Source organism: Luteibacter sp. P4_D7_3, assembly GCF_056401735.1.
This window is the reverse complement of sequence record NZ_JBFUIT010000008.1, coordinates 1-45324: the sequence shown is the minus strand read 5'-3', so window position 1 is coordinate 45324 and position 45324 is coordinate 1. Positions and strand designations below refer to the sequence as shown.

Sequence of the window (45324 nt, the reverse complement as noted above, 5' to 3'; positions counted from 1 at the left end):
GGCTAGCGGGCTCCGAGGCCGGTCCGGCAGTCGGACGGCGCAAGACTGGCCCCTTCGACTGGCGCCAGGATGACGAATATCGCCGCCTTCTCGAMGCCATGGGTTACGATCCCGCCTCTTTGGACGCCCTGATCGGTACGACGGGCTTCACCGCTGGCGCACTGTCTTCGATGCTTCTGATGCTTGAGCTCGAGGGCGAGGTTGCCTCCCTGCCCGGGAACCGCTATCAGCGTGTGGTCTGATCGCCGACGCTTGACAGCCGTCACGGCGATATGTTTCCAACTAAATATATACATACGCTGGGGTTCACTCGCCCCGACGGACTTCGGAACCGACTAACGCATGGCTAAGAACCTCCTCATCGTCGAATCGCCGGCCAAGGCCAAGACGATCAACAAGTACCTGGGGCCCGACTTCCAGGTGCTGGCGTCGTATGGCCACGTGCGCGACCTGCGACCGAAGGAGGGCGCGGTCGACCCCGACCATGGCTTCGCCATGGCCTACGAGGTCATCGACCGCAACGAGAAACACGTCGACGCCATTGCCAAGGCGGCGAAGGTAGCGACCAGCATCTATCTCGCGACCGACTTGGATCGCGAAGGTGAGGCGATCTCCTGGCACATCAGCGAAATCCTCCGCGAGCGTGGCCTTCTTGAAGGCAAGGACGTCCAGCGCGTCGTCTTCAGCGAGATCACCCCTCGCGCCATCAAGGAAGCCGTCGCCAATCCGCGCAAGCTGTCCCACGACCTCGTCGATGCCCAGCAGGCCCGTCGCGCCCTCGACTACCTGGTCGGCTTCAACCTCTCTCCGGTGCTCTGGCGCAAGGTGCAGCGCGGTCTCTCGGCAGGACGCGTGCAGTCGCCGGCCCTGCGCATGATCGTCGAGCGCGAGCTGGAGATCGAAGCCTTCACGGCCCGCGAGTACTGGACCATCCAGGCCAACATGGCGCATCCGCAGGGTGATTTCGACGCCCGGCTGGTCAAGCTCGACGGCAAGAAGTTCGAACAGTTCGACCTGACCAACGAGGCCGATGCCACGGCCGCCCGCGCGGCGCTGGAGAAGGCGGCCGCCGGCAAGTTCACGGTCGGCGAAGTCACCAGCCGCGAGCGCAAGCGTCGCCCGGCGCCGCCGTTCACCACGTCCACGCTGCAGCAGGAAGCCGCCCGCAAGCTCGGCTTCTCGACCAGCCGCACCATGCGCGTGGCCCAGGGTCTCTACGAGGGCGTGGCGCTCGGCAGCGAAGGCAACGTCGGCCTGATCAGCTACATGCGTACCGATTCGGTGGCCTTGTCCGACGACGCCGTGACCGAGCTGCGCGAACTCATCGCGCGCGAATACGGCAAGGGTGCCTTGCCCGACGCCGTCCAGGTCTACAAGTCCAAGTCCAAGAACGCCCAGGAAGCGCATGAGGCGATTCGACCCACCTCGGCCATGCACATGCCGCGCACCGTGGCGTCGTTCCTCAACGACGACCAGCGCAAGCTCTACGAGCTGATCTGGAAGCGCACCGTCGCCTGCCAGATGGTCCATGCCACGCTCAACACCGTCTCGGTGGAGTTCCCGGTCGGTGAGTCGGCGTTCCGCGCCACCGGTACCACCGTGATCGATCCGGGCTTCCTCGCCGTGTACGAGGAAGGCAAGGACCAGAAAACCGAGGACGACGACGAGCAGCGCCGCCTGCCGCGCCTGGCCCAGGGCGATGTCGTGCCCGTGGCCGCCGTCGTGGCCGACCAGCATTTCACCGAGCCGCCGCCGCGCTTCTCCGAAGCCAGCCTGGTCAAGACGCTCGAGGAATACGGCATCGGTCGCCCTTCCACTTACGCAAGCATCATCCAGGTGCTGCTCAGCCGTGAGTACGTGCTCCTGGAGAGCCGTCGCTTTCGTCCAACGGACGTTGGTCGTGCCGTAAGCCAGTTCCTTTCCGGTCATTTCGCCCAGTACGTGGATTACGACTTCACCGCCCGCCTCGAAGACGAGCTCGACGCGGTGAGCCGCGGCGAAGAAGCCTGGGTGCCGCTGCTCGAACGCTTCTGGCTGCCGTTCAAGACCCTCGTGGACGACAAGACCGAATCGGTCGATCGCAACGAGGCCACCGGAGCGCGCGAACTCGGCGAAGATCCCAAGAGCGGCAAACCGGTCTCGGTGCGTCTGGGCCGCTATGGTGCCTACGCGCAGATCGGCACCAAGGACGACGAGGCCAAGCCGACCTACGCCAGCCTGCGCCCCGGCCAGAGCATGCACACCATCACGCTCGAGGATGCGATGGAGCTGTTCAAGCTGCCGCGCAACCTCGGCCAGTCCGAGGCGGGTGAAGACATCACCGTCGGCGTCGGCCGCTTTGGTCCTTTCGTGAAGCAGGGCAGTACCTATGCCTCGCTCAAGCCCGAGGACGACCCGTACACCATCGAGCTGCCGCGCGCGCTCCAACTGGTGCAGGAAAAGCTCGAGGCCATCGCCAACCGCATCATCACTGACTTCGGTAACGACATTCAGGTGCTCAACGGCCGCTATGGCCCGTATATCACCGACGGCGAAAAGAACGCGCGCATTCCGAAGGACCGCGAGCCGAAGACGCTGACCCTGCCCGAGTGCATCGAGCTCCTTGCGGCCGCGCCGATCAAGAAGCCGCGTGGCGGAAAGGCGGCAAAGAAGACGGCCACCAAGAAAGCCGCGGCCAAGAAGGCGGCGACGAAGAAAGTCGCTGCTCCGAAGGACGCCACGGCCAAGAAGACAGCCGTGAAGAAAACGGCGGTGAAGAAGACCGCCACCAAGAAGGCAGCGACGAAGAAGACGGCGGCCAAGAAAACGGCGGTGAAGAAGGCGGCGGCCAAGAAGGCGCCGGCCAAGACCGCCGCCGCCAAGTCGGTTTCCCCGTCCGTCGACTGACATGCGCCGCTTCACTACGGCCACGGTCGACGCCGCTGCCGCGCTCGTGCGCGGCGGTGGCGTTCTCGGCTACCCCACCGAGGCCGTGTATGGCCTTGGCTGCGATCCGCATGATCGTGATGCCTTCGATCGCCTCTTCGCATTGAAGGGTCGCCCCGCGACGCAGGGCGTGCTGCTCATCGCCGCCGACTTCGAGCAGATCGCGCCCTACATCGACCTGGCTGCTGTGCCGCCGGCCGTGCTCGACGAGGTCCGCGCCTCGTGGCCCGGGCCCCATACCTGGATTTTTCCGCGTAGCGGCCATGTTCCTGACTGGGTGGCTGGCGCGCATGCCGGCATTGCCCTGCGCGTGACAGCGCATGCCCCCGCGGCCGCGCTGTGCCGCGCCTTCGGTGCCCCGCTGGTCTCCACCAGCGCCAACCCCCATGGGGACGCACCGGCGCGAGACGTTGCCACGCTGGAACGTTACTTCGGTGATCGCCTTGACGGTGCGCTCGACGCGGCACTCGGTGACCAGGAGCGGCCCACCACCATCCGTGACGCCCTCAGCGGCGCTATCATCCGCGCCTGAGAGGGGGAGTAAGCCGTTGTCGATCGTCCATTCCGAGATTTCCGGGCGCCCGGGCGCCTCGCCGTTGCCGTTGCTTGTCGGCCCGCCTTCCCGCGTGGTCGCGTGGCGCGACGGGCATGCCGTGACGGCGGCGACCTTCCTCGGCCACGTACACCAGGTGGCGGCGAAGCTTCCCGAAGCCGACAGCGCGGTCAATCTTTGCGAAGACCGCTACGCCTTCCTTGTCGCCTTCGCGGCCCTCGTGGTGCGTGGCCAGACCAACCTGCTGCCACCCTCGCGCGCACCCCACGCCGTCGATGAAGTCATGGCGAATCATCCCGGTGCCTATGCCATCGGTGAGCTCGACCTGTCGCCCGCACCCCCCGGCTACCTCCGCATGCCGGAGCTGGACGACGTGCTGCCGGCCTGTGGCGGCATCCCGTCGGTGCCAGCCGATGCGGTGGTCGCGATCGGCTACACCTCCGGGTCGACCGGCAAGCCCAAGCCCAACGTGAAGACGTGGGGCAGTTTCGTCGCCAGCAACGCGGGCAATGCCGCCATGCTCGGTTTGGCCATTGGCGACGCGTTCCATGTCGTCGCCACGGTGCCACCCCAGCACATGTACGGCATGGAGATGTCCGTGCTGATGCCCCTGCTTTCCGATGTGAGCGTGCATGCGGGACGGCCCTTCTTCCCGGCGGACGTGGCGAGCGCACTGGCTTCCTTGCCCAAACCGCGCGTCCTGGTGACGACGCCGGTGCACCTTCGTGCGCTGATTGAATCCGGTGTCAGCCTGCCGCCGCTGGCGGCCTTTGTTTCGGCAACGGCGCCCATGCCGGTCGAGCTGGCCACGTCGGCTGAACAGCGTTTCGGCGCGCCGTTGCATGAGGTCTTTGGCTCCACCGAAACCTGCGTATTCGCCAGCCGGCGCACGGCCGTCGACGAGGATTGGCAGCTCTACGACGGCGTGGTGCTGCATCCGCAGCCGGACGGCACGCTGGTCGATGCACCGCAACTGGCCGAGCCCATTGCCCTGGCCGATATCGTTTCGCTGCACGACGAAGGGCGTCGTTTCCGTCTTCGCGGGCGCAACACCGATTTGCTCGAGATCGCGGGCAAGCGCGCTTCGCTGGGCGACCTCAACCGTCGTCTGCTCGCCATCGATGGTGTGGACGACGGCGTGCTGTTCCAGCTGGACGACGGCGATGCAGCAGGCATTCGCCGCATTGCCGGCCTCGTCGTCGCACCCACGCTGACCGTTGACGCCGTGCTCAACGCGCTGCGCCATGCGATGGATCCGGTGTTCTTGCCCCGGCCCCTGCGCCTGGTCGACGCGCTGCCGCGCAACGAGACCGGCAAGCTGCCGCGCGTGCAGCTTATCGAACTGCTCGGCATTCGCTGAGCGCGCCCTCCGTGGCGCCGGGTAGAATGCCGGGTTCAAAGCCTGGAGACACCCCATGAAAGTCCTCGTTATCGGCGGCGGCGGTCGCGAACACGCGCTGGCCTGGAAGCTCGCTCAGTCCGCCCGCGTGGACGAGGTGATCGTGGCGCCGGGCAATGCGGGCACCGCGAAGGAACCGGGGCTGCGCAACGCGCCCGTGGCCGTGACCGATATCGAAGGCTTGCTGGCCCTGGCAAAAAATGAGGGCGTCGAGCTCACGGTCGTCGGGCCGGAAGTGCCGCTGGTCGCCGGTGTGGTGGATCGCTTCACCGCCGATGGCCTGCGCTGTTTCGGACCCACCGCCAAGGCGGCCCAGCTAGAAGGCAGCAAGGCCTTCGCGAAGGACTTCCTGGCCCGCCACCGTATTCCGACCGCGCACTACGCCGTATTCACCGAACTGGCGCCGGCGCTTGCTCACGTGCGCCAGATCGGAGCGCCCATCGTCATCAAGGCCGACGGCCTTGCGGCCGGCAAGGGCGTCGTCGTGGCGATGAGCCTGGACGAGGCAGAGGCGGCGCTGGAAGACATGCTCGGCCAGCAGGCCTTCGGCGACGCATCGTCGCGCGTGGTGATTGAGGAATTCCTCGACGGCGAGGAAGCCAGCTTCATCGTCATCGCCGATGGCAAGCACGCGTTGCCGATGGCGACCAGTCAGGACCACAAGCGTCGTGACGATGGCGACCTGGGACCGAATACGGGCGGCATGGGTGCCTACTCGCCCGCGCCCGTCGTGACCGACGCGGTTTCTGCCCGTGTCATGCGCGAGATCATCCAGCCGACGCTCGACGGCATGGCGGCCGACGGCGCCCCCTTCACCGGATTCCTCTATGCGGGCCTGATGATAGACAAGGCCGGCGTGGCCAAGGTGATCGAGTTCAACGTGCGCTTCGGTGACCCCGAGACGCAGCCGATCATGCTTCGCCTCACCTCCGATCTCGTCGACCTCATCGAAGCGGCGCTGGACGGCGATGTCACGGCGGTGCGCGCCGAATGGGATGCGCGCCCTTCGCTCGGCGTCGTGCTCGCCGCGGGCGGGTATCCCGGCAAGGTGCGTGCGGGAGACGCGATTGAAGGCGCGGATACCGATTTTGGTGCGAACGTCAAAGTCTTCCACGCAGGCAGCGCGCTCGCCGCGGATGGGCGGGCGGTCACCGCCGGCGGTCGCGTCCTTACGGTCTGTGCCGTCGGCGACGACCTCGCCGCCGCTCGCGCGGCAGCCTATGCCGCGCTGGCGACCGTGCGCTTCGAGGGCGCGTTCTATCGCCACGACATCGCCCATCGCGCTCTGGCGCGGGGCTGACCGCACCCTGCGGGGGCTCGGGTACACTCACCGCGAATAAACGGTGGGTGGTCACGGAATGTCCCAGTTCAAACTTCTCGGCACGCGCCGCTTTGCGCCCTTCTTCTGGACGCAGGCGCTCGGCGCGTTCAACGACAACGCGTTTCGCAATGCGATGGTCATGCTGGTCGCCTTCCAGATGGCCTTGCCCGACGCACAGGTGTCGCTCTACACGAACCTCGCGCCTGCGCTGTTCATCCTTCCGTATTTCCTTTTCTCCGCGACGGCCGGGCAGATCGCGGAGAAGTTCGAGAAGACGCGACTCATTCGTTACGTGAAGCTATTCGAGATCGCGGCGATGGTCGTGGCCGCGATAGGCTTCTTCACGCACCACATTTCATTGCTGCTCGTGGTGTTGTTCCTGATGGGCATGCACTCGACCATGTTCGGGCCCATCAAGTATTCGATCCTGCCGCAGGCCCTCCAGCGCGATGAACTGGTCGGCGGCAATGCGCTGGTCGAGATGGGCACGCAGCTGGCCATGCTGGTCGGCATGATTGTCGGCAACTCGCTGATGCTGATCGCGGGCTATGGCACGTTGGCGGCGTCGCTGACGACCATCGCGATTGCCGTGACCGGCTACTTCGTAAGCCGCTCCATTCCCGCTGCGCCAGCCACGGCGCCGACATTGAAATTCAACTGGAATCCTCTAAGCGAAACCTGGCGTGTGCTCAAGCTCACCCACGAGGACCGCGCCATCTTCAACGCGGTGCTTGGTATTTCCTGGTTCTGGTTCTTCGGCACCGTGATGATCGCGCAGCTGCCGAATTACACGCGTCACGTGCTCAGCGGCGACGGCTCGGTGAACACGCTGGCGCTCACGCTGTTCTCCATCGGCACCGGTATCGGCTCGCTGCTCTGCGAGCGGCTCTCCGGCAAGCGGGTGGAAATCGGTCTCGTGCCGATCGGTGCCTTCGGCCTGACCGTGTTCGCGGTCGACCTGTTCTTCGCGCATCCGCTCGTACCGGCAGGCACGACCCTCGGCTGGACCGCCTTTCTGGTGGCGCCGGGTGCGTGGCGGGTCGCGCTGGACCTCACCATGATCGGCGCGTTCGCGGGTTTCTACGTGGTGCCGTTGTTCGCCTTCGTGCAGAGCCGCGCCCCACGGGAACGCCTGTCGCGCATCATCGCCGGCAACAACATCGTGAATGCGCTGCTCATCTGCATTGCGTCGGGGTTCGGCATTGGCCTGGCGGCGCTCGGCTTCAGCGTGCCGACGATCTTCCTCGTCACCGGCCTGATCAACATCGCCGTCGCGGTGTATATCTTCACGCTGGTCCCCGAGTTCATGATGCGGTTCATCACCTGGATCCTCGTGCATACGCTTTACCGCGTGCGCGTGGACGGGCTGAAGAACGTGCCGGACGAAGGCGCCGCGCTGGTGGTTTGCAACCACGTGAGCTTCATGGATCCGCTGATCCTCATGGCCAGCGTGCGTCGGCCCATGCGCTTCGTCATGTACTACAAGATCTTCAACATCCCGGTGTTGAACTTTGTCTTCCGGACCGCGAAGGCGATCCCGATTGCCGGACGCAACGAGGACCCCGCACAGCTGGCGCGGGCGTTCGAACTCATCGACGAGGCGCTGGCCGCGGGCGAGGTGGTCTGCATTTTCCCCGAAGGGGGCCTGACCAAGGATGGTGGCATCGCGACGTTCCGTCCGGGCGTCGACCAGATTCTTGCGCGACGGCCGGTGCCCGTCGTGCCACTGGCGCTGCGGGGCATGTGGGGCAGCATCTTCAGCCGGCACGACAGCGCGCTGCGCCGCTCACGTCTGCCGCGGCGCTTCTGGTCGAGGATCGAGCTGGTGGGCGGCTCACCGCTACCGGCGGGCGAGGCGAATGCGATCGTGCTGGAAGCGCGGGTGGGCGAGCTTCGCGGCGACAAGGCCTGAGTCAGGCGACCCAGGCGGCGAGGACGATCACGGCGACGACGGCAAGCCAGACGATGAGTACGCGGCGGATCACCCGTCGCGCATCTTCGAGTTCGGCGACCGGGTCGCTGACGTCCTGGACGTAGCCGTCGCCCGCCTCGACGTCGGCATCGACACCGGCGCGAGCGACCGCACCGAGGAAGTCCGGGTCAAGACGCGAACGCGGGCTTCCCGACGTGTGGTGCCACTGTTTCCACGCACCGATCACGGCGTCGAAATCCGAGACCAGGGCCATGGCGAAGACCATGAGGTGGGCGGGAATCCAGTCCAGCGCATCGCCGACGCGCTGCGCAGCCGTGCGGGTGGCGCTGTCGAGCGCGAGCGAAGCGTCGCGGCTGAGGATCTGCGCCAACCGGTAGCCGAGGCCGCCGGCCGGGCCGAGGAGAAGAAACCAGAGCAGCACACCGAACCGGCGGCGAAGGGCGCCGTAGAACGCTGCCTCGACGAGCGCCGGAGCGAACCAGGTCAATGCTTCCTCGTCGTGACGCAGACCGGCCATCGCTTCGTCGCGGCGCAGCGTGTCGGGCGCGCGCAGGATGGCATCGATGTCGGTTTCGATCTCACGCGGGCCAAGTGCGTAGACCAGCACGGCGATCGAGAAGACCAGCCACGCAAGGTCGAAGAAGGGGAGGGAGGCAAGCAGGCCGGCGAAGATCGCAGCGGCGACGACGGGCACGAGCAGGATGACAGCGACGCGGCCGGGGCCGGAGGTGTCGCCCAGGCGATTTACCCAGCCGCGAAACCAGCGGTCGTCACGCCACCGCGCAAGCTGCGGCACGCTCCAGACAATGACGAGGGCGATGAGAACGGCGAGGAGACGTAGAGCCATGGCGAGCGCGATCCGCTGGTCGATGCCCCGATTGTAGGGGATCAGCCCCGGGGCGGCGCACTCGCGATGAGTTCATCGAGGCTGATGCCGCGCAGGCCAAGCCAGTGCTCGATCAGTCGGTAGGACACGGAAAGCGGCGGCGGTACGCCGAGCGCGCCCGTGGCCATGCCGGTCACGATATCGTCCACGGAGAACCAGCGTGCGTCTTCGAGTTCGTCGTCGCGCAGGTGGATCTCGCGCGTCTTCGCGGTCGCGGTGAAGCCGACCATCAAAGACGCAGGCAGCGGCCAGGGCTGTGATGAGTGGTAGGTCGCATGCAGCACTTCGATGCCGGACTCTTCGCGCACTTCGCGTCGCACGGCGTCTTCCAGCGACTCGCCCGGTTCGATGAAGCCCGCCAGTGTGGAATAGCGTCCGGCGGGCCATCCGCGCTGGCGACCGAGCAGGCAGCGATCACCGTCTTCGACGATCACGATGATCGCGGCGTCGGTACGCGGGAAATGCATGTGAGCGCCATCGGGATTCGTGCATTGCACGCGATGGCCGGCAGCGACCACGAGGGTCGGCGCACCGCACTGGCTGCAGAACCGGGTTTGGCGCTGCCAATGGGTGATGCCCTTGGCGAAGGCGAACAGGCCCGCGTCGAACGCGGAGAACACGAGGCCCGCTTCGCGCAGCGACACGCGGCGCGAGCCGGTCAGCGTCGTGAAGATCTCGGCCTGCGCTTCGTCCACGACGAGCGCGAACCATGCGATGTCCCCGGAAAGTCCGAGAAACGTGGCGGGAATATCGCCGAAACGCTCGCTGCGCACGGCGGGTGCCATCCATCGCGGCGCATCGTCGTCGCGGCACGCGAAGGCCTGGCCATCGCTGTCGAGGACAAGGAAGCGGCTGCTCGCGTTGCGTTCGAGTTCCTCGACCCAGAGTCGATCGTCACGACGCTCGGCCATGCGGTCGATGTCGATGCCCGCGAAGACGTTCTCGCGAGCGCGCACGGCCACGGCCCGGTCACGCTCCTGCTCGATCGTCACGCCGTGCAGCCGCTCATGCGCTGAATGACGAGCCGCAACCGCAGGTCGTCTTCGCATTCGGATTGCGGATGACGAACTGGGAGCCGCTGAAGGACTCCGCGTAATCGATCTCCGCGCCCGTGAGGTACTGCAGCGACAGGGGATCGACGACGAGCGTCACACCTTCGCGCGAGACCGCGAGGTCGTCTTCGGCCTGGTCTTCGTCGAAGGTGAAACCGTATTGGAAGCCCGAGCAACCGCCGCCGCTGATGTACACGCGCAGCTTGAGGCCGGGATTGCCTTCTTCCTCGATCAGCTGGTGCACCTTACGGGCAGCGGCCTCGGTGAAGGTCAGAGGCGCACCAGCGGACCGGTAGTCCGGGGACGGCGCCATGGGGAAGGGGTTGTTCATGCCACCCATAATGGCGCCGTTCGGCGTCAGGTCAAGCCTCGGCGGGCACCGGGGCGGCCTCGATGGCGGCCTGGGCCAGCTGCCGGACCGTGGCCGGGGCGCGATGGATCATTTTGCCGTTGACCTGGGCGCCGGCGATCATTTCCAGCACCTGGTACTGAACGTCGCCATCGATCCGGGCCAGCGGGGCCAGTTCCAGGCGCTCCGACACCTCGATATCGCCCGTCACGCCGCCGTTGATCACGGCGTGCGGTACCTCGATGCGACCGATAACCCGGCCCGTCTCACTGATGGTGAGTACGCCGTCGCCACCAGGATCCGCGTGCACCGACCCTTCCACCACGCCGTCGAGGTGCAGGGTGCCGCTGAATTGCACGTCGCCGCGAATGGTGACGCCACGTGCGATCAGGCTGGTGGCGGGGGCACCGACCGAGGGAGCCTGGTTCTTCCGGTTACTGCTGAACATGGTTGACCTCATCGTTTCGGGTGGCATCTTCCCAGGGAATCGTACTGGTGACCGGCTCCTCGCCTTCGGCGCTGGCGACGATGCGCAGGCGTGTCGGCTTGAACCCGGCCGGCAGGGTGAAGCTCCCCTGGATCTGCTGGAAATACTTGAAGGAGAACGCAAGGCTCTGGGAGGACGTGGCCTGACCTAAGGTCGCGCCTTCGAGCGTCGCGACCTTGTTGCCCTGGATACCTYCCACGGCCAGGGTCAGGCTGCCTTTGAGCACGTCGCCACGCCGCGCGTTCTGGGTCAGGGTGATCACGAGGTTCCAGCCATTGGACGAACCCTTCACCGGCTCGGTCCGGGCCCCCTGGACCTTCAGGCCATCGCGTTGGCCGTTTCCGCCGACAAGGCGCGAGTAAAACGCGAGGTCAGTGCGCAGCCCGCTGATTTCTTCGTCGCGCTCGGCCAGGTTTCGCTTCAGCTCTTTCGCGGCAATGCCGGCGACCTGGCCTGCGCGCTGCAGGTTCGCGACCTGCTGGCGCAGATCCTCGTTCTCGGCGCCCAGGGCGCGGGTACCGATCCGGTTCGCCACCGCAGCGGGGGCGTGGCCACCCAGCATCCAGGCGAGCAACCCGACGACGACCAGGCTGGCCGCCCAGCCGCCAAGCAGCATGACGCGCTTGCGGCCCTCACGAACGGTGTCGGCGAGGGTGCGCACGACGAATCGCGGCGGATGCCTGGGGGCCATGGACGATTCCGTGGAGAAGGCGTGAAGGCCGGATGGTATAGCCCGCCCTTCCCTTCAGGGTCAACCGACCCGCTCACAAAAAAGCCGCCTCACGGCGGCTTTTCTAGGATCGAGCAGGCGGCGCTCAGTCCGACAGCTTCCCGACCTTGCTCAGCATGTAGCGCTCGGGACCGATGTCCGAGATAAGGCTGAACTGCGTCTCGAGCCAGTCGATGTGCTCTTCTTCCTGGCCAAGGATGAACTTGAACAGGTCGCGGCTGACGAAATCGTGGATGCCTTCGCTGTAGGCAATGGCTTCGCGCAGATCCTTGGTCGCGATCATCTCGAGGTCGAGGTCGCCCTGGAGGGCCTCAACCACGTTTTCGCCGATGCGCAGCTTTCCCAGGTGCTGGAGGTTCGGTAGGCCGTCGAGGAAGAGGATCCGCTCGATCAGTTTGTCCGCATGCTTCATCTCCTCGATCGACTCTTCGTACTCGTGCTTGGCGAGTTCGTTGTAGCCCCAGTCCTTGAACATCCTGTAATGCAGGAAGTACTGGTTGATCGCGGCGAGCTCGTTATAGAGCACCTTGTTGAGGAATTCGATGACCTTTGCGTCGCCCTTCATGAGGGGTCTCCCTGAGTATTCAGCCTCGACTATACGGCGCCGCGAAAGGGCGTGACGAAACGAGAATGAAGACGGTTCGCGTCCGCGAATACGCTACGAAAGCGCTCAGGCGGGGGTCGGCAGGAAGGTCAGAACGGACCGCGTCTGTTCGACGGCCTCGCGCAGGCACTGGCGGGCTTCCGGTTCGCAGGCTCCGCAGCAATCCGAGCAGCCGGTGCGGGCCTGAAGCTGGGCGAACGATTCCACGCCCTCGGCCGCGGCGCGGCGGATGGCGTGATCGGTGACGGCGTTGCACATGCAGATGTACATGGGTGCGCATTCGAATACGAATGCGAACGATTGTCAACTACATAGTTGTGAAGACGGGCGGATGTCCGGACGTTATTCGCCGCCACGGGCCAGTCGCAGCGCCTCGGCTTCCTGGGGGCAGGTGCCCACCGTGACCGAGCAGGTGACTTCCACCGTGGGCGCGAACTGACGCAGGGCCCGTTCGTAGACCTGCCGCTTGAAGTTCACGACATGGTTGGCCGGGTACCAGAAATCCACCCATCGCCATAGGTCGAACTCGGGCTTGTCGCAGGCGTCGAGCTTCAGGGCGTCCTCGCTGCCAGTCAGCCGCAGCAGAAACCACACCTGCTTCTGGCCGATGCAGGTCGGCCGCTGGTGATGGCGGACAAAGCGGCTGGGCAGCCGATATTTCAGCCAGCCGCGGGTTTCGGCCAGGACTTCGACATGGTGGGCATGTAGACCGGTTTCTTCTTCCAGCTCGCGGTACATCGCCTCCAACGGCGTTTCGTCGCTGCGCATGCCTCCCTGGGGGAACTGCCAGCCGTCACGATTCACCCGGCGCGCCCAGAACAGGCGGCCGTCCCCGTTGAGGAGAACGATCCCTACATTCGGTCGATAGCCATCAGCGTCGATCATCCGCCCTCCGCGAACGTGCCGCGCCAGCCGGCGGTGGCCGGATTCACGCGATACGGCCGATTCAACCACACCGCGAGAAGCGTGTACAAGGCGCCACTTGAACGGAAGGCCCGTGCCGATTAAACTGCCCGGCCTTCGTGAGCCCGTCTCGCGAACGACCAGGTTTCACGGCTAGGTAGCTCAGCTGGTCAGAGCGCGGCACTCATAATGCTGAGGTCGGCGGTTCGAGCCCGCCTCTAGCCACCAGAAGAAAAAGAAGGCCGCGCCCCCTGGGCGCGGCTTTTTTCTTGCACGCCGTCAGGAGTCAGGCGGCCGGAAGGGTGTGGGCCTCGGTCACGTCCTCGACACGGGGCGGATTATCCAGGACCGCCCGAGCCAGCTCGATCACGTTATGCACCCGCAACTTGGCCATGAGGTTGGCCCGGTGCAGCTCGACGGTCTTCGGACTGATATTGAGCTCGCCGGCAATGACCTTGTTGAGCTTGCCCTGCATGATGCCGTCGAGAACCTGGGACTCGCGGCGGGTGAGTCCGACGTCGGGTCGCAATGAGGCCAGGGAGTTTGACGCCGGCTCGTCAATGGCCGGCTCGTCCTCGGGAAGGGGCATCAGGAATAYGGCCTCGAAGGCGCCGGACTGTGCGTCGATGGCCTGCCGTGTCATGCGGAACCGCCGGGCAGGAGCGTGCCGGTCACGAAAGATCACTTCGCCAGCGTCACCACTCGGTTCCAGGTGGCTGTCGATCCATGCCGGCCCGGCGCGTCCACGGCCGATGCCGAACTCGCTTAAGAAGGCCCCGTTGACCATGACCACGCGCCCGCCGTCGCGCTGCCAGACCGCGCAGGGCCAGGGCAGGGCGGCGAGCACTTCCTCGGCCAGCCCGCAAAGAAGCGTGCTGCCCGGCGAACCACGTCCAAGGCTCATGAAGCCTCCCGGTTGCTGTGGTTGGCGAAGCCCCCCGGCTCCGCGTTCGTCGTTACCTAATCCATGGTTATCCCATGAAAGCGGCAGGATCATGCCCGTCATAAGTAAAACTGCGAACCCGGTCGTGAAGGGCCCATTGACGGAAATCGTTTACGTAACTGTCCGTTACAATAGGCGGTCACTCCTTTGATCCGGCTCCCATGCGCATCTTCAAGACATTCAACATCGAGGCRGCCCATCGTCTGCCGAATGTGCCCGAAGGGCACAAATGCTCGCGACTTCATGGGCATTCGTTCCGCGTAGAGCTGCACGTGGACGGTCCGATCGACCCGGTTTTCGGCTGGGTCATGGATTTCGGCGACCTGAAGGCACACTTCCAGCCGCTTTACGATCGCCTCGACCATCACTACCTCAACGATATCGAAGGCCTCGATAACCCCACCAGTGAGAACCTCGCCCGTTGGATATTCGAGCGCCTTCGCGTCGATGTACCCGGGCTGGCCCGGGTCGTGGTCCATGAAACCTGTACGTCGGGCGCTGAGTTTTCCGCCGACATGGCGTAAACGCGGGAACAGTACGAGAGGCAAAAGCTGCCTACGCAGGAATTCGCGGTTGCCGCGCTGCAGCAGACGGGTCTACACTCCGGCACCTCCCCGTTCCCCAGCGGTCATATCGATGTCTCACGCAAGCGGTTATGCCGATTTCGCCCGTTTCGTCGAACAGGCTACTGCCGCGCAGGCGCTTGCCTGGCGTGGGATGGAGCGGGTCGCCGATCTCCATCTCCAAGCCCTGGAAGGCCACGCTCGCGCAGCTACCGGCCTGATGGCCGACGCGATGTCCGCGACCGATGCGAGCGCGATGCGCGCGTGGATGGCGCGCRGTGGGGATCTGCAGCGTGAAGGTGTACAGCGCGCCGCGTCCGCCGCCGGCGACATATTCGATGTAGCCGTGGAGACGGCTACGTCCCTCGGCGCACTGGCAGGTCAGCCCGCCCGGGCCTGACCTACCGCGGCTCCCTCGCCAACGACGCGACGGATGTCGCGCCGGCGGGTGGTTATGGCCTTTCTTCGCTTGTCCCGCTGTTTACGGCACTGGTATACTTTTCCAGATTAAACCGTGGCCCGTTGAACCATCTGGTGCCGCCTTCGAGCGAAACCACGGGAGCCTCGCGTTGCTCAACAGTCTTGCAGCCGGTCGTCATCTCGCCATGCGCGTCGTTTTCGCGCAGCTGGTGGTGGCCGTCATTGCCGGGCTCGCATTTCTCCTGCAGGGGCGTCCGGCCGGTCTGGCTGCCTTTGCCGGTGCCCTGATCGTCGCTATCGCCACCGCGCTGCTCGCTGCGCGGGCGTTCAGTGCGCTGGGAGGTGCGGGAGCAACGTTCGTTCGCTTTCTCGTGGGCATGATCCTTCGCTGGATCGTCCTCATCGGCGGACTGGCGCTCATTCTGGTTCAGTGGAAGCTGCCACCCTTGCCCGCGATAGCGGGACTGGTAGCGGCCTTCGCGGTCAATGTATTTGCATTCAGATTCAAGGGTTGAGGCATGGCGAGCGAACCGCAAGGCGGTCTGACCGAATACATCCAGCACCACCTGGGCCACATGACGGTGAATTTCAGCACCGACCATGGCGCGTTCTGGAACCTGCGCATCGACTCCCTCGTGGTGTCGTTCGTGCTGGGCGCTATCTTCTGCCTGTGGTTCTGGCTGTACGCCCGCAAGGCGACCTCCGGCGTGCCGTCGAAGGGCCAGGCGCTGGTCGAGCTGGCGATCGAATTCGTCGACACCCAGGTGAAGGACACCTTCCACGGTGACCGTCGCACGGTGACGCCGTTGGCACTGTCCATCTTCATGTGGGTGTTCTTCATGAACGCGATGGACCTGCTCCCGGTGGATCTCGCCGGCTGGCTGGTGCACACGTTCGCCGGTGCGGAAGTCGCGGAGCACACGCATTTCCGTGCCGTGCCTACGGCCGACATCAACACCACCGTGGGCCTGTCGCTCGCCGTGATCCTCATCGTGATCGGCCATGGCATCAAGGCCAAGGGCGGCTTCGGTTACGGCAAGGAAATGCTGACCGCGCCGTTCCATGCCGAAAGCCTGTGGGCCAAGGCCATCCTGCTGATTCCCAACCTGCTTCTCAACGTCGTCGAAACACTGTCGAAACCCGTGTCGCTCGCGATGCGACTGTTCGGCAACATGTACGGTGGCGAATTGGTGTTCATGCTGATCGCCGGCCTGATGGTGAGCTGGATCGGCTTCGTGCCTGGCGTCGTGTTCAACACGGCGTGGGCGATCTTCCACATCCTGATCATCGCCCTCCAGGCGTTCATCTTCATGATGCTGACGATCGTCTACATCGCCACGGCGCGGGAACACCACTAACTCACCGCACCGACGTTAGACGTTCAATCCATTCTGTTTCGTTTCACACCAACCTTTAAAGATCCCAGGAGAACACCATGGAACTCGCCTCGCTCTTCGCCCACGTCCAGGGCATGACCGCTATCGCCATCGGCGTGATCATCGGCCTCGGCGCGCTCGGCGCCTGTCTCGGTATCGCCATCATGGGCTCGAAGTTCCTCGAGTCGGCCGCCCGTCAGCCTGAGCTGGTTCCGCTGCTCCAGGGTCGTATGTTCCTGCTCGCCGGCCTGATCGACGCGGCGTTCATCATCGGCCTGGCCATCGCCCTGCTGCTCGCTTTCTCGAACCCGCTGATCAACGTCCTGCGCACCGCTTCCGGCGGCTAAGCAAGCGTTTGTCTTCGTCGCCGTGGCCGCAATGCCACGGCGACCGTCAGTACCCCAGCGTTCGGAGTCTTTGGAGAGATCATGGAAATTAACATGACCTTCCTGGGCCAGATGATCTCTTTTGCGATCCTGGTCTGGTTCACCACCAAGTTCATCTGGCCCCAGCTCAACGGTGCCATCGAAGAACGCCAGAAGAAGGTGGCCGAAGGGCTCGCCGCGGCCGAGCGTGCTCGTGCCGAGCTGAAGGATGCCGACGCCAAGGTCGCTGTCGAGATCAAGCAGGCTCGCCTCCAGGCGACCGAGATCATCGACAAGGCCCAGCAGCAGGCCAACCAGCTTCTCGAGAAGGCCCGCGCCGAAGCCACCGGTGAGATCAACCGTCTGAAGGCCCAGGCCCAGGACGAGATCGCCTCGATGGCCCAGCGTGCCCGTGAACAGCTTCGCGAACAGGTCGGCGCCCTCGCCGTGCGTGGCGCGGAGAAGATCGTGCAGCGTGAAATCGATCCGGCGGCCCACAGGGCGCTGCTCGACCAACTCGCCGCCGAGATCTGATCATGGCCCAGGCGCTCACCCTCGCTCGTCCCTACGCACGCGCCGCTTTCGAAGTGGCGCATGCGTCGGGTTCGCTCGCCGGCTGGTCCCATGCGCTGAGCTTCGCGGCCATCGTCGCGGAGGACCCGCGCGTTGCCGGCCTGACCAACGACCCGCGCGTGTTGCCGGCGCAACTGGTTGCACTGCACCTTCCGCAGGACATGGCCACCGATACGCCCTTCGCGAACTTTCTCGCCGAGCTGGCGGAAAACGGCCGTCTCGTGCTGTTGCCGGAAATCGCGGCGCTCTACGACGACTACAAGCGAGAGTCGGAGCAGACCCTGAAGGTCAAGGTCACGAGCGCACTGGATCTCGATACGGCGCAGGCGGACCTGCTGCGCGCCTCGCTGAAGCGTCGCTTCAAGCTCGAGATCGAACTGGATACGCACGTCGATCCGGCGCTGCTTGGTGGTGTCGTCATCGACACCGGCGAGCAGGTCATCGACGGTTCCGCGCGCGGCCGCCTGCAGCGGCTGGCCAGCGCGCTGACGCACTGATACGAATTAAGGGAAGGCAACCATGTCCAGCACCACACTGAATCCCTCCGAGATCAGCGAGCTGATCAAGACCCGCATCGAGCAGTTCAAGCTCGGCGCCGAGGCACGCAACGAAGGCACGATCATCAGCGTGTCCGACGGCATCGTGCGCATCCACGGCCTGGCCGACGTGATGCAGGGCGAAATGATCGAACTGCCGAACAACACGTTCGCCCTCGCGCTGAACCTCGAGCGCGACTCGGTCGGCGCCGTGGTGCTCGGTGAGTACCAGCACCTGCGCGAAGGCGATGCCGCCAAGACCACCGGCCGCATCCTCGAAGTGCCGGTCGGCCCGGGTCTGCTCGGCCGCGTTGTCGACGCGCTGGGCAACCCGATCGACGGCAAGGGTCCGATCGACGCCGTGGGCACCAGCCCGGTCGAAAAGGTCGCGCCGGGCGTCATCTGGCGCCAGTCGGTCGACCAGCCCATGCAGACGGGCTACAAGTCCATCGACTCGATGATCCCGATCGGCCGAGGCCAGCGCGAGCTGATCATCGGCGACCGCCAGACGGGCAAGACCGCCGTCGCGATCGACGCGATCATCAACCAGAAGCACTCGGGCATTAAGTGCATCTACGTGGCCATCGGCCAGAAGCGCAGCTCGATCGCCAACGTCGTGCGCAAGCTCGAAGAGAACGGCGCGCTGGCCAACACCATCGTTGTCGTCGCTTCGGCGTCCGAAGCGGCTGCCCTGCAGTACGTCGCGCCGTATTCCGGCTGCGCCATGGGTGAGTACTTCCGTGACATCGGCGAAGATGCGCTGATCGTGTACGACGACCTCTCCAAGCAGGCCGTCGCTTACCGCCAGATCTCGCTGCTGCTCAAGCGTCCGCCGGGTCGCGAAGCCTATCCGGGCGACGTCTTCTATCTCCACTCGCGTCTGCTCGAGCGCGCTTCGCGCGTCAGCGCCGAATACGTCGAGAAGATGACCGACGGCAAAGTGAAGGGCAAGACGGGTTCGCTCACCGCCCTGCCGATCATCGAGACTCAGGCCGGCGACGTTTCCGCGTTCGTTCCGACCAACGTCATCTCGATCACCGACGGCCAGATCTTCCTCGAGACCGATCTGTTCAACGCCGGTATCCGTCCGCCCGTGAACGCCGGTATCTCGGTGTCGCGCGTCGGTGGTGCCGCACAGACCAAGATCATCAAGAAACTCTCCGGTGGCGTGAAGCTCGCCCTCGCGCAGTACCGCGAGCTGGCTGCCTTCGCGCAGTTCGCTTCGGACCTGGATGCCGCCACGCGCGCGCAGCTGGACCGCGGCCAGCGCGTCACGGAACTGATGAAGCAGCCGCAGTACTCGCCGCTGTCGATCGCCGAGCTCGGTGTGTCCGTGTTCGCCGCCGAGAAGGGTTACCTCGACGACCTGCCGATCAACAAGGTGCTGCCGTTCGAGAAGGGCCTGCATGCCTTCTTCCGCCAGAACCACGCCGAGCTGATGACCAAGATCGACGAAACCGGTGACTGGGACAAGGACATCGAGGCGACCTTCAAGTCGGCCACGGACGAGTTCAAGAAGACCGGTAGCTGGTAATAGCGAGACACGCGCGGCGGGCGACATCGCCCGCCGCGTGGAACACCTGGCGTCACCCTTTACAGACGAGTAAGCCATGGCAAGCGGCCGCGAAATCAAAACCAAGATCAAGAGCACGCAGAACATGCGCAAGGTGACGCGTGCGCTCGAAATGGTCTCGGCGTCGAAGATCCGCAAGGCGCAGGACCTGATGAAGGCCTCGCGTCCCTATGCGCGCCTGATGCGCAAGGTGATCGCGCACGTCGCCCAGGCCAGCACGGACTTCGTGCACCCGTTCCTCACCGAGCGCGAGAACGTCGCGCGCGTCGGCTTCATCGTGGTGTCGACGGACCGCGGCCTCGCCGGCGGCCTCAACTCCAACCTGTTCCGTCGCACGCTCACCTCCATTCGTGAGTGGCAGGGCAAGGGCGCCGAGATCGACGTGGTTGCCGTCGGCCAGAAGGCCGTCAGTTTCTTCCGCCGCATCAAGGGCGTGAACCTGATCGGCACGGCGACGCACCTGGGTGAGAAGCCGAAGCTCGAAGACCTCATCGGCGTGATCAAGGTCGTCCTCGACGCGTACTCCGATAACAAGCTCGACCGCGTGTTCCTGGTCTACAACGACTTCGTGAACACCATCGTGCAGAAGCCGACCATCGAGGCGCTGTTGCCGGTGTCGCTGGTCGCGCAGGAACTCGAGAACGCCGAAGGCAAGGCATCCGAAGGCGTGAAGGTCGAACAGACCCACGACTGGGATTACATCTACGAACCCGACGCGCGCACGGTGCTCGAGCACCTGATGACGCGCTACATCGAGTCCGTGGTGTACCAGGCCGCGCTGGAGAACCTCGCCAGCGAGCACGCTGCACGCATGGTCGCCATGAAGGCCGCCTCGGACAACGCCAACAAGGTCATCGGCGAACTGACGCTGGTCTACAACAAGGCACGTCAGGCGGCGATTACCCAGGAAATCTCGGAAATCGTCGGCGGCGCCGCCRCGGTCTGACCGAAACCCCAAAGCGATGGCGACGCAGCATGCGGCGCCGAAACAGAACCTTACGAAGATTCATCCGGAGCATTCCATGAGCCAGGGCAAAGTTGTTCAGATCATCGGCGCGGTCGTCGACGTCGAATTCGCGCGCGACCAGGTGCCGGAGATTTACGACGCACTGAAGGTCGACGGCACCGAGATCACCCTCGAAGTGCAGCAGCAGCTCGGTGACGGTATCGTGCGCACCATCGCGCTCGGTTCCACCGACGGCCTGCGCCGCAACCTGATCGCCCGCAACACCGGCGAAGGCATCAAGGTGCCGGTCGGCAAGGCCACCCTCGGCCGCATCATGGACGTGCTCGGTCGCCCGATCGACGAAGCCGGCCCGATCGGCGAGACCGAACAGTGGGTCATCCACCGCGAGGCCCCGGCTTACGACGAGCAGGCTGCCGGCAACGAACTGCTGGAAACCGGCATCAAGGTCATCGACCTGATGTGCCCGTTCGCCAAGGGCGGCAAGGTCGGCCTGTTCGGCGGCGCCGGCGTCGGCAAGACSGTCAACATGATGGAGCTCATCAACAACATCGCCAAGGCGCACGCGGGTCTGTCCGTGTTTGCCGGCGTGGGTGAGCGCACGCGTGAAGGTAACGACTTCTATCACGAGATGAAGGACTCCAACGTCCTCGATAAAGTCGCGATGGTCTACGGCCAGATGAACGAGCCGCCGGGTAACCGCCTGCGCGTCGCGCTGACCGGCCTGACCATGGCCGAGTACTTCCGCGACGAGAAGGACGAGACCGGCAAGGGCAAGGACGTCCTGCTCTTCGTCGACAACATCTACCGCTACACGCTGGCCGGTACCGAAGTGTCGGCACTGCTCGGCCGTATGCCGTCGGCCGTGGGTTACCAGCCGACGCTGGCCGAGGAAATGGGCGTCCTTCAGGAGCGCATCACCTCGACCAAGACCGGCTCGATCACCTCGATCCAGGCCGTCTACGTGCCCGCGGATGACCTTACCGATCCGTCCCCGGCGACCACGTTCGCGCATCTCGATGCAACGGTCACGCTGAGCCGCGATATCGCCTCGCTGGGTATCTACCCGGCCGTCGATCCGCTGGCATCCAGCAGCCGCCAGCTCGACGCCGCCGTGATCGGCCAGGAGCACTACGACATCGCCCGTCGCGTGCAGGGCACCCTGCAGCGCTACAAGGAACTGAAGGACATCATCGCCATCCTCGGCATGGACGAGCTGTCCCCGGAAGACAAGGCTTCGGTGTCGCGCGCCCGCAAGATCGAGCGCTTCTTCTCGCAGCCGTTCCACGTGGCCGAAGTCTTCACCGGCTCGCCGGGCAAGTACGTCGCCCTGAAGGACACGATCCGCGGCTTCAAGATGATCCTCGACGGCGAGCTCGACTATCTGCCCGAGCAGGCCTTCTACATGGTCGGCGGCATCGACGAAGCCATCAAGAAGGGCGAGGAAATGGGTGCGAAGAAGGCTGCGTAAGCGCCTTCTTTCCCCACTCCTTACCTAGGAAGACAAACCCATGACCCACACCATTCGCGTCGACATTGTCAGCGCCGAAGCCGAGATCTACTCCGGCGAAGCCACGCTCGTGGTCGCCACCGGTGAGCTCGGCGAGCTGGGTATCGCGCCGCGTCACGCGCCGCTGATCACCCGCCTCAAGCCGGGCCACGTGGACGTGGTTGCTGCCGGCGGTGAGCGCCAGCAGTTCTACGTCTCCGGCGGCATCCTCGAGGTGCAGCCGCAGGTCGTGACGATCCTCGCCGTTACGGCCGTTCGCGCGGCCGATCTCGACGAAGCCGCCGCCCTGAAGGCGAAGGGCGAGGCCGAAGCCGCCCTGGCCAACCGTGGCGAGACGCTGGACGTCGCCGAGGCCCAGGCCAAGCTGGCCGAGGCCCTGGCCCAGCTGCAGGCCCTCGAGCGCATGCGCAAGACCCTCAAGCACTAACAGCGAGCCCCCTGCGGGGACAGATCCCCAGTGGGGACAGCCTCCCTGTGGGAGCCGCTTCAGCGGCGATGCTCTTCAAAGGAAACCGGCGCCTCACAGCGCCGGTTTTTTTTGTTCATCGCGGAATGCCCGGAGTTAGGTGCAGAGCCGCGAGGGGCGAGGTGCCAAAGAATGCTCCGTCTCGAAGCCGTCGGCCTTCATGTGCCTGTGATCCTGAACAAGCCACACTACCCCGGTCGTCCCCCGGTACCCGACCACCATGCGCACCCGCTATCGCCGCAGCCTCTGGATCATCGGCGCCATCGCCGTCGTGCTGATCGCCGCGCGGATCGCCCTTCCGTATGTGGTGCTCAACTACCTCAACGGCCGCCTGGCCAAGATGGGCAACTACGCAGGCCACATCGAGGACATCGACATCCACCTGTGGCGCGGTGCCTATACGATCAACCGGATGACCGTGACCAAGACGGACGGCAAGCTGCCCGTGCCGCTGTTCGACACGGCACGCGCGGAGATCTCGCTGAGCAACACGTCGCTGGTCAAAGGGCGGCTTCGCGGCAAGATCGACTTCTTCGATCCGGTGGTGAACTTCGTCGACGGCAAGGGCGAGGGCGATACGCAGACCGGTAAGGGCGTCGACTGGCGCACACCCTTGAAAGCGCTGGTTCCGACGCGCCTCGAGGAGGTGAACGTCTTCAATGGCACCGTGACCTTCCACAACTTCATTTCGAGCCCCAAGGTCGACCTGAAGATGACTGACGTCAACGGCACCGCCACCAACCTGACCAACGTGCAGCGTGAAGGTGGGTCGCGCGTGGCCCACATGCATGCAACCGCCAAGGTATTGGGCGACGCACCGCTGGAGACGACCGCGGAGTTCGACCCGCTCGAACGCCTGGGCGATTTCCACTACGAACTGAGCATCCGCAACATCAAGCTGGTCAAGGCAAACGATCTCGCGCGTGCCTATTCCGGCCTCGACTTCGCCGGCGGTGAAGGCGACTTCGTCATGGAGCTGCAAGCGAAGGATCGCAAGCTCAATGGGTACGCAAAGCCGCTGTTCCATGGGCTGCAGATCTTCAGCTGGAAACAGGACGTGGAGCAGGATCACAAGGGCCCGGTCAAGCTGGCGTACGAGGCCCTGGCCGAAGGTGTCACCAAGGTCTTCAAGAACCAGTCGAAGGACCAGTTCGCGACGCGCGTGACCATTTCCGGCACCATCGGCGACAAGAACATGTCCGCCTCGGATGCGATCATCGGCATCCTGCGCAATGCGTTCGTCGAGGCTTATAAGCCCAACCTCGAACACCTTACCCATCGGCCAGACGACAAGTAGCCGACTTGGCAGGGGCGATGAAACGCGCGACAGTGCGGCCCTCTCCTTAACRCCAGGCAAGAGCCCCCCATGACCGCCACGCCCCTTCATGTCCTGATTCTCGCCGCGGGTGAAGGCAAGCGGATGAAGTCCGCGTCCGCCAAGGTGCTCATGCCGCTGGCCGGGCGGCCACTGCTTTCCCACGTGATCGAAGCGGCGCGTTCGCTCGACCCCGTCGGCGTGCATGTCGTCTACGGACATAACGGTGAGCAGGTGCGCGCGGCCTACGCCGCCGACGGCGCGCTGGGGTGGATCGAGCAGCGCGAGCGTCTCGGTACCGGTCACGCCGTGCGCACGGCTCTCGAGGCCTTGCAAGCCGCCGGAAACCTGGAGGGGCGCGTGCTCATCCTCTACGGCGATGTCCCGCTGATCCGCGGCGAAACGCTTGCCGCGCTTGCGCAGGCTGGCGAGGGCCTCGCGATGCTCGCCACGCGGCTGGCCGAGCCCCGGGGCTACGGGCGGGTGGTCCTCGATGCGACGGGAAACGTGCGTCACATCGTCGAGGAAAAGGATGCGAGCGCGGCGCAGCGCGCCATCGACCTGGTCAATACCGGCATTGTGGCCGGCGACGCGGCGCGCCTGCTGGCGTGGACGCAGCGACTCGGCAACAGCAATGCGCAAGGCGAGTACTACCTTACCGATGTCTTCGAGATGGCTTCGGCCGAAGGCACGCCCGCCATATGCGTGGACTGCGACCCGGTTGAAGCGTCGGGTGCCAACGATCCGTGGCAACTGGCCGGTCTGGAAGCGTCGTATCGCGAACGCATGGCGCGTGAACTCGCGCTCGCGGGAGTGCGCCTCGCCGATCCGACACGGCTCGATGTGCGCGGCAAGGTCACCACGGGACGTGACATCGAGATCGACGTCAACGTCATCTTCGAAGGCGAGGTTTCACTGGGCGACGAGGTGCGTATCGGGCCCTTCACGCGCGTTCGTAACGCGACGCTGGCGGCGGGCACGGTGGTGCTCGCACACTGCGACCTCGATGGCGTGGTGACGCATGGTCCTTGCACCATCGGACCTTTCGCGCGCCTGCGCCCGGGAACCGATCTCGCCGCCGGCGTGCACATCGGAAATTTCGTCGAGACGAAGAACGCGGTGATCGCCGAAGGCTCGAAGGCCAACCACCTGAGCTACCTCGGCGACACGGTCATCGGTAGCAAAGTCAACATCGGCGCGGGCACCATCACCTGCAATTACGACGGCGTCAACAAGAGCCGCACCACCATCGGCGATCGTGTCTTCGTCGGCTCGAACAGCTCCCTGGTTGCGCCTGTGACCCTGCATGACGGCGCCACGATCGGCGCGGGTTCGGTGATCACCAAGGATGCCCCGCCGGAGGCGCTGACCATATCGCGTGCTCGCCAGACCGTCATCGACGGCTGGCTGCGTCCGACGAAGAAGTCCTGATACCACGGCCTGATCCGGAAAGCCGATCAGGCCCGGTAGCGCCAGCCGTCGATTTCAACGAGCAACTCGGAGCGGCAGATATCGCCATGGACCAGCAGCAGCGGCGCGTCCGGAAGGTGCCGCGCGGCGAAGGCGCGAACCACAGGTTCGTCCTGGGGATGTCGCACATAGACCTTCAGCGGGGCCAGCCGATCGAAACCGGCGGGAAGCCCGCTGGTCACCAGCAACATATCGAGGTTCCGCAACGTCTCGCCCAGCTGAGCCGCCATGTCGCCCGCGTGCGCCGACGCGTGGCCGACGACCGCCGCCGTCCCCGAGATTGCCAGTACGTCGTCGGCCGGCAGTAACGTGGCGCGTGCGAAGCTCGGCGGCGTACGACCGTACTGACGGGGGTAACGCCAGGCGCTGACCTGACGTGGATTCTCCACACGCGTGCCGGGTCGGTCCGTGGCGAGCAGGTAAACCTGCAACAGACCCGGATCCCCGCGGTGCCCGATCGCGGTGGCGGCCGGAAAGCCCTGGGCGAAGACGTCACCCATGCCGCGAATCCGGCCTGTGCAGAAACGCTTGTAGCGCTCGTCGTCACCCGATCCTTCGTTGATGGCGTCGAGGTAATTCCAGATGCGTTGCACATGGCGCTCATCGCTGGCCGCGACGAACCGCGACAGCAGCCCGTAGGCGTGGTCCGCCGCCGCCTCGGTGCCACCGTGATCGCTCTCCCGGCACTCCACCGCGACGAACAACCAGCCTCCGCCCCGCGACCAGCGCAGGTCGCCATCGCGGCCGCAGGTCACCTCCGCATCGACTTCCCAGACCTCCTCCAGGCCGGAGCCCAGCGGTTCAAGGGCAACGCGCAGCCAGCGTGGATCGTCATGGTCGGCAGCTTGACGGCCGAAGCCGAAGGCGGCAAGCGTGCCGCGGGATAACGCGCCGGGAAGAGTCCGGTAGGTCACCGTGGGCGCGGGAGGGGCGGTGAGCGGCGAGCGCTCGCGCATTTCACTGCCTGGGGGCATCGGGTATTCCGGTAGTCGTCGGGGCCATCATATCGTTCCGTTGTCAGCGCGGCGTGTGGACCCGGTCGCTTCACGACGCTGAACGGCTGCGCACGGTCGGCAAACGGCTCTGTGGTAATCTGCCCGGTCGCTGCCATCCGGGGGGGAGGCAGGTATATCCGGGACCTGGAAAGACCACATGGCAACGCAAACCGCAGCACAGAAAGAACTGGCAGAACTGATCGTCACGAGCCTCAACCTCGAGGCCGTGAAACCGGGTGACATCGATCCCGAGGCGCCCCTGTTCGGCGGCGACCTCGGGCTGGACTCGATCGATGCGCTGGAAATCGCGCTGGCCGTGTCCAAGCGTTACGGCTTCCAGCTGAAGTCCGACAATCCGGACAATCGCACCATCTTCACGAACCTTCGGTTGCTCTCGGAGCATATCGAACAGCATCGCGCTACGGCCTGACGGTCGTTCAGGTCGCACTCGCCCCCGACGTGTTCTGCTGCGCGCAGACACAGGGGCGGCGACCGACGCGCCGCCGTTCCCGACCAGGCCCGGAGCCAGCTGTTGACCGACACCGCCGACATCGCGTCCTACGTTCGCCCGCTGCGCTTCGACGCGGCACACCCGAGCTTTGCCGGTCACTTTCCGGGGCGGCCCATCGTCGCCGGCGTGCTCCTGATCGAGCAGGCCGCTGAGGCACTGCGTGACTGGCGCATGGCTGGCGTGCGCCAGGTGATCGACGCGAAGTTCCTGGCGCCCCTGCTGCCGGATGAAGACGCCGAGCTGGAACTGATCGCCCTGGCCGATTCACGCTATCGCTTCACGATTCGTCGCGGCGCCGACCTCTTGCTGCGCGGCACCCTGGAAGCGACCGCATGAGCCATTGGAAGCAGCGCGAAGGCGGTGGGTTGTTCGCCATCTGGGTGATTCGCACCATTGCGCTGCGCCTCGGCCGCCCCGTCGCGCGCCTGCTGCTGTATCCCATCACGTTCTATTTCTTCCTGCGTCGTGCCGACGAGCGGGATGCTTCGCGCCGCTACCTCGCGCGGGTACTCAATCGCCCCGTGACCTCATGGGATGTTTTCCACCACATCCACATGTTCGCGGCGACCCTGCTCGATCGCCTGTTTTTCCTCGCCCACGGCGAGCGCGACTTCGTTGTCGATGTCGAGGGCCTGGCCATCCTCGATAACTATCTCGACGCGCGGCAGGGCGTGCTGCTGATCGGCTCGCACCAGGGAAGTTTTGAGGCGCTGCGCGCGCTCGGTGGTCGTCGTCCCGACGTTCCCCTGCGTGTGGTGCTCGACAAACAGAAGACCCCTGCACTCACGGCCATACTCGAAGCCCTGGCGCCAGACGTTGGCGCAGCAGTCATCGACGCCGCGCTCGGCGGCACGTCGGTTGCCCTGGCAATGGCGGAAAGCACGCAGCAGGGCGGCATGGTCGCCTTGCTGGCCGATCGGGGCCATCAGAACGAGACCACGCGAATGCTGCCGTTCCTGGGTACGCCCGCGCCGTTTCCCGCCGGCCCGTGGCTGCTGGCATCGGCGCTGAAGATCCCCGTGGTGCTGTGCATGGGCATCTATCTGGGCGGTAACCGTTACAAGCTCATTTTCGAAGCGTTCTCCGACGGCATCGATATTCCGCGTGCGAACCGGAAGCTGGAGCTGGATGCCGTTATCGGTCGTTTTGCGGCGCGTCTCGAGCACTACGCTCGCGTCTATCCCTTCAACTGGTTCAATTTCTACGACTTCTGGCAAGAAACCACCCCTGCCGACGAGCCGGCTGGCGTTGGGGCCGTTCATGCGTCCGGCCAGCCAGATGCCTGATCCGAACGCTGCGTAGATCCTCTATCTTCATGGCCACCATGCTCGCCAAGACTGACTTCATCGACCTCATTCCCCATGCCGGCGATATGTGCCTGCTCGACGGCGTTCTCTCGTGGGACGACACGTCGATTCATGCGACGAGCGTCAGTCACGTGCTCGACACTCATCCCTTGCGGAGTGAGCACGGACTGCACGCTGTCCACCTCGCCGAGTATGGCGCCCAGGCCATGGCGGTGCATGGTGCCTTGCGCGGACGCGAGCGTGGCGAGACGGCCCCTCGGCCCGGCATGCTGGTGAGTCTGCGCGGGGTGAAACTCTCCGCACAGCGGATCGATAATCGGGAAGGCGTACTCGACGTTTACGCCGAGTGCCTGATCGCTGACGAGAACGGTGCGCAGTATCTGTTTCGCGTCTTGCACAGCGGCGAGGAGCTCGCCTCGGGACGCGCTGCGGTCATCCATCCGTCTCGCTGACAGCATTCCGGTAGCGGATCTGCGCCTACAACCAAAGATATATTGCCTCCAATAAAAGGGCGACGAATACTCATGCGCGTACACGGACGCAACGCTTTCATTTCAGGAGAAATGCAATGAGCAGAATGATTTCTGGTCTGGTCTTTTCCAGCATCGTCGCTGGCGCCTTGTTGAATGGCACCGCTATAGCCAGCAGTCATGTCGACGGTCTGCTTCCATCGACCTCAGCGTCAGTCGCGCAGGCATCCGATACGTCCGACGACGCGGGGCTTTCGGAATCCGCGCAGCCTGTATGCGACAAGTTCTACAACACCATCAATGACAAGAAGAAGAACGAGGCGCTGAAACATAAGGACGCGACCGTCGCTGCCATCGAGCAGATCGAGATCATCCTGAAGGATCGAGACGCGGCGGTGGTTGGGAAGACGATGTCAGTCGCCAGGCCGACGCTCGATGAAGCGGAAAGCAAGATCGACGCCGTAGTGCCTGAAGCCGACCGCAGTTGGTACGCCTTAATCCACAAGTATCGCTATGACTACGATCATAAGTACGCGCCTGTGTGTCCAACCGCCAGTCGTTGATGCTCCACGGGTCATGCGTCGCACAGAAATTGCCGGCCCGGAGGGTCTCGCGAAAGGGGACTGATGAGGAGCCTGACCGCCCCTCCAGGCCGACCAGAGCAGTCTGTGCCGGCGCCGTCTCAGAACCCGCGACTCAGGCAACTCTCGCGAACAGTTCCGTGCGCTCGCCTTCGACGTCGACCAGATCGCCCGCCGCCTCGAGCAATGAGGGATGATCGTCCACCGCACGTTCGACAATGCTCGCGGCGAGCAGGCGCATCATCCTGACGTTCTCGCGCAGTCGTTCCGCGAGTGTGTCGTCGTCCAACGCGTCGTGCAGCGTGCTGTTCATGTCGGCGAACCACGCGAGATCGCGCTGGTCGAGCATCACCCTGCGATTGCGTCCGTCCGACACGACGTGCCACGGCTGGAAGAATGCCTGCACCTTCGTGTTCAACTCGGTCGCGGCGATCAGTTCGTCGCTCATCCTGGCGATGAAAGCGCTGTCGCCAAGGCGCTTCTGGAAGACGATCTGGCAGAGCACGCCCCAGTAGTACGCGTAATCCCAGATCACCTTGATCGGCAGCACTTCCGCGTCGCCGAAGAGGTTGTACTGACCACGGTACATCTTCAACGTGCCTTCGTAGAAGGAGAAGAACAGCCGCTCGTAGAGACGCGCGTGCGGTGCCACGTTCTCGCCGCGACGGTCATGACCGATCAGCAACGTGATGTACGTGTTGGCGATGGCGATGAAGTCGCTGCCGGGCGAATAGAAGGGGTCGAGGAAGGCGCCGGCTTCGCCAGTGAGAGCCCAGCGATCCGACGAGAACATACGGGAGCAGCTGTAGGAGAAGTTGCGGAAAAAGGCGAAATCCAGCAGCTTCTCACGACGCTTGACCACTTGCCGGGCAACCAATGGCTGGTGTTCCTCGAGCCACTGCACGGCGAGGTCGAAGGTCTTCATCTTTTCGATCGGATGCATGGCTGCATCGGCGACGATGCCAACCGAATGCGCGCCGGAGGAAAGCGGAATCAACCACACCCAGTAGCCTGGCCCGCAGAGATGGTTCGTCGAACGCCAGCGCTCGGGCGGCCGGCAACGTTCCTTCCATTCCGCATCCTCACACCAGCCATCGATCTCCAGGCGGTCATCGATCCGGAACCAGACGGCGTTTGCATGGTGGCCGTTGTCCCGCGTGAAGTCGAACTTGCGCCGGATCAAGCCTGCGCGACCGGAAGCATCGAGCAGCCAGCGTGATTGCAGCACGGTTTCGCTGCCGTCCTGCGCGCGAGCACGAACGGTGTGGGGTGCCTCGCCCGCGCCTATGTCGAACCCACGTACGGTCACGCCGTCGCGGAAGTCGATGCCACGACGGCGTGCCTCGTCACCGAGATAGTTCTCGAGGATACCGCGGTCGATCTGGTAGCTAGGCGTCGGCAGGACGGCGCTGACGCCAAGCTCGGTCACATCGGCGAGATCGTCCTTGCCTTCGGAGAAGAAGAACCGGAATCCGAACTTGCGGATGTGCGAGCTTTCGAGGTGGTCGCGGAGGCCAAGTGTGTCGGCGAAGTAATGCGCCGCGATCTCCACGGTCGATTCGCCCACCTTGTGCGCGGCCTCGGGCAGGGGGCGCGCCTGGCGTTCGAGCACCACGATGTCCATGTCCGGGTATTCACCCTTCAACTGCATGGCGAGGGAGAGCCCGGCAAGGCCTCCTCCCAGGATGACGGCGTCGTGCGGCTTACGATCCATGTTTCACCTCGGTGTCAGTGTGCGGTGCGTGGCTCGGCCGATTCGGTGGCGCCGACGATCGTCGGCGCCGAACGTGAGCGTCGGTAGCTTGCAAGGAAATTGCCGTAGTGAAACACCCGGCCCACGGTGTACACCGTTATCCGGGTGACATCACGCACGGGGTTGAAATGGCTGACCCTGAAGTCGCCCTCGTAACGGGAAGCGATCGGCACCGAGACCACGCGCGTGCCACGTTCACGACAGGCGGTGATCAGCAAGGCGGCCTCGAAGACGAAATGCTCGGCGGGAATATCGACCAGGTCGAGGACAGCGCGCGGATACAGGCGCTGTCCGCTCTGTGTATCTGCGATGGGTTGCGCACAGGCGCAGGAGATCCCCCAATCGGCGACCGCGTTGGCGCGGCGACGACCGGGGGGCTGCTGGTGGCGGTCGAGTATGCGAGCCCCGATGACGATGCTTCCGGGATACTCCCGGCTCGCGGCGAGGATGGCGGGGATGTCGGACGCAAGGTGCTGGCCATCGCCGTCCATGGTGACCACGGCAGCGAATCCCTGGCGAAGCACTTCACGAAAACCGGTGCGCAAGGCTTCGCCCTTGCCACGGCGCGTCGCGTGACGCAGCAGGGTGACGGGCAGGGCGCTGACGATGTCGGGCGTCCGATCATCGGATCCGTCGTCAACGACAATGACGGGTAGTCCCAGCGCGAGCGCTTCGCCCACCACCCGCCCGATCGCGCCTTCTTCGTTGAGGCAGGGAATCAGAACACAGCAGCGTTCGGCGTTTGCGTTCACGCAGCGACCTCCACGTCGACATGGATATCGAGTTCACGCGCCGCGGCGACGCGTAGCGCCGTGGAGCGCGCCAACGCAAGTGCGTGTGCCAAAGGGATCGCCTGCGCCGAGGGATTGCTGGCGGCGACGCTGTCCAGCCAGGCGTCGCCCGTGGGCTGGCTGCCGCTGTTTCCTGGCGAAGGTGTGATGTCGAGGCGTACGGCTGTCGCATCGGCTCGCGGCGAAAGCACCAGGGCGATCGCAAAGGGCCCTGTGGTGGCCGTCATCTCACCGAGCGGTCCCACGCCGGCAATGTCGTAGCTGGCAAGCAGGACGTCGCGGTCGTCGGCCACGGCGAGCGTCGCCGCCTCGAGCAATCCGGCACCGAATGTCGTCTCGCCGCCGGACACGGCACTCGAGCTCGCGTGGCAGTGCGTGGCGATCGTCCAGTAGCCGGCTGGTGCGTTGTGCACCGAATTATGGAACTTCGTCGGCGACAGTTCGGTCGGCGTATCGGCGAGTGTCGCGCACATGTAATCGGTGATGGCCTGGTCACCGTGCGCGGAAGCGAAGACGCAGGGCAGAGCCGCCGCCTCGAGACCACTCATCCTGACCGCCTGACCGGCGACGGCGGCGGCCAGAAGCACGCTTTCCGGTGCGCGCCGGCGTTCGTTGGGCGGAAGGACATCCGCCATCGGTCGCCCTTCCGTGCCCGGCGCATCGCGACCGGCGACAATCTCGCAGAACGCGTGCCAGTCCACGGCGCCTGGCGCCCATAAGCCGACGCCCTTTACCCACACACTCAGCGCAGCGCTCATGCGGGCTCTCCCACGCGGGCGAACGCGAGGCAGGCATTGTTCCCTCCGAAGCCGAACGAGTTGCTCAGCGCGATGCGTACCTCGCGCTGCTCGGCTGTCCAGGCCATCTGCGGCCCGCACAGCGGATCCGGTGTCGTGGCGCCGAGGTTTGCCGGAATATGCCCGTCCCGCATGGCGAGCAGGGTGATCGCAGCCTCGAGCATGCCCGCCGCACCAAGCGTGTGACCGGTAAAGCCCTTCGTCGAACTCGCGCGTGTCGTAGCAGGAAAGCTGCGGGCGACAAGGGCGGCTTCGACATCGTCGTTCTTCTGGCTCGCCGTACCGTGCAGGTTGATGTAGTCGACATCGCCCGCTTCGATGCCTGCCCGGGCGAGCGCATCACGCAAGGCGATCTCCGCGCCGAGGCCTTCCGGATGCGGCGTGGACATGTGGTGCGCGTCGCTGGCTTCGCCGTAGCCGATCAGAAGCGGTCCCGTACTGCCATCGGTCACACGCTCGAGCAAGGCGAAGCCGGCCGCTTCGCCGATCGAGATGCCACCGCGGTTCGCGTCGAAAGGGCGGCAGGGTTCACCGGAAACCAGCTCCAGCGAATTGAAGCCGAACAGCACGCTGTCGCACAGCGTATCGGTGCCACCGACCACCGCTGCGTCGATCAGGCCGAGTCGGATCATGCGTTCGGCGTTGCCGAAGACTTTTGCGCTCGACGAACACGCGGTGGCCACCGTCAGGCAGGGCCCTTCGAGATCGAACGCGGCGGCGACGAAGCCCGCGAGCGAATGCGGGGTATGCAGGACAGGGCGATGCAGGTCCTCCGGCATGCGGCCATGATCGAGACGCCGGTAGCCTTCCTCGGTCGCGCCGATACTGGAGGTGGACGTGCCGAGCAGCACGGCCACCCGTGACGCGCCATAGCGCTCACGCGCGTCGCGTACCGCTTCCATGAAGCCGTCCTGGGTCAGCGCCACCCAGGCCAGCCGATTGTTGCGGCACTCCCATTGGGCAAGTTCCGCCGGCAGTGGCTCGTCCTCCAGGCCGGCCACGCGGCCGATCCAGCAGTCGAGCGGCGCCGAACTGAAGTCGTTGGGGGAAAGGCCGCCCCGTGAGGAGCGCAGGGCGTCGGCGTGGGCATCGAGCCCGCGGCCCAGGGCTGAGGTGGCGGTGTACGCGCGAATGGAAAGCGGAGGCATGGGATGGGGCATACGCGCGAGCCTATCCTTTTTGGCTGGTAGCGTCTCGTGAACGCCGGGTACCGGCTCGGCCGATTGCACCTCCGCGAGCGAATGGCACAGACTGCGGGTCTTCCCGCAACGCCATTCCCTATGTCCGGCTTGCTCAAACCCCTGCGCCGTGGCGTCTGGCGATACCTCAGCGATCGCGACATCCTGCTCGCCGCTCTCGTGACGACCCTCGTGTTCGTCGGCAGCCTTGGACTGGTGTACGTCGCGCACGCCGTCCGCGTGTGGCGACTCGCGCGGCATAGCCCGGCGCTTTCCCCGTCCCGGCGCACCTTGCTCGTCTTCGGTCGCCGCCTGGTCGACGATCGCCCCGAACACGACTTCATCAGCCGGCTCACCTGTGCTCGTGACAACGCGCGGTCCGGCCGTACCGACCGGGTCCTCCTCCTGGGTGGCATGAGTGGCGGCTGCCTCAGCGAGGCGGAGGCGGGGCGTCGCTGGCTCGTCGCGGAGGGGTGGCCGGCCGAGGTCCCGCTTTTGCTGGAACAGATGTCGATCGATTCGCTGGAGAACCTCCGCCACGCCCGCGAATTGCTCAGGCACGACGCCGGAGCCAGGCTTCCTGCGGTGGGTCTGGTCACCAGTCGCTACCACCTGGCGCGGTGCATGTATCTCGCCCGTCGCCTAGGCTTCGATGCCGCACCCATTGGCGCCGAAGCGCGTTTGCGACTCGATCGCCGCTATGTCCTGCGCATGCTGATGGAGGCCGGCTACCTGATGTGGATCGACACCGGCATGCGTTGGGCCGCGCTGATCGGCAACCGGCGCATGGCGGCTCGCATTTCCTGAACTGTCAGCGGCGCGCGGCGGCGTGCCACAGAGAGCGGTCCCGGGTGTCTTGCTAAGCTCTGCCCCATCGAACCCCGAAAGGATGCCCGCGCGCATGTCCGAACAAGCCAACCTTGCCGAGTCGTTCCTGCGTGGTCTGCAGGATCGTATCTGTGTCGCCGTCGAGGCCATCGACGGCACGGCGACGTTCGAGGAGGACGCCTGGACGCGGCCGGCCGGCGGCGGCGGGCGCACGCGCGTGCTGCGTGAGGGCGGTGTCTTCGAGCAGGCCGGGGTCAACTTCTCGCGCGTGTCGGGCTCGCCGTTGCCGCCCAGTGCGACGGCACATCGACCGGACCTGGTCGGTGGCAGTTTCGTCGCCACGGGCGTGTCGCTGGTGTTGCACCCACGCAACCCGTACATCCCGACCACGCACGCCAACGTGCGCTACTTCGAGGCATCGAAAGAAGGCGTTGAGCCGGTCTGGTGGTTCGGTGGTGGCTTCGATCTGACGCCTTACTACCCGTTCGACGACGACGTGCGCCACTGGCATACGGTAGCGAGGGATCTTTGCGAGCCCTATGGCGACGATGTCTACGATCGTTACAAGCGCTGGTGCGATGAGTATTTCTATCTCAAGCACCGCGGCGAGACGCGTGGCGTGGGTGGTCTCTTCTATGACGACCAGAATGAAGGCGGCTTCGACCGCTGCCTTAACTTCATGCGCGATGTCGGCGAAGGTTTCCTCGACGCCTACCTGCCCATCGTCGAGCGTCGCCGCGACACGCCCTATGGCGAGCGCGAGCGTGAGTTCCAGCTATACCGACGCGGCCGCTACGTCGAGTTCAACCTCGTCTACGATCGCGGCACGTTGTTCGGCTTGCAGTCGGGCGGCCGCACCGAGTCGATCCTGATGAGCCTGCCGCCGCGCGTCCGCTTCGAATATGGGTTCACGCCCGAAGCGGACAGCCCGGAGGCACGGCTCGCCGAGTACCTCAAGCCCCGCGACTGGGTCTGACCACCCCTCGGTGCTCGTGTACGAGCCGATTCATCGGCGATGGGGGTGCTTGCCCCACCCCTGGCCCGCTGCCGCGGGATCGCCGATGAATCGGCTCCTACAGGGCGCCTCGCTTACGGGGCGCTGCCGGAGAACTTCTTCGCCGTCGCGCCTTCGATCTTGCCGACCGTCGCCGAATCGCTGACGTGCAGCTCGACGTCGCGCTGGAAGGAGAGGGTGCCCTGCACCACGGCGTGCGGGCCGATCACGATTTTCGGGATGCGATCGTTGCTGCTGAAGAAGCTCATCGAGGGCTTCTTGACCAGCAGGCCACCTTCGACCTTCGAGCCTTCGCCGATGGTGACATCCGCGTTCGTGGTTTCGATGCCGCCGCCGACATGCGCGCCTTCGAGCGAGATCTCGCCGTTGACGTTGGACAGGTGGCCCTTTACGTCGGCGCCGCGCTCCAACAGGACGCGACCGTTCACTGTTTCCACTTCGTCGGAAACCCGCGCGTTTTCGTGGATGGTGACACCGCCATTGACCGTTTTGACGATGGTCGCCGTGGCGCTTTTGCCCAGCTCCACGGCGCCGTTCACTGTACTGGCCTTCTGCACCACGGCGTTGTCGCCGATACGGACCGAGCCATTGACGGTATGGACGTCGCCGGCGTGCTGGCCGGCCTCGACCTGGGCCGTGCCGTTGACCTTGCTGACGTCGTCGTCGGCCAGGGCGGCGCCGGATACGGAAAGGGCGATGAGAAGCGAGATCAGGGTACGACGCATGGTGTGCTGCTCCACGGGTGGACTAGGACTCCTAGGATGCACCTGCCGGCCGCAAGGTTTAGCGTGACTGATGACACGGTCGCCAAAGGCACCAAAGTTGACGGCCCCGGGATCAGGTTTCACCATGGGTTTTTTCCTCCCCATCGTTGGACGCCATGTACAAGCTCGTCATGATCCGCCACGGCCAGTCGGCCTGGAACCTCGAAAACCGCTTCAGCGGCTGGGCCGATGTCGACCTCAGCGAGCAGGGCGTGGCCGAGGCCCGCGAGGCCGGCCGCCTGCTCAAGGAAGCCGGTTTCACCTTCAACCTGGCCCACACCTCGTATCTCAAGCGTGCCGTGCGCACGCTTTGGCACGTACAGGACGAGATGAACCTGATGTGGATCCCGGTGGTGACCGACTGGCGTCTCAATGAACGCCACTACGGCGCGCTGACCGGCCTCAACAAGGCCGAGACGGCGGCGAAGTACGGCAACGAACAGGTTCACGTCTGGCGGCGCAGCTACGACACGCCGCCCCCGGCCCTCGAGGCGGGTGCCAAATCCTTTGCCGACGACGATCGCTACAAGGGCATCGACGTGCCCCTGACCGAATGCCTGGAGGACACCGTCGCCCGCGTGCTGCCCTACTGGCATGACGTGCTGGCGCCGGCCATCCGCGCCGGTAACAGCGTGCTCATGGCGGCTCACGGCAACTCGATGCGCGCCCTGGTGAAGTACTTCGACGGTATCTCGGACGACGACATCGCCGAGCTCAACATTCCCAACGGCATCCCGCTGGTGTACGAGTTCGACGCCGACCTCAACCCCGTCAAGCACTACTACCTGGGCGACCAGGCCGAGATCGAAGCCAAGATGGCCGCCGTCGCGAATCAGGGCAAAGCCAAATAAAATGGTCGGGGGTGACACCCGTCACCCCCAACACCTGTCAGTCAGCCCTCGATCGGCACGGCCCCGGACGCTAACGTAGCCTCACACCGTCCCACTACCGAGACCTACGCCATGCTGGCTCCGACCGTCGTTCCCTTCATCGTCGCCCCATTGATGGCCTTCGCCGTCTATCGCCGCGTTCGCGGCAGCTTCGGTCGTCAGCCGATTCGCACAAAGCGCATGAGCATCCGCGTCGCCATCTTCGCGGTTTTTGCTTGCCTCACGCTGACCTCCGGCCTGCAAGACATCCGCCTGGCCGAAGGCGCGCTGGGCGGCCTCGTCGTCGGTGCCGCTCTGGCGTTGGTCGGCCTGCGCCTCACCCGTTTCGAGTCGAATGCCGAGGGCGCCGACTTCTACATCCCCAATCCCTGGATCGGCGCCGCGCTGACGGCCCTGCTTCTCGGCCGCATGGCCTGGCGTTTCCTGGTGTTGGCGCCGATGTTCGGCGATGGAGCGGCCGCCGTGCCGCCCCATACCCCGGCACCGGGCAACAGCCCGCTGACCATGCTGGTGATCGGCCTGACCCTTGGCTATTACATGGCGTACTACGCGGGCGTGCTGTTCCACCACCGCCGCCACAAGCGGCTGGCCCAGGCGGCCTGAGCCCTAGGCCCCGGCCCCTGCAGGCGCCCTCGCTCAGAGGGCGTCGTTGTCCAGTTCGCCGGTGCGGATGCGCACCACCTGCTCCAGCGAGCTGACGAAAATCTTGCCATCGCCGATCTTGCCCGTCCGGGCGGCGGCCTGAATCGCCTCGACCACACGCTCGATCTGATCGTCGGCCACGGCCACCTCCAGCTTGATCTTCGGCAGGAAGTCGACCACGTATTCTGCCCCCCGATAGAGCTCGGTATGGCCCTTCTGCCGGCCAAAGCCCTTCACCTCGGTCACGGTAACGCCCTGCACGCCGACCTCGGCAAGGGCCTCGCGGACGTCGTCCAGCTTGAAAGGCTTGATGATGGCGACCACCAGCTTCATGTATCACTCCTAGGGCGCAGCCGCTCGCCGGCGCGCGGACGGCCATTGTGCCATTCGGGTCCCGGGGCGTCTTCATGGGGTGTTTGTAGGAAAAACCCTACACTACGTGTAGGCGTAGGCCTATAGCGCCTACAAACCAATCACCTAAACTTCATTCACGACATCGGGGTGCGCAAGATGGATGTGCAGGGTATCGATCAACTCGCACAGCGGTTGGCATCGTTGGTTCCGCCAGGGTTGGCGCAAGCGCGTGAGGATATGCACGCCAACTTCAAAGATATTCTGGCGCAGGGACTACGCCGCCTCGATCTCGTTACTCGAGAAGAATTCGATGTTCAGAGCCAGGTTCTAGCGCGGACGCGCGAACGGCTCGAAGTTTTGGAAAAGCGCCTCGCCGACCTGGAAGTCAGCGCTGCGGCTCCTGGCCAATAAGGACGGCCGACCGTCCCGGGACCGCCCCCGATCCGTCACCCTCACCCCGAGAGCGGTCGGGGGCGGTTATTTTCCCAGTCGACGCAAGGAGTGCGTATGCGAGCCCGATCCCTACAGGATCACGGTAGTTCGCCAGCGATCGGGATCCGTTACCCGTTACGATATCCCCCATCATGAGCCTCGCCGTCACTCTCTCGCGGGCGCAGGAAGGGGTCACCGCGCCGCAGGTCGTCGTCGAGGTGCATCTGTCCGGCGGACTGCCTTCTACCTCTATCGTCGGGCTACCCGACTCGTCTGTGCGCGAAGCGCGTGACCGTGTCCGCGTCGCCATCCAGAACACCGCCTTCGAATACCCCAACCGCCGCGTCACCGTGAATCTGGCGCCGGCCGAGTTGCCGAAAGATGGTGGTCGGTTCGACCTCGCCATCGCCCTTGGGATCCTCGCCGCCGGTTCGCAGGTTCCGCGCGAGCGTCTCGACGACTGCGAGTTCCTTGGCGAGCTGGCCCTGTCGGGCGAGTTACGCGCCGTCCCCGGCATCCTTCCCGCGTTGATTCGTGCGCGTCGCGCCGGCCGGCGCATCGTCGTTCCCCGCGCCAATGCGGCGGAAGCGGCCCTGGTCGGCGAAGCCGACGTTCTCCTTGCCGACAGCCTTGGCGAGGTGTGCGCCTGGCTCGGCGGCCACGCCATCCTCGGTGCGCCGGCCGCAGCGGTCGATTTCTACGACCTGCCCACCTGCGGGCCCGACATGCGCGACGTGCGCGGACAGTACCAGGCCCGTCGTGCCCTGGAGATCGCCGCGGCGGGCGGACATCACTTGCTGATGATCGGTCCACCCGGGACGGGCAAGACCATGCTCGCCGAGCGCCTGCCGGGCATCCTGCCACCGATGACCGAATCCGAGGCGCTGGAAAGCTGCGCCATCCGTTCGCTATCCCACGAAGCCATCGATCCGGATTGCTGGCGCCGCCGGCCCTTTCGCGCGCCGCACCACACCGCATCGGGCGTGGCGCTGGTCGGTGGTGGCTCATCGCCGCGTCCGGGCGAAATCTCCCTGGCGCATAACGGCGTCCTCTTCCTGGACGAGCTTCCCGAGTTCAATCGACACGTGCTCGAGGTGCTGCGCGAGCCGCTCGAGTCGGGGCAGATCGTGATCTCGCGCGCCGCGCGTCAGTCCACGTTCCCTGCGGAATTCCAGCTCGTCGCCGCGATGAATCCCTGCCCGTGTGGCTATGCAGGTGACCCGACCCACGACTGTCGATGTACACCCGACCAGGTGCAGCGTTACCGCGCTCGCATTTCCGGGCCGCTACTGGATCGCATCGATATCTGTGTCGAAGTGCCCCGTGTTCCGATTTCCGATCTCACCGCGCCACGCGGCCCGCATGACGACGACAGCGCCACCGTTCGCCGCCGTGTCATCAATGCGCGCGAAAAGGCACTCCTTCGCGCCGGACAGCCGAACTCCGATTTGAGCGTGGTCAACCTCGAACGTGACTGCGCGCTGCCCCCGGCCGAACGCGAGTGGCTGGAAGGTGCCGTCGAGAAACTTGGCGCGTCGGCACGTGCGTATCACCGGGTATTGCGCGTGGCGCGTACTATTGCCGACCTCGAAGGCGGGGCGGGTTGTGTCGAGCAGCATCACCTTGCCGAGGCGTTGCATTACCGGCGGTTCTGATCTCTACAGGGATCGTATGGCCGCCACCGGCGGAACCGCCGCTGCTCGCATGGCCGGCGCCAGCACGGCCAGCTGTCCGAGAACCCACAGCACCAGCGCGCCGACCGGCAGATACCAGAACGGCAGCCTCGGCAACTCGTAGAAGCTCATCAGGATCATGTTGATCGCATACGCCAGGATCATGCCCAGGGCGATGCCGAACGTGACGATGAGGAAGTTCTCGATCTGAAAGTAACGCAGGATGTCTCCACGCGTCGCACCGAGCGCGCGACGAACTCCGATCTGCCGGCGGCGTTGTGCGACCCAGAAACTCGCCAGTCCCACGATGCCCAGTGCGGTCGTGCCGAGCAGCGCGACGATGACGGCGATCAGCAACCCCGTCATGACGCGGTCGCTGAGGAAAAATGTCTCACGGAGTTCGTCGACGGTCCGGCTCTGTGCCAGGTCGAGAACCGCATCCGGGGCGATCTTGAGGACGGCGGTCCGTGCATCGCGCATGACGCGTGGCAGGTCCTCGGGGCTCGCTCGCAAGAGATATTTCCCGGCGAACTGCGGACCCGGCATGGCCGGCACGAGGATCGACCAGTCCGCATCCTTCTCTTCGCCGGCACCGGGTTGCGGAATCGTCAGATGATCGACGACACCGACGACACGAAAGTGGGTGTCCATACTCCAAAGCATCTTGTCGAGCGGATCCTGGCCGGGCCAGAAATGCTCCGCCAGAACGCGTGTTATCACGATCGGGGCTTCATTCGGAACGATTTGCGCCACCGGCATGTACTCGTCCGGTGCGGGCATGCGTCCGGTCAGTAGCCGAAGCCCCATTGCCTTTGCTGCACCGGGACCCGCTACGTAGAAATCGACGACGCCACCGAATTGCTGCCCGGCCGCATCGAGGTGGACACCAGCGATGACGCCGGGCTCTCCGAAAGGTACCGCGCTTACCGTGCTGACCGACTGCACGCCGGGCACCGCGCGCAATCCAGCGACCACGCGCGCGTTGAGGTCGTTCGCCTGCTGTGGTTCGAAGCCCTCGAGCTTGATAGTACCCAGCGCATGTTCATCGACACCGCTCTGCACGTGCATGGCCTGGACGCGGCCAGCAATCAGGAAGCACGCGTTGCATAGCACGGCACACGCCAGTGCAATCTCCCATGCGATGACGATCGTCGCTATGCGGTGCTTGCGCAGTGCGGCGAGAACGGGCTGGATCTGCAGGTTACCCATGTCAAAGCACCTTCAGCTGCAGGGCCGGCTCGACCAGGCTGGCGCGCGCCGCGGGCAACAGGCCCGCGAGCAGGCTCGCTCCCACGGAGATCAGAAACGTAACCACGAACATCGATACGTCGAGATGGACGAAGTCGGCATAGGGAAGCGGCTGTCGACGAACAAGCCAGAGCCCGAGCACGGTAAGGAGAAGGCCGCCGAGTCCACCGAGGACACCGATCACGCCCGCCTCAACCAGGCACTGCGTGAACACGGCGCGGCGAGTCGCACCCATCGCGCGTCGCAAACCGATTTCGCCGCCGCGGCGAAGAAACTTCGCCAGTAGCAAACCAACGACGTTACACAGGCAGATCGCCAGGAAGGCGAAGGCCAGCGACGTCTGCAGCTTGACGTCACTCGGGACGACGCCGTTGAAGTCGAGCCACTCCGTCAGGCTGCGCAGCCGTGTGTTGTCCGTGCGGGTGATCCGCCCGAGCGACTGTTGCTGGGATACGTAGCCATCGAGAAAACGTCGATACGCGTCGACTTTGGCGCTGTCGCCCAGTTGCACCCAGAGGGCGATCCACACGCACTGCGAGGTCTGCAGGTGCCCCGGCGTGATGGGCAGCACCCAGCACGTGAAAGGTTGGAATCCGCCATCGTTGATCTCCAGCGCCGTGGAGAATGGCGTGATCACGCCTTCCGGTTTGTCATAGAAGTTCGCCGTATCGCCACTGGAAAAACGTCCGCCACGCACATCGTAGAAAAGCGGGGAAGGGCGCCATGGAGCGAGTACGCCGACAACGCGCACATCGCTGTTCTTCAGTCGCACTGTCCTGCCGACGCTGTTCTCGCCGCCGAACAGGCGGTCGTTGAGATCGGATGAAATCACGGCGACGCGCGCGTGCGCGGTATCGTCTTCCGGCGTCCAGCTTCGCCCGAAGCGAAAGGGGACGTCGAACATGGGGAAGAAATCCGACGTCGTCGATAGCATCGACAGCATCAGTGGCGGAAGGCGTGTCCCGGGCGCCTGCAGCTTGATGTGGCTGTTGACGACGAGCGCCTGGCGGTCGGCGCGATGTGCGCTCCAAAGATCCGTCGCGGACGGGTAATCCAGCATGTCGTAAGGCTGCCGGCCCTTCGAGTCCGGATTGGCATCGAGTTGTGGATAAAAGACTTGCCCACTGCGCCCGCGCAAGGGGTCGCCCGAGAGCAGGTGCATGATCGTGAGGGTCGTCATGCTGGCGCCGATACCTACCGCGATCGCGAGGATCATCAACGCCGTCAGCACCTTGTTGCGCCTGAGGCTGTGAGCTGCCAGTTCGACGTAGTACCCGATCATTCCGCTGAGCCCCTCCGTGGCGCGACGCTCGTCCCCACGAACTGTCGGCATGGTCAGCATGCCCCGGCCGGAGGGCCGCGACATGTGCATAAGGTCAGGCAGGGCGCAGCCAGCAAAACACGGGCCAAAGTTGCCCCAGAAGAGTTAATACTTATTTCATGTACTGAGTAGTTGACGAATCCCAGGGGCGAGCGGATAATTCTGTACCAGGCGGTTCTCTAATGGGCTGCCCGCCCCGCTCCGGTGTTGGATACCCCTCCCTCCCCCCGCTCCAGCACCGGAGCCCGGCCTTTTCTTCACCTACTGCTCCTTATGCTGTCCCTATCTCGGCCCGCCTCACGGTGTTGGCCGTTTTTCTTGTTGGGACAAGGAAAGACATGGGCCTCGAACTCGGAATGTTGCTGACCCTGATGCTCGGCATGGGGTTCGTCTGCCAGTGGATCGCCTGGCGGGTCCGGTTGCCGGCCATTCTCTTCCTCCTGCTTGCCGGCATCCTGGCCGGGCCCGTCACCGGACTGCTCCACCCGGACAAGGTACTGGGCGATCTGCTTTTCCCCATCGTGTCCTTGGCGGTGGCGGTGATCCTGTTCGAGGGCAGCCTCACCTTGCGTTTCCACGAGCTGAAGGGCATCGGCCACGCGGTGCGTGGACTGGTGACCTATGGCGCGATCCTCGCGTTGCTGATGCTCGCGGGTGCCGCACACTGGATCGGTGGCTTGAGCTGGGAGCTCTCCTTCCTGTTCGGCGCGCTGACGTGCGTGACGGGACCCACCGTGATCGCACCGATGTTGCGCACGGTCCGGCCGAACGCGCGCATCGCGAACGTCTTGCGCTGGGAAGGCATCGTCATCGACCCGATCGGGGCGCTGTTCGCGGTGCTGGTGTACGAAGCGATCGTGTCGCATCGCGAAGGGCATTCCATCCAGGTGTTCCTCGGCACGGTGGCCTGCGGCGCGATCGTCGGGGGCATCGCCGCCTTCGTACTGGGCCGGTTGCTGCGCCGTCACATCATTCCGGAATACCTGCAGAACTACGGCACGCTTGCCGCGGTCCTCGCCGCCTTCAGCCTGTCGAATGCGCTTGCCCATGAATCGGGCTTGCTAGCCGTCACCCTCATGGGTATCGCGCTGGGCAACATGCGCGACGTGCATATGGACGACATCATGGACTTCAAGGAGCACCTGACGACCTTGCTGGTGTCGACGTTGTTCATCCTGCTTGCCGCGCGACTGGACTGGCCACTTCCGGATGGTGCGCTGCTTGCCGGCATCCTCATCTTCGTGGTGGCGCAGCTGTTCATCAGGCCGCTCTCCGTTTTGTTGTCGAGCGTCGGCAGCGCGCTGCCGTGGCGCGAGCGTGCGTTGATCGCCTGGGTCGCGCCGCGTGGGATCGTGGCGGCGTCAGTGTCGGCCTTGTTTGCCATCCGTCTGGAGAAGATCGGCATGGCTGGCGCGGACAGGATGGTTCCCCTCGTGTTCCTGATGATTATCGGCACCGTCGTTTTCCAGAGCGCGACAGCGCGTCCGCTGGCGCGATGGTTGAAGGTCGCAGATCCGGAACCGCGCGGCGTGTTGATCTATGGTTCCGACGTGGTGGCGCTCGAGGTGGCACGCGCGCTCGCGGGGATAGAGGACTTGCGCGTGGTGGTCGCCGACGACGACTGGAATGGCATTCGCGCCGCGCGCATGGCCGGGTTGACGACGTTCTTCGGCAATCCGCAGTCGCAGGCCGCCGATCGCAACCTCGACCTGGCAGGCATTGGGCACCTTCTGGCGATGTCCACGCATCGCGAACTGAACTCACTCGCGAGCGTGCACTACAGGGAGGAGTTCGGGCGCGACAAGGTGTACCGTCTGCGCAATCTCTCGCCGGAGGAAAGTCACGGTCGCGCATCGCTCGCGGGCAGTCTCCTCGCCACGGCGCTGTTCGCCGACGACATGACCCATGCACGTTTCGCCGAGATGCTCCAGGATGGATGGCGGATCAAGTCGACGCGCCTGACCGAGACGTTCGACTGGCCGCATTTCATCGAGCAATACGGCTCGCGCACGGTGCCGCTCTTCGGTGTGGAAGAGAAGGGCGACCTCCGCATCGCCTCCGGCCACCGTGAGCTCGAACCCCGTCCGGGCTGGACCGTGATCGCGCTGGTTCCGGCGGTGCACTGACAGCCTTCCTTGACGTGGGTAGGGTTTCGCCTTGAAAATGCCGGCCGCGCTCGCGTGCGTTGTCATTTCCGCGGGCGTGGTCTCCCCCGGACCAGCCAGCCACGCTCGCCTTCGCGATCCAGCCAGCAAGCCCTCCGTTTACCTCAAGGAAGCTTGCCGTGCGTCCCTTCGATACGTTGTGCCGTCGCGCCATCCCGTTTTGTATCGCTGCGCTCCTCGCCGCGCCGATGGCTCATGCCGTCGATGATGTGGCCGAAAAAGACAAGGATAAAGTCACCGACCTGCAGGGCGTGAAAGTTCGTGCATCGACCGCGACCCAGGCCACCGTGGCCACGAAGACCGACGCACCGCTCATCGAGGTGCCGCAATCGGTGTTCGTGTCGGTCTGCTATGGCGAACTGGGATGTTCGTGGGGCAATCGCCGCACCGCGA

The 45324-nt window shown here is 64.9% G+C and carries 50 protein-coding genes and 1 tRNA gene; 33 read left to right on the top strand and 18 right to left on the bottom strand.

The window, feature by feature from the left end; genetic code table 11:
- The 6 genes from AC1DSN_RS02100 to AC1DSN_RS02075 form a co-directional block, all read left to right on the top strand.
- The coding region (locus tag AC1DSN_RS02100; protein ID WP_477329399.1) for a DprA-like winged helix domain-containing protein at positions 1–242 on the top strand (242 nt) is incomplete at its 5' end.
- 100 nt (positions 243–342) lie between these two features.
- Positions 343–2886: a DNA topoisomerase I gene (locus AC1DSN_RS02095; protein ID WP_063572415.1), complete on the top strand. Its 2544-nt coding sequence runs from the start codon at positions 343–345 to the stop codon at positions 2884–2886.
- Between the two features lies 1 nt (position 2887).
- A complete protein-coding gene (gene tsaC / locus AC1DSN_RS02090; protein WP_213948920.1) occupies positions 2888–3457 on the top strand; it encodes an L-threonylcarbamoyladenylate synthase type 1 TsaC in 570 nt (189 codons plus the stop codon).
- Between the two features lie 16 nt (positions 3458–3473).
- The gene (locus AC1DSN_RS02085) at positions 3474–4838 is read left to right on the top strand and encodes an AMP-binding protein (RefSeq protein ID WP_477295151.1); all 1365 of its coding nucleotides are present in this window, start codon (positions 3474–3476) and stop codon (positions 4836–4838) included.
- A gap of 55 nt (positions 4839–4893) precedes the next feature.
- Positions 4894–6177 carry a phosphoribosylamine--glycine ligase gene (gene purD, locus AC1DSN_RS02080; RefSeq protein WP_477295149.1) on the top strand — a complete coding sequence of 428 codons (1284 nt, stop codon included), beginning with the start codon at positions 4894–4896 and terminating at the stop codon, positions 6175–6177.
- Between the two features lie 58 nt (positions 6178–6235).
- Positions 6236–8110 carry an MFS transporter gene (locus AC1DSN_RS02075; RefSeq protein WP_477329396.1) on the top strand — a complete coding sequence of 625 codons (1875 nt, stop codon included), beginning with the start codon at positions 6236–6238 and terminating at the stop codon, positions 8108–8110.
- A gap of 1 nt (position 8111) precedes the next feature.
- Here AC1DSN_RS02075 and AC1DSN_RS02070 read toward each other — a convergent pair whose 3' ends face one another.
- The 8 genes from AC1DSN_RS02070 to AC1DSN_RS02035 all read right to left on the bottom strand — a co-directional run bounded on the left by AC1DSN_RS02070 (position 8112) and on the right by AC1DSN_RS02035 (position 13124).
- The gene (locus AC1DSN_RS02070) at positions 8112–8978 is read right to left on the bottom strand and encodes a beta-lactamase induction protein (protein WP_477295145.1); all 867 of its coding nucleotides are present in this window, start codon (positions 8976–8978) and stop codon (positions 8112–8114) included.
- 41 nt (positions 8979–9019) lie between these two features.
- Positions 9020–10009: an NAD(+) diphosphatase gene (nudC, locus tag AC1DSN_RS02065; protein WP_477295143.1), complete on the bottom strand. Its 990-nt coding sequence runs from the start codon at positions 10007–10009 to the stop codon at positions 9020–9022.
- 13 nt (positions 10010–10022) lie between these two features.
- Positions 10023–10400: an iron-sulfur cluster insertion protein ErpA gene (gene erpA, locus AC1DSN_RS02060; RefSeq protein ID WP_477295141.1), complete on the bottom strand. Its 378-nt coding sequence runs from the start codon at positions 10398–10400 to the stop codon at positions 10023–10025.
- Positions 10401–10431: 31 nt separating this feature from the next.
- Positions 10432–10866: a bactofilin family protein gene (locus AC1DSN_RS02055; RefSeq protein WP_477295139.1), complete on the bottom strand. Its 435-nt coding sequence runs from the start codon at positions 10864–10866 to the stop codon at positions 10432–10434.
- The gene (locus tag AC1DSN_RS02050) at positions 10853–11596 is read right to left on the bottom strand and encodes a DUF6776 family protein (RefSeq protein ID WP_477329394.1); all 744 of its coding nucleotides are present in this window, start codon (positions 11594–11596) and stop codon (positions 10853–10855) included. Before AC1DSN_RS02050 ends, AC1DSN_RS02055 begins: the two co-directional genes overlap by 14 nt.
- Positions 11597–11720: 124 nt before the next feature.
- The gene (gene bfr / locus AC1DSN_RS02045) at positions 11721–12200 is read right to left on the bottom strand and encodes a bacterioferritin (protein WP_046966945.1); all 480 of its coding nucleotides are present in this window, start codon (positions 12198–12200) and stop codon (positions 11721–11723) included.
- A gap of 105 nt (positions 12201–12305) precedes the next feature.
- Positions 12306–12509 (bottom strand): (2Fe-2S)-binding protein, encoded by a 204-nt coding sequence (locus AC1DSN_RS02040; RefSeq protein ID WP_063571184.1) that lies wholly within the window; start codon positions 12507–12509, stop codon positions 12306–12308.
- A 72-nt stretch (positions 12510–12581) separates the two neighbouring features.
- Positions 12582–13124 carry an RNA pyrophosphohydrolase gene (locus tag AC1DSN_RS02035; protein ID WP_107910717.1) on the bottom strand — a complete coding sequence of 181 codons (543 nt, stop codon included), beginning with the start codon at positions 13122–13124 and terminating at the stop codon, positions 12582–12584.
- A 169-nt stretch (positions 13125–13293) separates the two neighbouring features.
- Between AC1DSN_RS02035 and AC1DSN_RS02030 the strand changes: the two genes are divergently transcribed.
- Positions 13294–13370: transfer RNA gene (locus AC1DSN_RS02030), tRNA-Met, on the top strand.
- 58 nt (positions 13371–13428) lie between these two features.
- Here AC1DSN_RS02030 and AC1DSN_RS02025 read toward each other — a convergent pair.
- Complete coding sequence (locus tag AC1DSN_RS02025) at positions 13429–14046, bottom strand: LuxR C-terminal-related transcriptional regulator (protein WP_477329392.1); 618 nt, start codon at positions 14044–14046, stop codon at positions 13429–13431.
- A 200-nt stretch (positions 14047–14246) separates the two neighbouring features.
- Here AC1DSN_RS02025 and queD point away from each other — a divergent pair, with 200 nt between their 5' ends.
- From queD to glmU, 13 genes are all read left to right on the top strand, one after another.
- Positions 14247–14609, top strand: a complete 363-nt coding sequence (gene queD / locus AC1DSN_RS02020) for a 6-carboxytetrahydropterin synthase QueD (RefSeq protein ID WP_477295132.1) — start codon at positions 14247–14249, stop codon at positions 14607–14609.
- Positions 14610–14721: 112 nt separating this feature from the next.
- A complete protein-coding gene (locus AC1DSN_RS02015; protein WP_477329390.1) occupies positions 14722–15048 on the top strand; it encodes a phasin family protein in 327 nt (108 codons plus the stop codon).
- Between the two features lie 169 nt (positions 15049–15217).
- On the top strand, positions 15218–15583 hold the full coding sequence (locus tag AC1DSN_RS02010; RefSeq protein ID WP_231873870.1) for an ATP synthase subunit I: 366 nt from the start codon (positions 15218–15220) through the stop codon (positions 15581–15583).
- Positions 15584–15586: 3 nt separating this feature from the next.
- Entirely contained in the window at positions 15587–16426 is an 840-nt protein-coding gene (atpB, locus tag AC1DSN_RS02005; RefSeq protein WP_063571179.1) for a F0F1 ATP synthase subunit A, read from the top strand.
- 77 nt (positions 16427–16503) lie between these two features.
- A complete protein-coding gene (gene atpE, locus AC1DSN_RS02000) occupies positions 16504–16791 on the top strand; it encodes a F0F1 ATP synthase subunit C (protein ID WP_063571178.1) in 288 nt (95 codons plus the stop codon).
- Between the two features lie 81 nt (positions 16792–16872).
- Positions 16873–17343 carry a F0F1 ATP synthase subunit B gene (locus tag AC1DSN_RS01995; RefSeq protein WP_107910707.1) on the top strand — a complete coding sequence of 157 codons (471 nt, stop codon included), beginning with the start codon at positions 16873–16875 and terminating at the stop codon, positions 17341–17343.
- Between the two features lie 2 nt (positions 17344–17345).
- Complete coding sequence (locus AC1DSN_RS01990) at positions 17346–17879, top strand: F0F1 ATP synthase subunit delta (protein WP_477296971.1); 534 nt, start codon at positions 17346–17348, stop codon at positions 17877–17879.
- Between the two features lie 22 nt (positions 17880–17901).
- On the top strand, positions 17902–19452 hold the full coding sequence (gene atpA / locus AC1DSN_RS01985) for a F0F1 ATP synthase subunit alpha (protein WP_063571175.1): 1551 nt from the start codon (positions 17902–17904) through the stop codon (positions 19450–19452).
- 76 nt (positions 19453–19528) lie between these two features.
- A complete protein-coding gene (atpG, locus tag AC1DSN_RS01980) occupies positions 19529–20437 on the top strand; it encodes a F0F1 ATP synthase subunit gamma (RefSeq protein ID WP_477329387.1) in 909 nt (302 codons plus the stop codon).
- A gap of 76 nt (positions 20438–20513) precedes the next feature.
- On the top strand, positions 20514–21926 hold the full coding sequence (gene atpD, locus AC1DSN_RS01975) for a F0F1 ATP synthase subunit beta (protein ID WP_063571185.1): 1413 nt from the start codon (positions 20514–20516) through the stop codon (positions 21924–21926).
- A gap of 40 nt (positions 21927–21966) precedes the next feature.
- Positions 21967–22392, top strand: coding sequence for a F0F1 ATP synthase subunit epsilon (locus AC1DSN_RS01970; RefSeq protein WP_477296968.1), 426 nt, complete (start codon positions 21967–21969; stop codon positions 22390–22392).
- Positions 22393–22651: 259 nt separating this feature from the next.
- The gene (locus AC1DSN_RS01965) at positions 22652–23728 is read left to right on the top strand and encodes an AsmA family protein (protein WP_477329385.1); all 1077 of its coding nucleotides are present in this window, start codon (positions 22652–22654) and stop codon (positions 23726–23728) included.
- Positions 23729–23797: 69 nt separating this feature from the next.
- The gene (gene glmU, locus AC1DSN_RS01960) at positions 23798–25177 is read left to right on the top strand and encodes a bifunctional UDP-N-acetylglucosamine diphosphorylase/glucosamine-1-phosphate N-acetyltransferase GlmU (protein ID WP_477293568.1); all 1380 of its coding nucleotides are present in this window, start codon (positions 23798–23800) and stop codon (positions 25175–25177) included.
- 26 nt (positions 25178–25203) lie between these two features.
- Here the strand turns inward: glmU and AC1DSN_RS01955 are convergent, their stop codons facing one another.
- Positions 25204–26190, bottom strand: coding sequence for a chorismate transformation FkbO/Hyg5 family protein (locus AC1DSN_RS01955; RefSeq protein ID WP_477293566.1), 987 nt, complete (start codon positions 26188–26190; stop codon positions 25204–25206).
- Positions 26191–26368: 178 nt separating this feature from the next.
- On the opposite strand from AC1DSN_RS01955, the gene AC1DSN_RS01950 reads away from it, so the two are divergent.
- The 5 genes from AC1DSN_RS01950 to AC1DSN_RS01930 all read left to right on the top strand — a co-directional run bounded on the left by AC1DSN_RS01950 (position 26369) and on the right by AC1DSN_RS01930 (position 29062).
- Positions 26369–26641 (top strand): phosphopantetheine-binding protein, encoded by a 273-nt coding sequence (locus AC1DSN_RS01950; protein WP_063573251.1) that lies wholly within the window; start codon positions 26369–26371, stop codon positions 26639–26641.
- Between the two features lie 102 nt (positions 26642–26743).
- The gene (locus AC1DSN_RS01945) at positions 26744–27058 is read left to right on the top strand and encodes an ApeI family dehydratase (protein WP_231873994.1); all 315 of its coding nucleotides are present in this window, start codon (positions 26744–26746) and stop codon (positions 27056–27058) included.
- Positions 27055–28008, top strand: a complete 954-nt coding sequence (locus tag AC1DSN_RS01940; protein WP_477293564.1) for an LpxL/LpxP family acyltransferase — start codon at positions 27055–27057, stop codon at positions 28006–28008. The genes AC1DSN_RS01945 and AC1DSN_RS01940 overlap by 4 nt, the downstream gene beginning before the upstream one ends.
- 38 nt (positions 28009–28046) lie before the next feature.
- Entirely contained in the window at positions 28047–28481 is a 435-nt protein-coding gene (locus AC1DSN_RS01935) for a hotdog family protein (protein WP_477293577.1), read from the top strand.
- Positions 28482–28597: 116 nt separating this feature from the next.
- Positions 28598–29062, top strand: coding sequence for a hypothetical protein (locus AC1DSN_RS01930; protein WP_157504300.1), 465 nt, complete (start codon positions 28598–28600; stop codon positions 29060–29062).
- A 133-nt stretch (positions 29063–29195) separates the two neighbouring features.
- On the opposite strand, the gene AC1DSN_RS01925 is transcribed toward AC1DSN_RS01930, so the two are convergent.
- Genes AC1DSN_RS01925 through AC1DSN_RS01910 form a run of 4 tightly spaced genes read right to left on the bottom strand, consistent with a single transcriptional unit; the run spans position 29196 to position 33581 of the window.
- A complete protein-coding gene (locus AC1DSN_RS01925; protein ID WP_477293560.1) occupies positions 29196–30794 on the bottom strand; it encodes an NAD(P)/FAD-dependent oxidoreductase in 1599 nt (532 codons plus the stop codon).
- A gap of 14 nt (positions 30795–30808) precedes the next feature.
- Positions 30809–31585 (bottom strand): glycosyltransferase family 2 protein, encoded by a 777-nt coding sequence (locus AC1DSN_RS01920; protein WP_063573381.1) that lies wholly within the window; start codon positions 31583–31585, stop codon positions 30809–30811.
- A complete protein-coding gene (locus AC1DSN_RS01915) occupies positions 31582–32382 on the bottom strand; it encodes a beta-ketoacyl synthase chain length factor (RefSeq protein WP_477329382.1) in 801 nt (266 codons plus the stop codon). The genes AC1DSN_RS01920 and AC1DSN_RS01915 overlap by 4 nt, the downstream gene beginning before the upstream one ends.
- A complete protein-coding gene (locus AC1DSN_RS01910) occupies positions 32379–33581 on the bottom strand; it encodes a beta-ketoacyl-[acyl-carrier-protein] synthase family protein (RefSeq protein WP_477293555.1) in 1203 nt (400 codons plus the stop codon). The genes AC1DSN_RS01915 and AC1DSN_RS01910 overlap by 4 nt, the downstream gene beginning before the upstream one ends.
- 120 nt (positions 33582–33701) lie before the next feature.
- Here AC1DSN_RS01910 and AC1DSN_RS01905 point away from each other — a divergent pair, with 120 nt between their 5' ends.
- Complete coding sequence (locus AC1DSN_RS01905; protein ID WP_213949121.1) at positions 33702–34406, top strand: YdcF family protein; 705 nt, start codon at positions 33702–33704, stop codon at positions 34404–34406.
- Between the two features lie 94 nt (positions 34407–34500).
- On the top strand, positions 34501–35403 hold the full coding sequence (gene hemF, locus AC1DSN_RS01900; RefSeq protein WP_477293553.1) for an oxygen-dependent coproporphyrinogen oxidase: 903 nt from the start codon (positions 34501–34503) through the stop codon (positions 35401–35403).
- A gap of 113 nt (positions 35404–35516) precedes the next feature.
- Here the strand turns inward: hemF and AC1DSN_RS01895 are convergent, their stop codons facing one another.
- Positions 35517–36167, bottom strand: coding sequence for a DUF4097 family beta strand repeat-containing protein (locus AC1DSN_RS01895; protein ID WP_477293551.1), 651 nt, complete (start codon positions 36165–36167; stop codon positions 35517–35519).
- Positions 36168–36322: 155 nt separating this feature from the next.
- Here AC1DSN_RS01895 and gpmA point away from each other — a divergent pair, with 155 nt between their 5' ends.
- Together gpmA and AC1DSN_RS01885 are read left to right on the top strand one after the other, a co-directional pair.
- Positions 36323–37057: a 2,3-diphosphoglycerate-dependent phosphoglycerate mutase gene (gene gpmA / locus AC1DSN_RS01890; protein ID WP_477293549.1), complete on the top strand. Its 735-nt coding sequence runs from the start codon at positions 36323–36325 to the stop codon at positions 37055–37057.
- Between the two features lie 111 nt (positions 37058–37168).
- Positions 37169–37699: a CcdC protein domain-containing protein gene (locus tag AC1DSN_RS01885; RefSeq protein ID WP_477293547.1), complete on the top strand. Its 531-nt coding sequence runs from the start codon at positions 37169–37171 to the stop codon at positions 37697–37699.
- Positions 37700–37732: 33 nt separating this feature from the next.
- On the opposite strand, the gene glnK is transcribed toward AC1DSN_RS01885, so the two are convergent.
- Positions 37733–38071 carry a P-II family nitrogen regulator gene (glnK, locus tag AC1DSN_RS01880; RefSeq protein WP_046981907.1) on the bottom strand — a complete coding sequence of 113 codons (339 nt, stop codon included), beginning with the start codon at positions 38069–38071 and terminating at the stop codon, positions 37733–37735.
- Positions 38072–38248: 177 nt separating this feature from the next.
- Between glnK and AC1DSN_RS01875 the strand changes: the two genes are divergently transcribed.
- Both AC1DSN_RS01875 and AC1DSN_RS01870 read left to right on the top strand, forming a co-directional pair.
- Complete coding sequence (locus tag AC1DSN_RS01875; protein ID WP_046981909.1) at positions 38249–38503, top strand: accessory factor UbiK family protein; 255 nt, start codon at positions 38249–38251, stop codon at positions 38501–38503.
- Positions 38504–38676: 173 nt separating this feature from the next.
- A complete protein-coding gene (locus AC1DSN_RS01870) occupies positions 38677–40179 on the top strand; it encodes a YifB family Mg chelatase-like AAA ATPase (RefSeq protein WP_213948902.1) in 1503 nt (500 codons plus the stop codon).
- 3 nt (positions 40180–40182) lie between these two features.
- Here AC1DSN_RS01870 and AC1DSN_RS01865 read toward each other — a convergent pair whose 3' ends face one another.
- Both AC1DSN_RS01865 and AC1DSN_RS01860 read right to left on the bottom strand, forming a co-directional pair.
- Positions 40183–41397 (bottom strand): ABC transporter permease, encoded by a 1215-nt coding sequence (locus AC1DSN_RS01865; RefSeq protein ID WP_477293574.1) that lies wholly within the window; start codon positions 41395–41397, stop codon positions 40183–40185.
- 10 nt (positions 41398–41407) lie between these two features.
- Entirely contained in the window at positions 41408–42727 is a 1320-nt protein-coding gene (locus AC1DSN_RS01860; RefSeq protein ID WP_477293572.1) for an ABC transporter permease, read from the bottom strand.
- A gap of 377 nt (positions 42728–43104) precedes the next feature.
- On the opposite strand from AC1DSN_RS01860, the gene AC1DSN_RS01855 reads away from it, so the two are divergent.
- Together AC1DSN_RS01855 and AC1DSN_RS01850 are read left to right on the top strand one after the other, a co-directional pair.
- Positions 43105–44892, top strand: a complete 1788-nt coding sequence (locus tag AC1DSN_RS01855) for a cation:proton antiporter (protein WP_477329380.1) — start codon at positions 43105–43107, stop codon at positions 44890–44892.
- Positions 44893–45050: 158 nt separating this feature from the next.
- Positions 45051–45324 (top strand): hypothetical protein (locus AC1DSN_RS01850; protein WP_477329378.1); only part of this gene is annotated, 274 nt, incomplete at its 3' end.

Coding starts and splice junctions, on each gene's coding strand:
- AC1DSN_RS02095 (WP_063572415.1), top strand. CDS start 343: ATGGCTAAGAACCTCCTCATCGTCGAATCGCCGGCCAAGGCCAAGACG.
- tsaC (WP_213948920.1), top strand. CDS start 2,888: ATGCGCCGCTTCACTACGGCCACGGTCGACGCCGCTGCCGCGCTCGTG.
- purD (WP_477295149.1), top strand. CDS start 4,894: ATGAAAGTCCTCGTTATCGGCGGCGGCGGTCGCGAACACGCGCTGGCC.
- AC1DSN_RS02075 (WP_477329396.1), top strand. CDS start 6,236: ATGTCCCAGTTCAAACTTCTCGGCACGCGCCGCTTTGCGCCCTTCTTC.
- AC1DSN_RS02070 (WP_477295145.1), bottom strand. CDS start 8,978: ATGGCTCTACGTCTCCTCGCCGTTCTCATCGCCCTCGTCATTGTCTGG.
- erpA (WP_477295141.1), bottom strand. CDS start 10,400: ATGAACAACCCCTTCCCCATGGCGCCGTCCCCGGACTACCGGTCCGCT.
- AC1DSN_RS02055 (WP_477295139.1), bottom strand. CDS start 10,866: ATGTTCAGCAGTAACCGGAAGAACCAGGCTCCCTCGGTCGGTGCCCCC.
- bfr (WP_046966945.1), bottom strand. CDS start 12,200: ATGAAGGGCGACGCAAAGGTCATCGAATTCCTCAACAAGGTGCTCTAT.
- AC1DSN_RS02040 (WP_063571184.1), bottom strand. CDS start 12,509: ATGTACATCTGCATGTGCAACGCCGTCACCGATCACGCCATCCGCCGC.
- AC1DSN_RS02035 (WP_107910717.1), bottom strand. CDS start 13,124: ATGATCGACGCTGATGGCTATCGACCGAATGTAGGGATCGTTCTCCTC.
- atpB (WP_063571179.1), top strand. CDS start 15,587: ATGGCGAGCGAACCGCAAGGCGGTCTGACCGAATACATCCAGCACCAC.
- atpE (WP_063571178.1), top strand. CDS start 16,504: ATGGAACTCGCCTCGCTCTTCGCCCACGTCCAGGGCATGACCGCTATC.
- AC1DSN_RS01995 (WP_107910707.1), top strand. CDS start 16,873: ATGGAAATTAACATGACCTTCCTGGGCCAGATGATCTCTTTTGCGATC.
- AC1DSN_RS01990 (WP_477296971.1), top strand. CDS start 17,346: ATGGCCCAGGCGCTCACCCTCGCTCGTCCCTACGCACGCGCCGCTTTC.
- atpA (WP_063571175.1), top strand. CDS start 17,902: ATGTCCAGCACCACACTGAATCCCTCCGAGATCAGCGAGCTGATCAAG.
- AC1DSN_RS01970 (WP_477296968.1), top strand. CDS start 21,967: ATGACCCACACCATTCGCGTCGACATTGTCAGCGCCGAAGCCGAGATC.
- AC1DSN_RS01965 (WP_477329385.1), top strand. CDS start 22,652: ATGCGCACCCGCTATCGCCGCAGCCTCTGGATCATCGGCGCCATCGCC.
- glmU (WP_477293568.1), top strand. CDS start 23,798: ATGACCGCCACGCCCCTTCATGTCCTGATTCTCGCCGCGGGTGAAGGC.
- AC1DSN_RS01955 (WP_477293566.1), bottom strand. CDS start 26,190: ATGCCCCCAGGCAGTGAAATGCGCGAGCGCTCGCCGCTCACCGCCCCT.
- AC1DSN_RS01950 (WP_063573251.1), top strand. CDS start 26,369: ATGGCAACGCAAACCGCAGCACAGAAAGAACTGGCAGAACTGATCGTC.
- AC1DSN_RS01940 (WP_477293564.1), top strand. CDS start 27,055: ATGAGCCATTGGAAGCAGCGCGAAGGCGGTGGGTTGTTCGCCATCTGG.
- AC1DSN_RS01935 (WP_477293577.1), top strand. CDS start 28,047: ATGCTCGCCAAGACTGACTTCATCGACCTCATTCCCCATGCCGGCGAT.
- AC1DSN_RS01930 (WP_157504300.1), top strand. CDS start 28,598: ATGAGCAGAATGATTTCTGGTCTGGTCTTTTCCAGCATCGTCGCTGGC.
- AC1DSN_RS01925 (WP_477293560.1), bottom strand. CDS start 30,794: ATGGATCGTAAGCCGCACGACGCCGTCATCCTGGGAGGAGGCCTTGCC.
- AC1DSN_RS01915 (WP_477329382.1), bottom strand. CDS start 32,382: ATGAGCGCTGCGCTGAGTGTGTGGGTAAAGGGCGTCGGCTTATGGGCG.
- AC1DSN_RS01910 (WP_477293555.1), bottom strand. CDS start 33,581: ATGCCCCATCCCATGCCTCCGCTTTCCATTCGCGCGTACACCGCCACC.
- AC1DSN_RS01905 (WP_213949121.1), top strand. CDS start 33,702: ATGTCCGGCTTGCTCAAACCCCTGCGCCGTGGCGTCTGGCGATACCTC.
- hemF (WP_477293553.1), top strand. CDS start 34,501: ATGTCCGAACAAGCCAACCTTGCCGAGTCGTTCCTGCGTGGTCTGCAG.
- AC1DSN_RS01895 (WP_477293551.1), bottom strand. CDS start 36,167: ATGCGTCGTACCCTGATCTCGCTTCTCATCGCCCTTTCCGTATCCGGC.
- gpmA (WP_477293549.1), top strand. CDS start 36,323: ATGTACAAGCTCGTCATGATCCGCCACGGCCAGTCGGCCTGGAACCTC.
- AC1DSN_RS01885 (WP_477293547.1), top strand. CDS start 37,169: ATGCTGGCTCCGACCGTCGTTCCCTTCATCGTCGCCCCATTGATGGCC.
- glnK (WP_046981907.1), bottom strand. CDS start 38,071: ATGAAGCTGGTGGTCGCCATCATCAAGCCTTTCAAGCTGGACGACGTC.
- AC1DSN_RS01875 (WP_046981909.1), top strand. CDS start 38,249: ATGGATGTGCAGGGTATCGATCAACTCGCACAGCGGTTGGCATCGTTG.
- AC1DSN_RS01870 (WP_213948902.1), top strand. CDS start 38,677: ATGAGCCTCGCCGTCACTCTCTCGCGGGCGCAGGAAGGGGTCACCGCG.
- AC1DSN_RS01860 (WP_477293572.1), bottom strand. CDS start 42,727: ATGATCGGGTACTACGTCGAACTGGCAGCTCACAGCCTCAGGCGCAAC.
- AC1DSN_RS01855 (WP_477329380.1), top strand. CDS start 43,105: ATGGGCCTCGAACTCGGAATGTTGCTGACCCTGATGCTCGGCATGGGG.